Annotated in this window: 56 protein-coding genes (1 of these 56 cut by a window edge); 40 read left to right on the forward strand and 16 right to left on the reverse strand. The window is 73.6% G+C overall.

Going from position 1 to position 55665, the window contains the following annotated elements; translation table 11 throughout:
- The first annotated feature begins 521 nt into the window (after positions 1 to 521).
- From ACZ34W_RS12675 to ACZ34W_RS12690, 4 genes are all read left to right on the forward strand, one after another.
- Entirely contained in the window at positions 522 to 1325 is an 804-nt protein-coding gene (locus ACZ34W_RS12675) for a sugar phosphate isomerase/epimerase family protein (protein ID WP_352286385.1), read from the forward strand.
- Between the two features lie 40 nt (positions 1326 to 1365).
- A complete protein-coding gene (locus tag ACZ34W_RS12680) occupies positions 1366 to 2145 on the forward strand; it encodes a class I SAM-dependent methyltransferase (RefSeq protein WP_329488324.1) in 780 nt (259 codons plus the stop codon).
- A 119-nt stretch (positions 2146 to 2264) separates the two neighbouring features.
- Positions 2265 to 4109 (forward strand): dihydroxy-acid dehydratase, encoded by a 1845-nt coding sequence (gene ilvD, locus ACZ34W_RS12685; RefSeq protein WP_329488323.1) that lies wholly within the window; start codon positions 2265 to 2267, stop codon positions 4107 to 4109.
- A 106-nt stretch (positions 4110 to 4215) separates the two neighbouring features.
- Positions 4216 to 4749, forward strand: a complete 534-nt coding sequence (locus ACZ34W_RS12690; RefSeq protein WP_465603580.1) for a hypothetical protein — start codon at positions 4216 to 4218, stop codon at positions 4747 to 4749.
- A 4-nt stretch (positions 4750 to 4753) separates the two neighbouring features.
- On the opposite strand, the gene ACZ34W_RS12695 is transcribed toward ACZ34W_RS12690, so the two are convergent.
- Both ACZ34W_RS12695 and ACZ34W_RS12700 read right to left on the reverse strand, forming a co-directional pair.
- Complete coding sequence (locus ACZ34W_RS12695; RefSeq protein ID WP_465603582.1) at positions 4754 to 6103, reverse strand: SCO2583/SCO2584 N-terminal domain-containing protein; 1350 nt, start codon at positions 6101 to 6103, stop codon at positions 4754 to 4756.
- Between the two features lie 114 nt (positions 6104 to 6217).
- Positions 6218 to 6652, reverse strand: a complete 435-nt coding sequence (locus tag ACZ34W_RS12700) for a hypothetical protein (protein ID WP_359834893.1) — start codon at positions 6650 to 6652, stop codon at positions 6218 to 6220.
- 202 nt (positions 6653 to 6854) lie between these two features.
- On the opposite strand from ACZ34W_RS12700, the gene proC reads away from it, so the two are divergent.
- The 3 genes from proC to ACZ34W_RS12715 all read left to right on the forward strand — a co-directional run bounded on the left by proC (position 6855) and on the right by ACZ34W_RS12715 (position 9664).
- The gene (gene proC / locus ACZ34W_RS12705; protein WP_329488318.1) at positions 6855 to 7682 is read left to right on the forward strand and encodes a pyrroline-5-carboxylate reductase; all 828 of its coding nucleotides are present in this window, start codon (positions 6855 to 6857) and stop codon (positions 7680 to 7682) included.
- A gap of 22 nt (positions 7683 to 7704) precedes the next feature.
- Positions 7705 to 8358, forward strand: coding sequence for an HAD family hydrolase (locus ACZ34W_RS12710; protein ID WP_329488317.1), 654 nt, complete (start codon positions 7705 to 7707; stop codon positions 8356 to 8358).
- A gap of 100 nt (positions 8359 to 8458) precedes the next feature.
- Complete coding sequence (locus ACZ34W_RS12715; RefSeq protein WP_465603585.1) at positions 8459 to 9664, forward strand: MFS transporter; 1206 nt, start codon at positions 8459 to 8461, stop codon at positions 9662 to 9664.
- Between the two features lie 24 nt (positions 9665 to 9688).
- Here the strand turns inward: ACZ34W_RS12715 and ACZ34W_RS12720 are convergent, their stop codons facing one another.
- Entirely contained in the window at positions 9689 to 10168 is a 480-nt protein-coding gene (locus ACZ34W_RS12720; RefSeq protein ID WP_352286174.1) for a MarR family transcriptional regulator, read from the reverse strand.
- Between the two features lie 129 nt (positions 10169 to 10297).
- On the opposite strand from ACZ34W_RS12720, the gene ACZ34W_RS12725 reads away from it, so the two are divergent.
- From ACZ34W_RS12725 to ACZ34W_RS12750, 6 genes are all read left to right on the forward strand, one after another.
- Positions 10298 to 10675: an HGxxPAAW family protein gene (locus ACZ34W_RS12725; RefSeq protein WP_465603587.1), complete on the forward strand. Its 378-nt coding sequence runs from the start codon at positions 10298 to 10300 to the stop codon at positions 10673 to 10675.
- 86 nt (positions 10676 to 10761) lie between these two features.
- The gene (locus ACZ34W_RS12730) at positions 10762 to 11958 is read left to right on the forward strand and encodes an acetoin utilization protein AcuC (RefSeq protein WP_465603589.1); all 1197 of its coding nucleotides are present in this window, start codon (positions 10762 to 10764) and stop codon (positions 11956 to 11958) included.
- 226 nt (positions 11959 to 12184) lie between these two features.
- Positions 12185 to 12394, forward strand: coding sequence for a helix-turn-helix domain-containing protein (locus tag ACZ34W_RS12735; RefSeq protein ID WP_148644250.1), 210 nt, complete (start codon positions 12185 to 12187; stop codon positions 12392 to 12394).
- A gap of 190 nt (positions 12395 to 12584) precedes the next feature.
- Positions 12585 to 12683 carry a 30S ribosomal protein bS22 gene (locus ACZ34W_RS12740; RefSeq protein ID WP_003948845.1) on the forward strand — a complete coding sequence of 33 codons (99 nt, stop codon included), beginning with the start codon at positions 12585 to 12587 and terminating at the stop codon, positions 12681 to 12683.
- Positions 12684 to 12830: 147 nt separating this feature from the next.
- Entirely contained in the window at positions 12831 to 13925 is a 1095-nt protein-coding gene (locus ACZ34W_RS12745; RefSeq protein ID WP_380383640.1) for an NAD-dependent epimerase/dehydratase family protein, read from the forward strand.
- Between the two features lie 7 nt (positions 13926 to 13932).
- Positions 13933 to 14943, forward strand: a complete 1011-nt coding sequence (locus ACZ34W_RS12750; RefSeq protein ID WP_465603591.1) for a lysophospholipid acyltransferase family protein — start codon at positions 13933 to 13935, stop codon at positions 14941 to 14943.
- A 187-nt stretch (positions 14944 to 15130) separates the two neighbouring features.
- Here the strand turns inward: ACZ34W_RS12750 and ACZ34W_RS12755 are convergent, their stop codons facing one another.
- From ACZ34W_RS12755 to ACZ34W_RS12765, 3 genes are all read right to left on the reverse strand, one after another.
- Positions 15131 to 16429 (reverse strand): DUF5667 domain-containing protein, encoded by a 1299-nt coding sequence (locus tag ACZ34W_RS12755; RefSeq protein WP_465603593.1) that lies wholly within the window; start codon positions 16427 to 16429, stop codon positions 15131 to 15133.
- 280 nt (positions 16430 to 16709) lie between these two features.
- Positions 16710 to 17594: an ECF subfamily RNA polymerase sigma factor, BldN family gene (locus ACZ34W_RS12760; protein ID WP_359805131.1), complete on the reverse strand. Its 885-nt coding sequence runs from the start codon at positions 17592 to 17594 to the stop codon at positions 16710 to 16712.
- Positions 17595 to 18098: 504 nt separating this feature from the next.
- Positions 18099 to 19115 carry an HAD family hydrolase gene (locus ACZ34W_RS12765; protein ID WP_465603595.1) on the reverse strand — a complete coding sequence of 339 codons (1017 nt, stop codon included), beginning with the start codon at positions 19113 to 19115 and terminating at the stop codon, positions 18099 to 18101.
- 152 nt (positions 19116 to 19267) lie between these two features.
- Here ACZ34W_RS12765 and ACZ34W_RS12770 point away from each other — a divergent pair, with 152 nt between their 5' ends.
- The 7 genes from ACZ34W_RS12770 to hemB all read left to right on the forward strand — a co-directional run bounded on the left by ACZ34W_RS12770 (position 19268) and on the right by hemB (position 26662).
- Positions 19268 to 19552, forward strand: a complete 285-nt coding sequence (locus ACZ34W_RS12770; RefSeq protein WP_329488307.1) for a glutaredoxin family protein — start codon at positions 19268 to 19270, stop codon at positions 19550 to 19552.
- 181 nt (positions 19553 to 19733) lie between these two features.
- The gene (locus ACZ34W_RS12775; RefSeq protein WP_465603598.1) at positions 19734 to 20447 is read left to right on the forward strand and encodes a 3'-5' exonuclease; all 714 of its coding nucleotides are present in this window, start codon (positions 19734 to 19736) and stop codon (positions 20445 to 20447) included.
- Positions 20448 to 20548: 101 nt separating this feature from the next.
- Positions 20549 to 21448, forward strand: coding sequence for a redox-sensing transcriptional repressor Rex (locus tag ACZ34W_RS12780; RefSeq protein ID WP_465603600.1), 900 nt, complete (start codon positions 20549 to 20551; stop codon positions 21446 to 21448).
- A gap of 100 nt (positions 21449 to 21548) precedes the next feature.
- Positions 21549 to 22883, forward strand: a complete 1335-nt coding sequence (locus ACZ34W_RS12785) for a glutamyl-tRNA reductase (RefSeq protein WP_352286190.1) — start codon at positions 21549 to 21551, stop codon at positions 22881 to 22883.
- Positions 22884 to 22924: 41 nt separating this feature from the next.
- Positions 22925 to 23938: a hydroxymethylbilane synthase gene (hemC, locus tag ACZ34W_RS12790; protein WP_329488303.1), complete on the forward strand. Its 1014-nt coding sequence runs from the start codon at positions 22925 to 22927 to the stop codon at positions 23936 to 23938.
- A complete protein-coding gene (locus ACZ34W_RS12795; protein ID WP_329488302.1) occupies positions 23935 to 25602 on the forward strand; it encodes a bifunctional uroporphyrinogen-III C-methyltransferase/uroporphyrinogen-III synthase in 1668 nt (555 codons plus the stop codon). Before hemC ends, ACZ34W_RS12795 begins: the two co-directional genes overlap by 4 nt.
- A 79-nt stretch (positions 25603 to 25681) precedes the next feature.
- Positions 25682 to 26662, forward strand: a complete 981-nt coding sequence (gene hemB, locus ACZ34W_RS12800) for a porphobilinogen synthase (RefSeq protein WP_329488301.1) — start codon at positions 25682 to 25684, stop codon at positions 26660 to 26662.
- A gap of 68 nt (positions 26663 to 26730) precedes the next feature.
- Here the strand turns inward: hemB and ACZ34W_RS12805 are convergent, their stop codons facing one another.
- The 3 genes from ACZ34W_RS12805 to ACZ34W_RS12815 form a co-directional block, all read right to left on the reverse strand.
- Positions 26731 to 26988 (reverse strand): hypothetical protein, encoded by a 258-nt coding sequence (locus ACZ34W_RS12805; RefSeq protein ID WP_329488300.1) that lies wholly within the window; start codon positions 26986 to 26988, stop codon positions 26731 to 26733.
- Positions 26989 to 27209: 221 nt separating this feature from the next.
- Complete coding sequence (locus ACZ34W_RS12810) at positions 27210 to 27554, reverse strand: rodlet layer protein (RefSeq protein WP_329488298.1); 345 nt, start codon at positions 27552 to 27554, stop codon at positions 27210 to 27212.
- A gap of 75 nt (positions 27555 to 27629) precedes the next feature.
- Complete coding sequence (locus tag ACZ34W_RS12815; protein ID WP_313764319.1) at positions 27630 to 27974, reverse strand: rodlet layer protein; 345 nt, start codon at positions 27972 to 27974, stop codon at positions 27630 to 27632.
- A gap of 301 nt (positions 27975 to 28275) precedes the next feature.
- Between ACZ34W_RS12815 and ACZ34W_RS12820 the strand changes: the two genes are divergently transcribed.
- On the forward strand, positions 28276 to 28932 hold the full coding sequence (locus ACZ34W_RS12820) for a hypothetical protein (protein WP_359834881.1): 657 nt from the start codon (positions 28276 to 28278) through the stop codon (positions 28930 to 28932).
- Between the two features lie 90 nt (positions 28933 to 29022).
- Here ACZ34W_RS12820 and ACZ34W_RS12825 read toward each other — a convergent pair whose 3' ends face one another.
- The 4 genes from ACZ34W_RS12825 to ACZ34W_RS12840 all read right to left on the reverse strand — a co-directional run bounded on the left by ACZ34W_RS12825 (position 29023) and on the right by ACZ34W_RS12840 (position 30715).
- A complete protein-coding gene (locus ACZ34W_RS12825) occupies positions 29023 to 29409 on the reverse strand; it encodes a hypothetical protein (RefSeq protein WP_329488295.1) in 387 nt (128 codons plus the stop codon).
- A 120-nt stretch (positions 29410 to 29529) separates the two neighbouring features.
- Complete coding sequence (locus ACZ34W_RS12830; RefSeq protein ID WP_329488294.1) at positions 29530 to 29799, reverse strand: chaplin; 270 nt, start codon at positions 29797 to 29799, stop codon at positions 29530 to 29532.
- 110 nt (positions 29800 to 29909) lie between these two features.
- Positions 29910 to 30152, reverse strand: a complete 243-nt coding sequence (locus tag ACZ34W_RS12835) for a chaplin (protein ID WP_329488293.1) — start codon at positions 30150 to 30152, stop codon at positions 29910 to 29912.
- 311 nt (positions 30153 to 30463) lie between these two features.
- On the reverse strand, positions 30464 to 30715 hold the full coding sequence (locus tag ACZ34W_RS12840; protein WP_329488292.1) for a chaplin: 252 nt from the start codon (positions 30713 to 30715) through the stop codon (positions 30464 to 30466).
- Between the two features lie 231 nt (positions 30716 to 30946).
- Between ACZ34W_RS12840 and ACZ34W_RS12845 the strand changes: the two genes are divergently transcribed.
- The 5 genes from ACZ34W_RS12845 (at position 30947) to ACZ34W_RS12865 (ending at position 36792) form a co-directional block, all read left to right on the forward strand.
- Positions 30947 to 31186 carry a chaplin gene (locus tag ACZ34W_RS12845; protein WP_329488290.1) on the forward strand — a complete coding sequence of 80 codons (240 nt, stop codon included), beginning with the start codon at positions 30947 to 30949 and terminating at the stop codon, positions 31184 to 31186.
- 250 nt (positions 31187 to 31436) lie between these two features.
- Positions 31437 to 33122 (forward strand): RICIN domain-containing protein, encoded by a 1686-nt coding sequence (locus ACZ34W_RS12850; protein ID WP_465603607.1) that lies wholly within the window; start codon positions 31437 to 31439, stop codon positions 33120 to 33122.
- 181 nt (positions 33123 to 33303) lie between these two features.
- The gene (locus ACZ34W_RS12855) at positions 33304 to 34575 is read left to right on the forward strand and encodes a hypothetical protein (RefSeq protein WP_465603609.1); all 1272 of its coding nucleotides are present in this window, start codon (positions 33304 to 33306) and stop codon (positions 34573 to 34575) included.
- Between the two features lie 117 nt (positions 34576 to 34692).
- Positions 34693 to 35181 carry a MarR family winged helix-turn-helix transcriptional regulator gene (locus ACZ34W_RS12860; RefSeq protein WP_465603612.1) on the forward strand — a complete coding sequence of 163 codons (489 nt, stop codon included), beginning with the start codon at positions 34693 to 34695 and terminating at the stop codon, positions 35179 to 35181.
- A gap of 93 nt (positions 35182 to 35274) precedes the next feature.
- Complete coding sequence (locus ACZ34W_RS12865) at positions 35275 to 36792, forward strand: DHA2 family efflux MFS transporter permease subunit (protein WP_465603614.1); 1518 nt, start codon at positions 35275 to 35277, stop codon at positions 36790 to 36792.
- A gap of 626 nt (positions 36793 to 37418) precedes the next feature.
- On the opposite strand, the gene ACZ34W_RS12870 is transcribed toward ACZ34W_RS12865, so the two are convergent.
- Positions 37419 to 38663 carry a helix-turn-helix domain-containing protein gene (locus ACZ34W_RS12870; RefSeq protein WP_465603616.1) on the reverse strand — a complete coding sequence of 415 codons (1245 nt, stop codon included), beginning with the start codon at positions 38661 to 38663 and terminating at the stop codon, positions 37419 to 37421.
- 111 nt (positions 38664 to 38774) lie between these two features.
- Positions 38775 to 38948: a hypothetical protein gene (locus tag ACZ34W_RS12875; protein ID WP_329488283.1), complete on the reverse strand. Its 174-nt coding sequence runs from the start codon at positions 38946 to 38948 to the stop codon at positions 38775 to 38777.
- Positions 38949 to 39141: 193 nt separating this feature from the next.
- Here ACZ34W_RS12875 and ACZ34W_RS12880 point away from each other — a divergent pair, with 193 nt between their 5' ends.
- The 4 genes from ACZ34W_RS12880 (at position 39142) to yczR (ending at position 43140) form a co-directional block, all read left to right on the forward strand.
- The gene (locus ACZ34W_RS12880) at positions 39142 to 40119 is read left to right on the forward strand and encodes a ParB/RepB/Spo0J family partition protein (protein ID WP_329488282.1); all 978 of its coding nucleotides are present in this window, start codon (positions 39142 to 39144) and stop codon (positions 40117 to 40119) included.
- A gap of 210 nt (positions 40120 to 40329) precedes the next feature.
- A complete protein-coding gene (locus ACZ34W_RS12885; protein WP_329488281.1) occupies positions 40330 to 41325 on the forward strand; it encodes an NAD(P)/FAD-dependent oxidoreductase in 996 nt (331 codons plus the stop codon).
- Between the two features lie 61 nt (positions 41326 to 41386).
- Positions 41387 to 41707, forward strand: a complete 321-nt coding sequence (locus tag ACZ34W_RS12890; protein WP_329488280.1) for a hypothetical protein — start codon at positions 41387 to 41389, stop codon at positions 41705 to 41707.
- On the forward strand, positions 41704 to 43140 hold the full coding sequence (gene yczR, locus ACZ34W_RS12895; protein ID WP_359805105.1) for a MocR-like transcription factor YczR: 1437 nt from the start codon (positions 41704 to 41706) through the stop codon (positions 43138 to 43140). The genes ACZ34W_RS12890 and yczR overlap by 4 nt, the downstream gene beginning before the upstream one ends.
- 16 nt (positions 43141 to 43156) lie before the next feature.
- Here the strand turns inward: yczR and ACZ34W_RS12900 are convergent, their stop codons facing one another.
- Positions 43157 to 44434, reverse strand: a complete 1278-nt coding sequence (locus tag ACZ34W_RS12900) for an MFS transporter (RefSeq protein ID WP_329488278.1) — start codon at positions 44432 to 44434, stop codon at positions 43157 to 43159.
- Between the two features lie 87 nt (positions 44435 to 44521).
- Between ACZ34W_RS12900 and ACZ34W_RS12905 the strand changes: the two genes are divergently transcribed.
- From ACZ34W_RS12905 to ACZ34W_RS12950, 10 genes are all read left to right on the forward strand, one after another.
- A complete protein-coding gene (locus ACZ34W_RS12905; protein WP_329488277.1) occupies positions 44522 to 45499 on the forward strand; it encodes an ArsR/SmtB family transcription factor in 978 nt (325 codons plus the stop codon).
- Between the two features lie 53 nt (positions 45500 to 45552).
- Positions 45553 to 46839, forward strand: coding sequence for an MFS transporter (locus ACZ34W_RS12910; RefSeq protein WP_329488276.1), 1287 nt, complete (start codon positions 45553 to 45555; stop codon positions 46837 to 46839).
- 357 nt (positions 46840 to 47196) lie between these two features.
- Positions 47197 to 47898, forward strand: a complete 702-nt coding sequence (locus ACZ34W_RS12915) for a hypothetical protein (RefSeq protein ID WP_329488275.1) — start codon at positions 47197 to 47199, stop codon at positions 47896 to 47898.
- Between the two features lie 89 nt (positions 47899 to 47987).
- Complete coding sequence (locus ACZ34W_RS12920) at positions 47988 to 49244, forward strand: ATP-grasp domain-containing protein (protein ID WP_352286220.1); 1257 nt, start codon at positions 47988 to 47990, stop codon at positions 49242 to 49244.
- Positions 49237 to 50478 (forward strand): ATP-grasp domain-containing protein, encoded by a 1242-nt coding sequence (locus ACZ34W_RS12925; RefSeq protein WP_465603621.1) that lies wholly within the window; start codon positions 49237 to 49239, stop codon positions 50476 to 50478. The genes ACZ34W_RS12920 and ACZ34W_RS12925 overlap by 8 nt, the downstream gene beginning before the upstream one ends.
- Positions 50475 to 51215, forward strand: coding sequence for a GNAT family N-acetyltransferase (locus ACZ34W_RS12930; RefSeq protein WP_329488271.1), 741 nt, complete (start codon positions 50475 to 50477; stop codon positions 51213 to 51215). Before ACZ34W_RS12925 ends, ACZ34W_RS12930 begins: the two co-directional genes overlap by 4 nt.
- Before the next feature lie 131 nt (positions 51216 to 51346).
- The gene (locus ACZ34W_RS12935) at positions 51347 to 52687 is read left to right on the forward strand and encodes a hypothetical protein (RefSeq protein ID WP_329488269.1); all 1341 of its coding nucleotides are present in this window, start codon (positions 51347 to 51349) and stop codon (positions 52685 to 52687) included.
- Between the two features lie 66 nt (positions 52688 to 52753).
- Positions 52754 to 53974 (forward strand): ATP-grasp domain-containing protein, encoded by a 1221-nt coding sequence (locus ACZ34W_RS12940; RefSeq protein WP_329488268.1) that lies wholly within the window; start codon positions 52754 to 52756, stop codon positions 53972 to 53974.
- Between the two features lie 183 nt (positions 53975 to 54157).
- The gene (locus tag ACZ34W_RS12945; RefSeq protein WP_465603624.1) at positions 54158 to 55102 is read left to right on the forward strand and encodes an EamA family transporter; all 945 of its coding nucleotides are present in this window, start codon (positions 54158 to 54160) and stop codon (positions 55100 to 55102) included.
- A gap of 308 nt (positions 55103 to 55410) precedes the next feature.
- Positions 55411 to 55665, forward strand: the 5' portion of a protein-coding gene (locus ACZ34W_RS12950) for a very short patch repair endonuclease (protein WP_329492148.1). It continues 198 nt past the right edge of the window; the window shows 255 of its 453 coding nt (coding positions 1-255); the start codon lies at positions 55411 to 55413; its stop codon lies beyond the right edge, outside the window.

Genomic DNA, 55665 nt, shown 5'->3' on the forward strand with positions numbered 1-55665 from the left:
AGGGCCGCGCTCCCGGGGACGGGCAGCCGCGGCCGGACACCCCGCGCCGCACGGACCCGCCGCCGGCGGCCGCCGGCGGCGAGCCGGCCGGGACCGGCGGTGCCGGACGGGCCCGCAAGCTGGGCAAGGCCGTGAAGGGCGCGAAGAGCGCGCGGAGTGCCAAGGGCGCGAAGAGCGCCGGGGCGGCCGGGGCGTCTGAGGATTCTGGTACTTCTGGGGCGGCGGCCGCGGCGAAGTCCGCCCGGGCGGCCCGGAAGGCCACCGGCGGAGCGGTGAAGAAGGCGGCGAAGAAGGCCGCCAAGAAGGCGGCGAAGAAGGCCCCCGAGCAGCCACCCGCGGCGGGGACCGCGACCGGCGGGACCGGCGCGGCGCCCCGCGGGACCCGGACCGCCCGGGCGGCCGGCGCCGCCAAGGCCGCCGTCCAGTCGGTGAAGTCCGTCAAGGCCGCCCGGCAGGCCGCGGCCCACCCGGCCCCGCTGCCGCGCACCACCGACCGCCTGGTCCTGCCCCCGCACCCCGGCCTGCGCATCCCCGACACCAAGGTCGCCCTCTCCACCGCCTCGGTCTACCCGGCCAACACCGCCATCGCCTTCGAGCTGGCCGAGCGTCTCGGCTACGACGGCGTCGAGGTGATGGTCTGGAACGACCCGGTCAGCCAGGACATCGAGGCGCTGCGCCGGCTCTCCGACGCCCACCGGATGCCGATCCTGGCCGTGCACGCGCCCTGCCTGCTGATCACCCAGCGGGTCTGGACCAGCGACCCGTGGACCAAGCTCGTCCGGGCCCGCGCGGCGGCCGAGAAGCTCGGCGCGAGCGCCGTCGTCGTCCACCCGCCGTTCCGCTGGCAGCGCCAGTACGCCCGGGACTTCGTCGAGGGCATCAACCGGATGGCGGGCGAGACCGACGTCCGCTTCGCCGTCGAGAACATGTACCCCTGGCGCTACCGCGACCGCGAGATGCTGGCCTACGCACCCGGCTGGGACGTCACCGAGGAGGAGTACCGGCACTTCACCATCGACCTCTCGCACGCCGCGACCTCCCGGATCGACGCGCTCGCCATGGTCGACCGGATGGGCGACCGGCTCGCGCACATCCACCTGGCCGACGGCAGCGGCTCCGGCAAGGACGAGCACCTGATCCCCGGCCGGGGCAAGCAGCCCTGCGCCGAACTGCTGGAGCACCTCGCCCGGACCGGCTTCGACGGCCACGTGGTGCTGGAGGTCAACACCCGGCGCTCCGCGTCCCCCGCCGAACGCGAGGCCGACCTCGCCGAGGCGCTCGCCTTCACCCGTCTGCACCTGGCCACCCCCGCCCGGGTACGCTGACCACGAACTGCCGTACCGAGGGGGACATATGACGGACAGCATGACGGACAGCACGGACTACCGGCGGCTCGCCGGCTCGTTCGGCGGGGTGGCCGCCGAGTACGACCGGGCCCGTCCCTCGTACCCCGACGAGCTCTTCGACGCGCTGGAGCGCCTGGCCGGCCGCACCCTGAAGGGCGCCCGGGTGCTGGACGTCGGCGCCGGTACCGGTATCGCCACCCGGCTGCTGGCCGGCCGCGGCGCGGACGTGATCGCCGTCGAGCCCACCCCCGGCATGGGCGCCCAGTTCCTCACCTCCTCGCCGGGCCTGCCGCTGGTCCGGGGCGACGGCGACGACCTGCCCTTCCACGACGGCTCGGCCGACTTCGTCACCTACGCCCAGGCCTTCCACTGGACGCACCCCGAGCGGTCCGTCCCCGAGGCGATCCGGGTGCTGCGCCCCGGCGGCGCGCTCGCGACCTGGTGGAACGTGAAGGACAGCGGCGTCGCCTGGGTGGCGGCGATGGGCGAGCGGCTCGCCAAGGCGCTCACCGGGACGTACCACGGCTACGGCGCGGTCAACGAGATCGTCTCGCACCTCGCCCCCCACGACCTGCGGATCGGCACCGCCACGCTGCGCTGGGAGCGCCGGGTCACCGTCGACCACGTGATCACCGACCTGGTCTCGCGCTCCTACCTGGCCTCCCTCGCCCCCGAGGAGCGGGCGCCGCTGCTGGCCGTCGAGCGCGAGGCGCTGCTGGCGGAGTTCCCGGACGGCTGGGTGGTCGAGCCGTACGTCCTGGACCTCACCGTGGCCCGGACCCCGGACGCCACGGCCTGACCGCATCGCGGACGCGGTGTCCGCCCGCCGGACGGCGGGCGTAGTCTCGAAAGACACAGCGGCCGCGCACCCTCCTCACCCGGCGGGGCCGCCAGCAGCCTCCGAAGGAGTGGAGCACAGTGCCCGAGCTGAAGTCCCGTACGGTCACCCACGGTCGCAACATGGCAGGCGCCCGGGCGCTTCTCCGGGCCGCCGGCGTAGCCCGCGAGGACTTCGGCAAGCCGATCATCGCGGTCGCCAACTCCTTCACCGAGTTCGTCCCCGGGCACACCCACCTCCAGCCGGTCGGCCGGATCGTCTCCGAGGCGATCAAGCAGGCGGGCGGCATCCCGCGCGAGTTCAACACCATCGCGGTGGACGACGGCATCGCGATGGGCCACGGCGGCATGCTCTACTCGCTGCCCTCGCGCGACCTGATCGCCGACTCGGTGGAGTACATGGTCAACGCGCACTGCGCGGACGCCCTGATCTGCATCTCCAACTGCGACAAGATCACCCCGGGCATGCTGATGGCCGCCCTGCGCCTCAACATCCCGACCGTCTTCGTCTCCGGCGGCCCGATGGAGGCCGGCAAGGCCACCCTGGTCGACGGCACCGTGCGCAGGCTGGACCTGGTCGACGCGATCTCCCAGGCGGTCAACGAGAACGTCTCCGACGAGGACATCGCGATCATCGAGGAGAACGCCTGCCCGACCTGCGGGTCCTGCTCGGGCATGTTCACCGCCAACTCGATGAACTGCCTGACCGAGGCGATCGGCCTCTCGCTGCCCGGCAACGGCTCGGTGCTCGCCACCCACACCGCCCGCCGGGCGCTGTACGAGAAGGCCGGGCGGACCGTCGTCGAGATCACCAACCGGCACTACCAGCAGGACGACTACAGCGTCCTGCCCCGCTCGATCGCCACCCGGTCCGCGTTCGAGAACGCCATGGCGCTGGACATCGCGATGGGCGGCTCGACCAACACCATCCTGCACCTGCTCGCCGCCGCCCAGGAGGCCGAGCTGGACTTCGACCTGCGGGCCATCGACGCGGTCTCCCGCCGGGTGCCCTGCCTCTCCAAGGTCGCGCCCAACGGCTCGTACTACATGGAGGACGTCCACCGGGCCGGCGGCATCCCCGCCATCCTCGGCGAGCTCTACCGCGGCGGCATGCTCCACGAGGACGTGACCACCGTCCACTCCGACTCGCTCGCCGAGTGGCTGAAGACCTGGGACGTCCGCGGCGGCTCGCCGTCCGCCGAGGCCGTCGAGCTCTGGCACGCCGCCCCCGGCTGCGTCCGCTCCGCCGAGGCCTTCTCCCAGTCCGAGCGCTGGGAGTCGCTGGACACCGACGCGGCCAACGGCTGCATCCGCAGCGTCGAGCACGCCTACTCGGTCGAGGGCGGCCTGGCCGTGCTGTACGGCAACCTCGCCGAGGACGGCTGCATCGTGAAGACCGCCGGTGTCGACGAGTCGATCTGGACCTTCAGCGGCCCCGCGGTGGTCGTCGAGTCCCAGGAGGACGCCGTCGACGCGATCCTCACCAAGCGGATCAAGGAGGGCGACGTCGTCGTCATCCGCTACGAGGGCCCCAAGGGCGGCCCCGGCATGCAGGAGATGCTCTACCCGACCTCGTTCCTCAAGGGCCGGGGGCTCGGCAAGGCCTGCGCCCTGGTCACCGACGGCCGCTTCTCCGGCGGCACCTCGGGCCTGTCGATCGGCCACGCCTCCCCGGAGGCCGCCTCCGGCGGCACCATCGCGCTGGTCGAGGACGGCGACATCGTCGCCATCGACATCCCCGGCCGGACGATCTCGCTGGAGGTCCCCGCCGAGGTGCTGCACGAGCGCCGGCTGAAGCTGGAGGCCGGGGGCGGCTACCGGCCGAAGAACCGCGAGCGCCAGGTCAGCCAGGCGCTGCGGGCCTACGCCGCGATGGCCACCTCCGCGGACAAGGGCGCCGTCCGCGACGTCTCCAAGCTCGGCTGACACCCCCGCGCCACGAGGAGCCGTTCCGCCCCGGGCGGGACGGCTCCTCCCGCGTCGGCCGCCGGATGCTGTCTCGCGGGCGGGGCGCCGGGTGATAATCGGCCGTGTGAACGAGGACCCCACCCCCACCCCCAGGCCCGCCGGCGCCCCCGAGCCGGAACCGATCCGCTGGTTCGGCACCAGCTGGGTCGGCCGTGGCACCGACTACCGGCTGCGCCGGGTCGTGGTGCCGCTCGGCGCCCTGCTCGCGGCGGTGGCCGGGGCGTTCGTCCTGCGCTTCGCCGTCGAGGGCGTCCAGCTGTCCGACAACGGCGGGTTCGTCAACGGCCTGCTGGTCGCCGCCGTGGCGATCTGCTCCTGCCTGGCCGGGCTGCGCAACTGGAAGCTGCTCAGCGAGGGCAGGGACCAGCTGACCGGCTGGATGGCCGAGGACAAGTCGCTCGGCGTGGTCTGGGTCATCGGAGGGGTCGGCGCGCTGTTCGCCTACTTCCTGCGCGGCCTGGTCGAGGCCCCCGGCGAGGCCGTCAAGCGCGCCCGGTACGAGCGCGCCACCGCCCGGTACGGGCGGCGGCAGGCGGGCCGCGGCGGCCGGCCCGGCGCGAAGAAGGCGGCGCCGGGCCGGGGCGGGCGCAAGCGCTGAGCGCTCAGCTGCGGGTGATCGTGCCGCACTCGCCCCGCGCGGTCAGCTCCTTGGAGCGGTCGTACGGGTCGGTGGCCGGTCCGGTCCGCTCCGGGTCCGGTTGGGCGAACTGGGGGAACCGCGGGTGGAGGAAGCCGTCGTAGACCTCGCAGGCGGTGTTGCCGACCTCGGACCGGCGCTTGCCGAAGTTGATCTTCTTCGGGTTGTTCTGGTACTTGCCCGGGTCGTAGAACCGGAAGTCCTCCGTCTTGCGCACGATGGTGCGGGCGGTCCGGGTGTCCCCGGGGACGTCGGCCACCGGGAGCAGCAGGCCGACCGGCTTGACCGCGCCGTCCCCGGGCGCGGGCGGCGCGGGCGGCGCCGACCGCGGGGACTGCGCCGGGGCGCCCGGCGTCGGCCGCTGGGCCGTGGCGCGCTGGGCCGCCTCCGGGCCGGGACGCAGCGCGTAGACGTAGGTGAAGTCGGTGTGCACCACCACCCCCTTCTCGCCGTCGCCCTCGACGCTGATCCGGCCCTGCAGCCTGACCCCGTCGGCCACCTGGACCGCCTCGCGCGGATCGAAGCGGTCGAACGCCGAGGTGGGGTCGTCCTCCTTGCTGGGGCGGGCCAGCGCGATCTCCAGCTTGTCCCGGCTCTCCCGCTCCAGCATCGCCAGCGCGGCGTCCGGCCGGCCGCCCGCGATCACCTTCGGATCCAGGTTGGCCGCCGCCAGGTAGTCCTTCACCAGCTTGACCTGGGCGGCCACCTGCTCGGCGCCGAACACCCCGATGGCGCCGGGGGCCTGCGGCAGGTCGAAGGCGTCCATCGTGGTCGGCCAGTCCTTGGCGGGGGAACCGGCCCACGGGCGGTCGACGGTGGGCTGCTCCTCGTCGACCGGTGAGGGCGCGCCGGTCGGCCGCGCGGTCTCCGGGGCGACCGGCGCGGCGGACGTGCCGGACCGGTCCGGGGCGGCGCCGAAGGTCGTCGAGAACCAGGAGCGCACGCCGTCGACGTTGAGCGCTCCCAGCAGCACGACCACCGTCAGCAGCACGTACAGCGGTGCCTGCCACCGCGGCCGCGGGCGGGCGTTGCCCCAGGGGTCGACCGCTTTCGGGGCGCGCCCGAAGCGCCCGGCCTTCCTCGGGCCGTCGTTCACCGAGCGCCGGCCGCCCGGGTCGACCGGCGGGGTGTGCTGCCACCGGGCGGAGAGCATCCGGGTGCGGCCCGCGGGCTCCTTGACGGCGGCCCCGCGGACGAACTCCTCGTCCAGGACGAGGTCGGCGAACGGGTCCTTCCCGCCCGCTCCGGACGGGTCCGCCCCGTCCGGGGCCCGGCCCTCGGACGGGCGCGGTTCTGGATCTTCGGCTATCGGCATCGCGCCAGTATGCCGACGGGGTGTGACAGGGAATCGATCGGGGGCACACCGTGTGGTGAACTCGGGTGCGGCGTGCGGGAATCACCCCGTTTTGTCCGGCTCGCGGGCCGGTGCTCAGCCCTTGCCGCGGGCCTGCTTCACCGAGCCGACCACGCCCGCGACGGCCAGCAGGAGACCGGCCGGCAGCAGCGAGAGGAAGAACGCGCCGAACAGGCCCGCGTCCCCGAGGATCGTCTGCGCCAGCATGTTCAGCACCAGCAGTCCGCCCGCGGCCGGCAGCGCCGACTTCCACGGATGCGCGTCCGCCCACCGGCGCAGCCGCCGGTCGGTGGTGTCCTTGCGCAGCTGGCCGCCCACCGTGCCGACCAGGAAGAAGAAGAACAGGGCCCAGCCGGCCGGTCCGGCCAGCATGCTCAGCGACCAGTCGCCGGTGATCGCGTCGATCCCCAGGGCGGTCGCCCCCACCACCGCACCGACTCCCGCGGCCGTCCGCCACGGCCCGAGCGTCGCGGCGGCGACGGCGGCTTGCCGGTTCTCACGTCGGGACATCTCTCCGTGTGCCATGCCTCCACGGTGCGCCCGCGCACGGCCCGAAGCCATAGGGGAGAACCCCGAGTTTCTCCCTAGGGCGGACGCCCCCGGGCCCGGCCCCGGGGCGGACGCCGCCGTGCCCTTCCGCAGGGTGGACGGTCCCGCCGCGGGCGGGGGAGCGGTGCGAGGATGGCGGCAGGAACGGATGCAAGGAGCGGGCATGGGCAGCGGCGCGGCGCACGGGCAGAAGATCGCCTTCCTCGGGACGGGCAAGATCGGGGAGGCCCTGCTCTCCGGTCTGCTGCGGGCCGGCAAGGACCCGGCGGACGTCCTGGTGACCGCCCGCCGGCCGGAGCGGGCCGCCGAGCTGGCCGCGAAGTACGGCGTCGGCGTGGTGGCCAACCACGAGGCCGCCAAGCTCGCCGACACCCTGATCCTCGCGGTGAAGCCGCAGGACATGGGCACCCTGCTGGACGAACTGGCGCCGCACGTCGGCGCGGACCGGCTGGTCATCTCGGCCGCGGCCGGCATCCCCACCGCCTGGTTCGAGGAGCGGCTGGCGCCCGGTACCCCGGTGGTCCGGGTGATGCCCAACACGCCCGTCCTGGTGGACGAGGGCATGAGCGTGATCTCCGGCGGCTCGCACGCGACCGAGGCGCACCTGGAGCGGGCCGAGGAGATCTTCCGCTCGGTCGGCAAGGCGCTGCGGCTGCCGGAGTCCCAGCAGGACGCGGCGACCGCGCTCTCCGGTTCGGGCCCGGCGTACTTCTACTTCCTGGTCGAGGCGATGACGGACGCCGGCATCCTGCTCGGCCTGCCCCGGCACGTGGCGCACGACCTGATCGTGCAGTCCGCGATCGGCGCCTCGGTGATGCTGCGGGACTCCGGCGAGCACCCGGTGAAGCTGCGCGAGGCGGTCACCTCGCCGGCCGGCACCACCATCGCGGCCATCCGCGAGCTGGAGAACCACGGGGTGCGGGCCGCGCTGCTGGGCGCCCTGGAGGCGGCCCGGGACCGCTCCCGGGAGCTGGCCTCCGGCGGCCGGTAGGCCGCCCAGTAGGCTCGGCCGCATGGCCTACGACCTGGTGATCTTCGACAACGACGGCGTGCTGGTGGACAGCGAGCCGCTCTCCAACCGGTTGCTCGCCGAGTACCTCACCGAACTCGGCTACCCGACCACGATCGAGGACTCCTACCGGGACTTCATGGGCACCGCGGCCCACCGGATCCACGACGTGATCGCCGAGCGGCACGACGGCGCGAAGCTGCCGGAGGGCTTCGACGAGCTGTTCCACGGCCGGGTGTTCGCCGCCTTCGACGCCGAACTCACCGCCGTGCGGGGCGCGGAGACGCTGCTGAAGGAGCTCGGGCAGCGCTCCGTGCCGTTCTGCCTGGCCTCCTCGGCGCACCACGCGTGGATCCGCACCGCCCTCGACGTCACCGGTCTGCGCGGGTACTTCGCCGAGGAGCGGATCTTCAGCGCGCAGGACGTCGGCGTGGGCAAGCCGGCCCCCGACCTCTTCCTGCACGCCGCCCGCGCCCTCGGCGTCGACCCGGCCCGCTGCCTGGTGCTGGAGGACAGCGTCAACGGCGTGCTGGCCGCCCGGGCGGCCGGGATGGACGTCTACGGCTACACGGCGCTCACCGACCCGGCGCGGCTGACGGCGGCGGGCGCCACCGGGCTGATCGGGGACCTCGCCGAGGCCGCCGCGCTGCTCGGCTGAGCGGCGGGGCCCGTACCGGCGTGCGCACCCCCTCCCCAAAAACCGCGCCACCCCCTACGCTCTCGCCAACATCGTTGTACCGGCCAGTAGCGAGGTGTGCGTGAAGATCGGGACGGCGCCCGGTGCCGCGGCACCGCCACGGCTGCGGGCGGGCCGGGCCGCGCTCACCGCGAGCTTCCTGCTCCAGGGCGTCACCTTCGCGCTGCTGGTCACCTGCATCCCCGAGATCCAGGACCGGTACGGGCTGAGCGACGCGCTGCTGCCGGTCTTCCTGGCCGCCGTGCCGGTCCTGGCCGGCGTCGGGTCGATCGTCTCCGAGCAGCTGGTGCGGCGGGCCGGCGCGCGGGCGGTGCTGCGGGTCGTCCAGCCCGCCGTCTGCCTCAGCCTGGCCGGCGCCGGGTTCGGCCGCACGCTCTGGCAACTCGCGCTCGCGCTCGGCGCGTTCGGCCTGCTGGTCGGCGCGCTGGACGCCAGTATGAACATGCTCGGGGTCGGCCTGCAGCGCCGCTACGGGCGCTCGATCATGCTCGGCTTCCACGCCGCGTTCAGCCTCGGCGGCATCCTCGGCACGGTGGTCACCGGCCTCGGTTCGCACTACCACCTCGGCCTGCCCGTGCTGTTCGGGACGGCCGCCGTGGTGATCGCCCCGCTCGCGGTGCTGGCCGGGACGCGGTTCGCCGGGCCCGCCGAGCTCGGTGACGCCGTCCGGGAGGCCGCCGAGGCCGCGGCCCGGAGCGTCCCGTGGCGGCCGCTGCTGCCGCTCTGCCTGGCGATGGCCTTCGCGTACATCGCCGACGCCTCGGTCTCCAACTACAGCGTCAAGTACCTCACCGACGGCCTGGGCGGCGCCGAGGACGTGGCGAAGCTGTCCTACCTCGGCTACATGGTGGCGATGCTGCTCGGCCGTGCGCTGGGCGACCGCGCGGTGCAGCGCTGGGGCGCCGTCCCGGTGGTCCGCGGCGGCGCCGCGCTGGCCGCGCTGGGCTTCGCGATCGCCGCCGCCGCGCCCGGTGCGGCCGCCGGCATCGCCGGGTTCACCGTGCTCGGCTTCGGGATCTGCGCGATCATCCCGCAGGTCTTCGCGGCCGGCGGGCGGCTCCTCCCGGACGACTCGGACGCCGCCGTGGCCCGGCTCAACCTCTTCAACTACGTGGGCTTCCTGATCGGTTCGCCGCTGGTGGGCGCGATCGCCGACGCCAGTTCGTACCGCTGGGCGCTGCTCGCCCCGATGCTCCTGGTGCTCGCCGTCCTCCCGCTGGCCGACCGCTTCGCCCCCGCCCCGGCGCTCGTCCCGGCGCGGGCCTGACGGCGGCGCCGCGCCGCGTGGCGCTCAGCCTTCGCGGATCTCGTCCAGCGACTCCCGCATCAGGGCCTTGGCGCGGGTGAACCAGTCCGCGAGCACGGCGATCTCGTCCGGGGTGTAGTCGGCGAACAGGCGGCCGAACCGCTCGTACATCGGGCCGTAGACCTGGAGGATGCGGGCCTGCGCGGAGTCCTCCATCACCACCCGTACCCGGCGGCGGTCGGCCGGGTCGGCCTCGCGGCGGGCGTATCCGGACTTCTCCAGCCGGTTGAGCACGCCCGTCACCGCGCCGGTGGTGAGCTGCGCCCGCTCGGCGAGGTCGCCGGCGGCGAGCGGCTCCCCGGCCATGGCCGCCTCGATGACGAAGCCGAGGCAGGTGAGGTCGGTGACGTTCAGCCCGAGCCGGGCGGCGACGTCCTGCTGTCCGAACTGGGCGAGCGCGATCATCCGGTCCATCGCGTACTGCGCCTGCTCGGTCGTCGCCCGCGGGCGCGGCTTGCCCTCCACGGAGCATCTCCTTAGTATCTAAGTTACTTAGCTCGCGAGATAAAACGTCGGTCGCGGCCCGCTCCCCGGGCGCGCCGGCCGTCCGCGAAGCCCATCACAGCGGAACCCCATCACACCAAAGAGGGAGACATGGGCGCACACGACGAGCACGACATGGGCCACACCGTCGCCGGCTGGACGGGTGTCGCGATCGCGATCGCCGGCAGCGCGGTCGCCGGGGTGGCCTTCGCGGCGGGCTCGGCCGCCGTGTTCTGGACCGGCCTCGCCGTCGCCGCGGCCGGGGCGCCCGCCGCCTGGCTGCTGCACCTCGCGGGCTGGGGCAAGGCCACCGGGCCCCGCCCGGCCGGCCGCCGGCACTGGCGCACCCGGGACACCGCCGCCCGGGCCGGCCACACCGACTGCCTCGGCTGCCGGCTGGCGGGTCGCACCGGCGTCGCCGCCGCGCCCGCACCGGCGCCCGCGCCGGCACCCGCGCCGGGCCCGGCCGCCCGGCTCTCCCGGAGGTAGGCCCGCACCCGGGCGGGCCGTTCACCGACCCCCGGGGGTGTGACCTGGCGGCGGTCGCGGCGCGCGCACGCACTACCGTGGACGCCATGCCCGAAGCCGAGCGTGACACCCCCTGCGGCCTGCACCTCTTCTGGGACGAGGCCGTCACCGCCTACGACTTCGGTCCCGGCCACCCGATGGACCCGGACCGGCTGGCGCTCACCATGCGCCTGGTGGAGTCCCTCGGGCTGAGCGCGGGGCCCGGCGTCACCGTCCGGTCCGCACCGCCCGCCGGCGACTCCACCCTGCGGCTGGTGCACACCCGGGAGTACGTCGCGGCGGTCAAGCACGCGGCCGCCCACCCCGAGGAGGTGGACCTGCGGCACGGGCTCGGCACCGACGACAACTGGGCCTTCCCCGCCGTCCACTCCGCCTCCGCGCTGATCGCCGGGCAGTCGGTCGCCGCCGCCGAGGCGGTCTGGCGCGGCGAGACCCCGCACGCCGTCAACTTCGCGGGCGGACTGCACCACGCGATGCCCGCTCGGGCGTCCGGCTTCTGCGTCTACAACGACCCCGCGCTCGCCATCGCCCGGCTGCTCGAACTCGGCGCCGAGCGGGTCGCCTACGTCGACGTGGACGTCCACCACGGGGACGGCGTCCAGCAGGCGTTCTGGGACGACCCCCGGGTGCTCACCGTCTCGCTGCACGAGCACCCCGCCACGCTCTTCCCGCAGACCGGCTGGGCCACCGAGACCGGCGGCCCGGCCGCGCCCGGCTCGGCGGCCAACCTGCCGCTGCCGGCCGGTACCGGTGACTCCGGCTGGCTGCGCGCCTTCCACGCCCTGGTGCCCGAACTGCTGGCCGCCTTCCGCCCGCAGGTGCTGGTCACCCAGCACGGCGCGGACACCCACCTGGAGGACCCGCTCGCCCACCTCGCCGTCACCGTGGACGCCCAGCGGATGATCGCCGAGGAACTGCACGCCCTGGCCCACGGGCACGCCGACGGCCGCTGGATCGCGCTGGGCGGCGGCGGGTACGCCGTCGTGGACGTCGTCCCGCGGACCTGGACCCATCTGGTCGCCACCGCCGCCGGCCGGCCCGTCGACCCGGCCACCGAGACCCCGGAGGCCTGGCGCGCCGAGGTCTACCGGCGCACCCGCCGGCCGGCCCCGCTGCGGATGACCGACGGCGCCCGGCCGGTCTGGCGGGACTTCGACGCGGGATACGATCCGGCCGACCGCCTCGACCAGGCGATCCTGGCCAGCCGCCGCGCCGTGTTGCCGCACCACGGCCTGCTGCCCTGAATCCCGGCCCCCGGTTGTGGAGGCGCCGGGCGGTGCGCACGACCCCTGCGACAGACCGCCGAGTGACTACGTAATGCAACAGGACTATCTCTCACCGTACGAGGACTGGGCTTCTCCCTCTTCCCACTGGTACCACCCATAACTACTCTGGGGATACACGTGTGCCGGTGGAGTCACCGGAGGGGAAGCCGGTGCCTTGCACACGGGTAAGGGTCGGGTGATGGTCATGAGTTCCGGCGAACGCCCCCTGCAGGAAGTCGTCTTCCTGACCGTGGCCGAAGTGGCCGCGGTCATGCGGGTGTCCAAGATGACGGTGTACCGATTGGTGCACAGCGGAGAGCTGCCGGCCATCCGGGTCGGTCGGTCCTTCCGGGTGCCCCAGCAGGCGGTGCACGAGTACCTCAAGGAGTCCTACGTGCGGCTCGAAAGCGCGTAGGACTCGGCTGACGTGGGCGGGGGTCACAGCCGGTGGCCCCCGCGCTCGTTTGCCACGGATTTCCCGCGAGTTTGCCGGTCCGGGGAGCACGATTACGGCCCTGGCCGCGTGGACGGTAGGCTAGGCCCTCCGTCAGTCGTATGGACTCCGTCTCTCACGGACGGGAGTCTCAGTGAGCGAGGGTTGTTCCGTGGGCTCTGTCATCAAGAAGCGTCGTAAGCGTATGGCCAAGAAGAAGCACCGCAAGCTTCTGAAGCGCACCCGCGTGCAGCGTCGCAACAAGAAGTAAGCGCCCGCCGCGCCCTGCGCGCCCGGTGCTTCCACCGCCCGTCCAGGCCCTCGTGGCCCGGGCGGGCGGTGTCGTCTCACGGCCCGCCACGGCGGCGCGGTACGGTGCACGCAGGCCCGCCGAGGCCGAGGAATGGGGTGCAGCACTGTGGGCATGGTCGTGCTCGTCACCGGCGTGGCGCGCCACCTCGGAGCCCGGTTCGTCGCGGAGCTCCGCCGCCGGCCCGACGTCGACCTGGTGGTCGGCGTGGACGTGCAGCCGCCCCGGCACCCCGTCGAGGAACCGGACGGCCCCGCCGCCCCGTACCGCTTCCACCAGCTGGACCTGCGCCGCCCGGCGGTCGCCCGGGTGATCGCCGAGCACCGGGTCGACACCGTCGTCCACCTCGCCGTCAGCGCCACCGGACTGGGCTCCACGAACCGCTCCTCGGTCAAGGAGTCCAACGTCATCGGCACCATGCAGCTGCTCGGCGCCTGCCAGAAGGCCCCCGGAGTGCGCCGACTGGTGGTGAAGTCGACCACCGGCGTGTACGGCTCGGCGCCGCGCGACCCGGCCGTGTTCACCGAGCGGACCCAGCCCAAGAACCTGCCGGGCGGCGGCTTCGCCAAGGACGCGGTTGAGGTCGAGGGCTACGTCCGCGGCTTCGCCCGGCGCCGCCCCGACGTCGCGGTGACCGTCCTGCGGTTCGCCAACATCGTCGGCCCCGGCGCGGACACCCCGCTCGTCGAGTACTTCGCGCTGCCGGTCCTGCCCACCGTCCTCGGCTACGACCCCCGGCTGCAGTTCGCCCACGAGGACGACGTGGTCGAGGTGCTCTGCCGGGCGGCGCTGCCGCCGGAGCCGGACACCGTCAACACCGGCACCTTCAACGTGGCGGGGGAGGGCGTCCTGCTGCTCTCCCAGTGCGCCCGCCGGCTCGGCCGGCCGACCCTGCCGCTGCTGCTGCCCGCGATCAGCTGGATGGCGGCGCTGGCCCGGCAGACCAGGATGGTCGACTTCTCGCCGGAGCAGCTGCGGCTGCTCACCCACGGCCGGGTGGTGGACACCGCCCGGCTGCGCGAGACCTTCGGCTACCGGCCGCGGTTCACCACCGCCGAGGCCTTCGCCGACTTCGCCGCCGCCCAGTCCGCCGGCCTGCTGCCGCCCGCGCGGCTCGCCGCCGTCACCGACGGGCTGGCCGCGCTGCTCGGGCCGGAGTACGCGCGGGCCGCCCGTTCCCATGCCAGCCGACCCAGGAGCTGAACCCGCGATGAGTGCCGCTGCCGAGAACGCGCCGGGCCAGGCCAAGGTCATCCCGATCGAGTCCGCGCCGAGCTGGAGCGAGCCCGACCGCCCCGCCGGTCTGGCCGACCAGCTCGCCGACGCCGTCGGCGGGGCGCTGGCCGGCCGGCTCGGCCCGGCCGCCAGCCGGCTGTTCGGCAAGGGCTGGGAGGGCCGGGCCGCCGAGCGCCTCGCCTTCCTGCGCCGCCGGGTCACCGGTGACTACGAGGTGGACGAGTTCGGCTTCGACCGCGAGCTCACCGAGGAGGTGCTGCTCTCGCTGCTGCGCCCGCTCGCCGAGAAGTACTTCCGGGTCGAGGTGCGCGGGATCGAGAACATCCCGGCCGAGGGCGGCGCGCTGATCGTCGCCAACCACTCCGGGACGATCCCGTTGGACGCCCTGATGACCCAGGTCGCCATCCACGACCACCACCCGAGCCGGCGGTACCTGCGGATGCTCGCCGCCGACCTGGTGTTCGTGCTGCCCGGCATCAACGAGCTGGCCCGCAAGGCCGGTCACACGCTGGCCTGCAACGAGGACGCCCAGGCGCTGCTGGAGCGCGGCGAGCTGGTCGGGGTCTGGCCGGAGGGCTTCAAGGGCATCGGCAAGCCGTTCTCCGAGCGGTACAAGCTGCAGCGCTTCGGGCGCGGCGGCTTCGTCTCCTCGGCGCTGCGGGCCCGGGTGCCGATCGTCCCCTGCGCGATCGTCGGGGCGGAGGAGACCTATCCGATGATCGGCAACTTCCGGACGCTGGCCCGGCTGCTGGGGCTGCCGTACGTGCCGGTGACGCCGACCTTCCCGTGGCTCGGGCCGCTCGGCGCGGTGCCGCTGCCGACCAAGTGGACGATCCAGTTCGGCGAGCCGATCGCCACCGACGGCCACCCGGTGGAGGCGGCGGACGATCCGATGCTGACCTTCGACCTCGCCGACGAGGTGCGCGAGACCATCCAGCACACCCTCTACAAGCTGCTGGTGCAGCGGCGTTCGGTGTTCTTCTGAGGCCGTCCGCCGGTGCCCGTGAGGCACGGACGCGGGAGGGCCCGGCGGATACCGCCGGGCCCTCCCGCGTCGCGGGGCCGGTGGTGCGGGGCGGCTCACGCCGTACCGCACCACCGGCCCGTCGACCGTCCGGCAGTTCGGCCGGATCGGCTCGGCCGGCCGAGCCGATCCAGCCGATGCAGCCCGTTCAGCCGCCGAGGATCCGCAGACCGGGCAGCAGCCCGGGGATCAGCGGCGGCACGTCGACACCCTGCGGTGCCGTGCCGGGCGCGGCACTGGGCGAGCCGGACGGCTGCGGGGCCGCCTGGTCCGGTGCCGGGTCCGCGCTCGGCGAGGGCTTCTGACCGGTCAGCCCGCTGGTGAGGTTGTCGACCAGCCCGCCGACCGCGCCCGCCGCGTTGCTCGGTGCGCTGCTGGGCGCACCGGCGCCGCCACCGGGCGTGCTCGCCCCGGCGGACGGTGCCCGCTCGGTGCTGCCGGGCTTGCCACCGTTCGCGCTGCCCGCGCCGCCCTGGGCCGTCCCGGCGCCCGGTGCGGCGTTGCCGCCGACGGCCGGGGCGTCGCCCTGCGAGCCGCCGTCGGCCGGATGGCCCGCGCCGCCGCCCGCCCCGCTGCCGGCCGGTCCACCGCTCTTGGCGGGGGGCTGGGCCAGTCGCAGGGGCGCGACGTCCTCGCTTATGTCGTCGAACAGCTGGTCCACCAGGTGGGCCTGCGAGGTCAGCTGGACGGGCAGCTTGCTCTGCAGCTCCGTCCAGTGGCCGTCCTCGTCCTGGGCGAAACCGGCCAGGGCCCGCATCGGGTCCAGCGAGCCGTTGCTGCGGTAGACCGAGCGCAGCAGGTCGCGGCCCTTGAGGGCGTCGGCGTGCATGTCGTCGAGCGCCCTGCGGACCTGGTCGACGGTGCCCGGGCTGAGCGAGCCGCCCGGGTCCGTCCGGCCGACCAGGCTCTTCGCCTCGCCGAGCCGGGTGGCCGCGTTGTCCAGCAGCAGCTCGCCGCGCTCGCTGTCGGTGTCCGCGAGGTCGAGCCGGAGCCCTTCCAGACCGCGCTTCATGCCGTACAGCGTGTCCCCGGGGAGGGCGTTGGCGCTCGCGGCGGCCGCGCCGGCGAGGCTGCCGACGGCGAGCCCGGCGACCAGGCCGCCGATCGCGAACCGGCGGCTCCAGCGGCCGCGCGGGGCGGTCCGGACCGCCCGGTGGCCGCGCTGGCGGGGCACCGCGGCACCCGGCCCACCGGCGAAGACCTGCTCGAACGCGGCCATCAGCTGAGCGCGTTGGACCGTTCGGACCTCCTGGTCCAGTGCCGGTCCGGGCAGCGCGCCGAGTGCGCCGACCATGCCGACCAGCTCCGCCATCGCGGCCGAACCGGCGCCGGTGGAAGCGGCGTTGGCCGCCGCGGAACCGGCGGCGCCGCATTCCTCTGCCTGGTGGGCCTCCAGCGCCTCGGCGAAGGCCTTCGCCCGCCGGTGCTCCAGCACGTTTGCCGTCACGGGCCACACCTCCCTTCGTCGTTGTCGACACCCCGGCCTGCCGGACGGTTGCCTCGGCGGGCCAAAGCCACTCCATCGGGTGAGAGGTCGCAATTCGACTTGACCGTACGCCTGGTGGAGGCTTGCACGCTGGCCAACGAGCGGTGCGGGCGGTCGGTTACGCACGGCTGATCATCGGATCGACCGTTCACCCGGACGTGTCGGACCGCCGCCGTCGGTGACGGCCCGCCGGATATCTCGCCGGTGCCGTCCGCGGCACCGCCCCCGGTCTTCGCGCCGCTCACCGCGCGTCGGGCGGCAGCAGCCGGGCCAGCGTCCGTACCGCGCGGTACTGGAGCGTCTTGATGGCGCCCTCGTTCTTGCCCATGATCCGGGCCGTCTCGGCCACCGAGAGCCCCTGCAGGAAGCGGAGCGTGACGCACTCCTGCTGCTGCGGGTTGAGCCGCCGCACGGCGTCCAGCAGCGCCGCGTTGGAGAGCGACTCCAGCACCGAGTCCTCCGGGCTGCGTTCGCACTCGTTGGAGTCGAGCATCTCCCCGGTGGTGACCTCCAGCCGGAACCGGCTGGACTTGAAGTGGTCGGCCACCAGGTTGCGGGCGATGGTCACCAGCCAGGCGCCGAAGTCGCGGCCCTGCCAGGTGAAGGTGCCGATCCGGCGCAGGGCGCGGAGGAAGGTCTCGCTGGTGAGGTCCTCGGCGGTGGCCCGGCTCCCGACCCGGTAGTAGATGTAGCGGTAGACGGTGTCCGCGTAGTGGTCGTAGAGGCTGCCGAAGGCGTCGCTCTCGCCGGCCTGGGCCCGCTCGACCAGCTCCATGATCGGGTTGTGCTCGGTCTCGTAGCCGGGGGCCGGGGCCGTCCGTGCCCGGCTGCGGCCGCTGCTGCCGGTGGCTCCGGTCCGTCCGCGCGAGCCGGTTCCGGTGGAGCCGGCGGCCGTGGTGCGCAGGGCGAGACCGGCCGGCTGCGGCTGCTGGCCGAACGGGACTCCGGCGGGCACCAGTTGGGGTGAGGTGGCGAGCTGGCTGCGGAGCAGGGTGCGCAACAGTTCCAGGCCGGTGGAGATCTGCCGGGCCGAGGCCGGGCGGCCGCGCAGGCTGGTGCGGGAGCGCAGGGTGGCGGGCGACGGGCGGGAGGGTGCAGGCGCGTCGTTCCGGACGGGTGGGTACACGGGACTCCCAGAGGCAGAACTGTGGACGGATCACCTCCGCCTGCGCGGAGAGCACGCCCGCGCCGCCCGTTCGAGCGGGGCGCGTGGGTGACGTGCATCCAGGAGAGAATAACGCTTTGTGCAATGACAGCTACACCGTGTGGTCGAAGTGGTCGTTTGGGATCCACATGGCGTGCATATTCGGCTGACACTGACCGAACGTGTCATCGTTCATCCGGCTCAACGTGATCGAACATGTGCACCGGGTGACCAATTAGGCGGTCGGACGGCCGGTTTCCCCTTGGTTGGCCTTGGTAACCCCCGACTTTCCCCGTCTGACGAACGATCAGAACCGGTCACCCAGTGACAGCTTCGTTCAGGCTCTTCGGGCTCCCGGCCGGCGGAGGGGAGTTAGCCCGTACGGGGGCCATGTTCGGTGTACGGATTGACGGCCGGTCACCCTGGCAGGGGGGTGGTTCGGCGGTGGCCGCCGGGCGTGGCCCCCACCCCGGTCCGGTCCGCGGCTCAGGCGCGGTGGCGGCGCTGCAGGGCGATGCCGGCGGCCGTCGCCCCGGCGGCCACCCCGAGCGCGGCGGCGGCCGGGAGCCCGACCCGGGCCGCCTTGCGCCCGGTCCGGAAGTCCCGCACCCGCCAGCCCTGGGCCCGGGCGTGGCGGCGCAGCGCGCCGTCCGGGTTCACCACGTACGGGTGGCCGACCAGCGAGAGCATCGGGATGTCGTTGGCCGAGTCGCTGTACGCGGCGCAGCGCTCCAGGTCGAGCCGCTCGCGCCGGGCCAGCGCGCCGACGGCGGCCGCCTTGGCGGGCCCGTGAAGCAGGTCGCCGACCAGCCGGCCGGTGTACAGGCCGCCCCGGGCCTCGGCGACGGTGCCGAGCGCGCCGGTCATGCCCAGCCGGCGGGCGATCACCCGGGCCACCTCCAGCGGTGCGGCGGTGACCAGCCAGACCCGCTGGCCGGCGTCCAGGTGCATCTGGACCAGGGCCCGGGTGCCGGGCCAGATCTTCTCGGCGATGACCTCCTCGAAGACCTCCTCGCAGATGGCCTCGAGTTCGGCGGTGCGCTTGCCGGCGACGAGGCCGAGCGCGGTGTGCTGGGCGTCGGCCATGTGGTCCGGGTCCTCGGTGCCGTGCAGCCGGAACCAGGCCTGCTGCCAGGCGAACCGGGCGATGTCGCGGCGGGTGAGGAAGCCGCGGCGGTAGAGGCCGACGCCGAGGTAGAAGATCGCGGCGCCGCGCAGGATGGTGTTGTCGCAGTCGAAGAAGGCGGCGGCGCGCGGGTCGTCCCGCTCGGGGGTGTGGTTGCCGGCGGGTGCCTTGGGGGCCTTCGCGGGCCGCTCGTCGGAGCCGTCCGGGGCGGTCGCCGCGTGCGCGGCGGTCGGCGTGGCGGGGGCGTCCGGGTCGTGCGGGGCGTCCGTGGCGGCCCGCAGGGCGGCCTCCGCGGCCTCGGCGGCGGCCTCGCCGGCCAGGGCGTTCCGCTCGGTGGTGGAACGCCTTGACGGGGTGAGCCTTCGGAGCACGGCCATGCCGTCGAGCATATCGAGCCGGGCCGGGAGGAGCCGTGACGGCGACGTGCCCACCGGGTGAACAGCGACCGGTCCGGCGCCGGGTCCCGGGCGGGCGGTGCCCGGGCCGGCCGGGCGTCGGGGCCGGTGTGAGGCGGGCGCACAATGGCGGGGTGAGCCCACTGCTGCGACGTGACAAGAACCAGAGCCCCGAGCCGGCCGACCGCACCGTGACCCTGGTCGGCAAGCCGGGCTGCCACCTCTGCGACGACGCCCGGGAGGTGATCGTGCGGGTGACCGGCGAGCTGGGCGCGACCTTCGAGGAGAAGGACATCACCCAGGACGAGGAGCTGTACCGCGCGTACTGGGAGCAGATCCCGGTCACCCTGATCGACGGGCGTCAGCACGACTTCTGGCGGGTCGACGAGCGCCGCCTGCGCGCCGCGCTCGGCGCCTGACGGCGGCGAACCGCCCCCCGCCGACCGGCGGGGGCGGTTCGCCGAATCGTTGTGAAGAATCCCGTACCGGGCCTGGGAACGGCGATGTTCGTCGGCTTACGATCGAACTCGTCCGCGCCCATGGGGGGCTGAGCACGCGAGGAGTGCCGCCATGCTTCCCGGTCCGACCCCAGGGGCGCCCGTGCCCGCAGCCGGCGGGGGCTTCGCGGTGGTGGACGTGGAGACGACCGGCCGCAGCCCGTGGCGGCACCGGGTGGTCGAGGTCGCCGTCGTCCTGCTGGACGAGCGGCTCCGCCCCGAGGGCGAGTTCTGCACCCTGCTGGATCCGGCCGGTCCGGTCGGCCCCACCCATGTGCACCGGATAGCCCAGGCCGACGTGGAGGGCGCCCCCCGGTTCCGCGAGGTCGCGCCGCGGCTGCTGGAGCTGCTGGCCGGCCGGGTGCTGGTCGGCCACCACGTGACCTGCGACCACGCCTTCCTCGATCGCGAGTTCGCCCGGATCGGGGTGGCCCTGCCGCCCGTCCCGCTGCTCTGCACGATGCGGCTGGCCCGCGCCCACCTGTCGGAGGCGGGCGGCTTCGGCCTGGCGGCCTGCACGGAGGCGGCCGGGCTGGGCCGGTTCCCCGCGCACACCGCGCTGGGCGACGCCCGGGCCACCGCCGGGCTGCTCCGGCACTGCCTGGACGCGCCCTCCTGCCCGCCCGACGACTGGGCGGCGCCCCTGCGCGAGGCGGCCCGGGTGCCGTGGCCGAGGCTGGGCCGGGCCCGCTCGGGCGCCGCCGGGGCGGTCGTCCCGCAGCTCCGCCGGGAGCCGCCGTACGGCCCCCGGCCGCCCGGTGCGCGGCCCCCGGCGGCGGTGCCGACGGGGACCGGTGCTATGGACTCGTCGGCGTGATGCGCATCACTGTGCGGGGACAAATCGGACACCATCTTTGTGCACACGTTCACAAACGCATAGCCTGGCTGCCAAAGCCCAGCTTCACCCACAGGAGCACCGTGGCAATCGGCCGATCACCACAGAGCAGTTCGCAGACGCCCGACCAGGGCGCCGCGCGCCGACCCTCGCGTGCCCGGGGCATCCCGGAGGCGACCGTCGCCCGCCTTCCCCTCTACCTGCGGGCACTCACCGCGCTCTCCGAGCGTTCCGTGCCGACCGTCTCCTCGGAGGAGCTGGCGGCCGCCGCCGGCGTGAACTCCGCGAAGCTGCGCAAGGACTTCTCCTACCTGGGCTCGTACGGGACCCGCGGCGTCGGCTACGACGTCGAGTACCTCGTCTACCAGATCTCCCGCGAGCTGGGCCTGACCCAGGACTGGCCCGTCGTCATCGTCGGCATCGGGAACCTCGGCCACGCGCTCGCCAACTACGGCGGCTTCGCGTCCCGCGGGTTCCGGGTGGCGGCCCTGCTGGACGCCGACCCGGCCGTGGTCGGCAGCAGCGCCGCCGGGCTGCCGGTGCGCCACATGGACGAACTGGAGTCCATCGTGGATAACCAGCACGTCTCGATCGGTGTCATCACCACCCCGCCCGGTGCCGCCCAGCAGGTCTGCGACCGCCTGGTCGAGGCCGGTGTCACCAGCATCCTGAACTTCGCCCCGACGGTGCTCACCGTTCCGGACGGCGTGGACGTGCGCAAGGTGGACCTCTCCATCGAGCTGCAGATCCTGGCCTTCCACGAGCAGCGCAAGGCGGGCGAGGAGCCGGACCGCACCGAGTCGGTGCTGGACCGCGCCCCCGGCCCGGTCCGCGCGGCCGCGGCCAAGCTGCGCCGCGCCGCGGCCGGCTCCGGCAAGGCCCGTCCGGCCGCCGAGCCGGCCAAGGACGACGAGGCGCCGGCGAAGGCCAAGCCCGGCAAGGCCGGCGGCGAGGGCGAGCTCTCCGCGGTGATGCCGGCGTGAGCGAGCGAACCATCGGGAAGGTGCGCGTGGTGCGGAGCGGTCGCCGGTCGCAGCGGGCCGGGCGCGTGCGGTGCGGGATCCGTGGCACCGGGGGGCGGGCATGAGCCTCCTCGTCGTAGGTTTGAGCCACCGCACCGCCCCGGTCGGCGTGCTGGAGCGCGCCGCCCTGACCGGTGACGTCCCGACCCGGCTGCTGCACGACGCGGCGGCCACCGCGACCGTCGCCGAGGCGGCGCTGCTGAACACCTGCAACCGGATCGAGCTGTACGCGGACGTGGACAAGTTCCACGCCGGCGTCGCCGAGCTCTCGCTGCTGCTGGCCCACCACAGCGGAGTGGACCTGGAGGAGCTGACCTCCCACCTCTACGTCCACTACGAGGACCGCGCCGTCCACCACCTCTTCTCGGTGGCCTGCGGCCTGGACTCGATGGTGGTCGGCGAGGGGCAGATCCTCGGCCAGCTGCGCGACGCGCTGGCCAAGGCCCAGGAGCAGCACACCGCCGGGCGCGGCCTGAACGAGCTGTTCCAGCAGGCCCTGCGGGTCGGCAAGCGGGCGCACAGCGAGACCGGCATCGACAAGGCCGGCCAGTCGCTGGTCACCTTCGGCCTGGAGCAGGTCGCGGCCGGCGCGGGCGAGATCGCGGGCAAGCGCGCCCTGGTGGTCGGGGCGGGCTCGATGAGCTCGCTGGCCGCCGCCACGCTGGTCCGCGCCGGCGTCACCGATCTGCTGGTCGCCAACCGGACCCCCGAGCGCGCCGAGCGCCTGGTCGAGATCCTCGGCGCCGACGTGGCGCGGACGGTCGAGCTGGCCAAGGTGCCCGAGGCGCTGGCCGACGTCGACCTGGTGATCTCCTGCACCGGCGCGGCCGGCGTGGTGATCGGGGCCGAGGACGTCGCCGCGGCGGTCGCCGCACGCGCCGGCGGGACCCCGCTCGCCCTGCTCGACCTCGCCATGCCGCGGGACGTCGACCACGCCGTGCACGAGCTGCCCGGCGCGCTCCTGGTCGACCTGGAGAGCCTCTCGCAGGCCCACGCCGCCACCCCCGGCGCGGGCGACGTCGACGCCGTCTCCGGCATCGTCGCCGACGAGGTCGCCGCCTTCGGCGCCGCCCAGCGGGCCGCCCGGATCGCCCCGACCGTGGTGGCGCTGCGGGCGATGGCCTCCGACGTGGTCGCCGCCGAGCTGGGCCGTCTCGACTCGCGGCTGCCCGCCCTGGACGAGCGGTCCCGCGCCGAGATCACCCAGACCGTCCGCCGTGTCGTCGACAAGCTGCTGCACGCCCCCACCGTGCGGGTGAAGCAGCTCGCCGCCGAGCCGGGCGGCGCGTCCTACGCGGACGCGCTGCGCGAGCTGTTCGACCTCGACCCGGCGGCCGTGCACGCGGTCTCGGGCACCCCGATCGGCACCCAGCCTTCGGGCGGGGGCGCCAGATGAACCGTCAGCCATCCCACGAGTACCACCGGGACGATCACCTCATGAATGGTCAACCGCTCACCGACCAGGCCCCGGCCGCCACCGCAGCAGCGCTGCGGCTCGGCACCCGGCGCAGCGCGCTCGCCATGGCCCAGTCGGGCATGGTCGCCCGCGAGGTGACCAGGGTCACCGGGCGCCCCGTCGAGCTGGTGGAGATCACCACCTACGGCGACACCTCCAAGGAGGCGCTGGCGCAGATCGGCGGCACCGGCGTCTTCGTCTCCGCCCTGCGGGACGCGCTGCTGGAGGGCCGGATCGACTTCGCCGTGCACTCGCTGAAGGACCTGCCCACCGCCGAGCCCGAGGGGCTGGCGCTGGCCGCCGTCCCCGCGCGCGAGGACGCTCGCGACGCCCTGGTGGCGCGCGAGGGCCTGGCCCTGGACGAGCTGGTGGAGAAGCTGGCCGGCGCCGGGCGCACCGCCCGGATAGGCACCGGCTCCCCGCGCCGGATGGCCCAGCTCAACGCCTGGGCCCGCGGCCGGGGCGCCCAGATCGAGACGGTGGCGATCCGCGGCAACGTGGACACCCGGATCGGCTTCGTGGCCTCCGGCGAGCTGGACGCGGTGGTACTGGCCACCGCCGGCCTGAACCGGCTCGGCCGCGCCGCCGAGGTCACCGAGCACCTCGACCCGGAGCTGATGCTCCCGGCACCCGGCCAGGGCGCGCTCGCCATCGAGTGCGCCCGCGCCGACGGTGAGCTGGCCGCCGCGCTGTCGGCCCTCGACCACGCCCCCACCCGGGCCGCGGTCGCCGCCGAGCGCGCCCTGCTGGCCACCCTGGAGGCCGGCTGCTCCGCACCGGTCGCCGCGCTGGCCACCTGGGGCCACGAGTACGAACTGCGGCTGGAGGGCGTGGTCGGCACCGTCGACGGCGCCACCCTGCTGAAGATGTCCGCCAACGGTCCGATCGTCCTCGACGAGACCGCCGAGCGGCAGGCGGCGGCCCTCGGCCGCGCGCTGGCCGCCCGGCTGCTCGACGCGGGCGCGGCCGCCCTGATGGGGGAGCGAGCCCGATGAGCCCCACCGCCGCCACCGAGACGCCGTTCCCGGCCGACAGCCCCTTCCCGGGCGGGACGCCCGCCGCGGGCCGGTGCACCTTCCTGGGCGCGGGCCCCGGGGACCCGGGCCTGCTGACCCTGCGCGCGGTCGAGGTGCTGTCCTCGGCCGACGTCCTGGTCGCCGACCCGCTCACCGCCGCCGCCGTGCGCAGCCACTGTCCGGCCGGTGTGCAGGTGCACACCCCCGGCGCCGAGGGCCCGGAGTTCGACCTGGCCGAGCTGGTCGCCGAGGCGGTCCGCTCGGGCAAGCACGTCGTGCGCACCGTCGACGGCGACCCCGGCCTGGACGGCTGCGCCGCCGAGGAGATGCTCGGCTGCGCGGGCCACGGCATCCACTTCGAGGTGATCCCGGGCGTCGCCCAGTCGGTCGGCGTGCCGGCCTACGCGGGTGTCCCGCTGCGCGGTGTGGGCGGTACCGACGTCCGCTTCGTGGACGGCGCCGCGCTGCTCGCCGGCAGCCCGGTGGACCTGGGCGCGCCGGAGACGACCCTGGTGGTGCGCACCACCCTGGGCCAGCTGCCGGCCACCGCCAACGCGCTGGTCTCCAACGGCCGCAAGCCGGAGTCGGCGCTCAGCGCGACGCTCTCCGGCACCACCACCCGTCAGCGCACCTTCACCGCCACCCTGGCCACCATCGCGGCGGACCTCAAGGTGGCCCGGGTGCTGCCCTCGCCGGTCTCCGCCCCGGTGGACCCGGCGACCTCGGTGATAGCCGTGGTGGGCGAGCAGGTCGCGCACCGCGCCTCGCACTCCTGGTTCGAGACCAAGCCGCTGTTCGGCTGGAACGTCCTGGTGCCGCGCACCAAGGAGCAGGCCACCGGCCTCTCCGAGCAGCTGCGCTCGTACGGCGCGGTGCCGCAGGAGGTGCCGACCATCGCGGTCGAGCCGCCGCGCACCCCGCAGCAGATGGAGCGGGCGATCAAGGGCCTGGTCACCGGCCGCTACGAGTGGATCGCCTTCACCTCGGTGAACGCGGTGCGTGCCGTCCGCGAGAAGTTCGAGGAGTACGGCCTGGACGCCCGGGCGTTCGCCGGGATCAAGGTGGCGGCGGTCGGCGAGACCACCGCGCAGGCCCTGGTGGACTTCGGCGTGAAGCCGGACCTCGTGCCGTCCGGCGAGCAGTCCGCCGCCGGGCTGCTGGAGGACTGGCCGCCGTACGACCCGGTGTTCGACCCGATCGACCGGGTACTGCTGCCGCGCGCCGACATCGCGACCGAGACCCTGGTCGCCGGCCTGGTCGAGCTGGGCTGGGAGGTCGACGACGTGACGGCCTACCGGACGGTGCGCGCCTCGCCGCCGCCGGCCGAGACCCGCGAGGCGATCAAGGGCGGCGGCTTCGACGCGGTGCTGTTCACCTCGTCCTCGACCGTGCGGAACCTGGTCGGCATCGCCGGCAAGCCGCACAACGTCACGGTCATCGCCTGCATCGGCCCGGCCACCGCCAAGACCGCGGAGGAGCACGGCCTGCGGGTCGACGTGATGGCCCCGGCGCCGTCGGCGGCCGCGCTGGCCCAGGCCCTGGCAGACTTCGGGGCCAGGCGTCGCGACACCGCGACCGCGGCGGGCGAGCCGGTCTACCGGCCCAGCGAGCGCCGTCCCGGTTCGCGCCGCAAGGCGCGCTGAGGCCGGCGCCCCACCAACCGGGGCCGGGGGCGGCCGACCGTCGCCCCCGGCGCCGCCCAACCGTTCGGAGAGAGAAGCCGTGTCCGCTGAGTTCCCGTACGTTCGCCCGCGCCGGCTGCGCTCGACCCCGGCGATGCGCCGGCTGGTCGCCGAGACCCGGCTGCACCCGGCGGAGCTGATCCTGCCGCTGTTCGTCCGCGAGGGCGTGCGCGAGCCGGTCCCGGTGTCGTCGATGCCCGGCGTGGTCCAGCACACCCGCGACACGCTGCGCAAGGCCGCGGTCGAGGCGGCCGAGGCGGGCCTGGGCGGCCTCATGCTGTTCGGCGTGCCCGCGGTGCAGGACGCGGTCGGCAGCGAGGGCACCAACCCGGACGGCATCCTGCAGCAGGCGATCCGGGACGTGGTCGCCGAGGTCGGCGACTCCCTGGTGGTCATGTCCGACCTCTGCCTGGACGAGTACACCGACCACGGCCACTGCGGCGTGCTGGCCGCCGACGGCAGCGTGGACAACGACGCGACCCTGGAGCGCTACGCCGAGATGGCCCGCGTGCAGGCGGACGCGGGCGTCCACCTGGTCGGCCCGTCCGGGATGATGGACGGCCAGATCGGGGTGATCCGCAAGGCCCTGGACGAGGCCGGGCACCAGGACACCGGCATCCTCGCCTACACCGCCAAGTACGCCTCGGCGTTCTACGGCCCGTTCCGCGAGGCGGTCGGCTCCTCGCTGAAGGGTGACCGCAAGAGCTACCAGCAGGACCCGGCGAACGCCCGGGAGTCGCTGCGCGAGCTGGAGCTGGACGTCGCCGAGGGCGCCGACCTGGTGATGGTCAAGCCCGCGATGGCCTACCTGGACATCCTGCGCCAGGTGGCCGACGCCTCGCCGGTGCCGGTCGTCGCCTACCAGGTCTCCGGCGAGTACGCGATGGTCGAGGCCGCCGCGGCCAACGGCTGGATCGACCGGGAGCGGATGATCCTGGAGACGCTGACCTCGATCCGCCGGGCCGGGGCCGAGCAGATCCTCACCTACTGGGCGCTCGAAACCGCCGCGATGATCAAGTAGTCGGAGCCGTGAGCACGACGGAGGCCGGACCCCGGGCGGGGTCCGGCCTCCGTCGTGCCACCCGGGCGTCAGCCGACGTGGGCGAAGCCCTCCAGGCCACCGAGCGCGTCGGTGGAGGTGGCGGCGCCGAACGCATGCGCGCCGGTGTGGATGTGCGAGGTGTGGGCGAGGCCGTACCACTCACCGGCGGCGAACACCGGGTGCGCGGAGGCGACGAACTCGCCGCCACCGGCCAGGCCGACGTGCGCGAACGCCGGGGTGGCGACACCCGCGAGCGCCAGCGCGCCGAAGGCGGTCAGCGCGGCCTTGCCCAGCTTGTTCTTCATTGGATCTGCCCTCTCTTCCGGAGCGCTCGGTCGGAGCGCCCTGCCACTGACACGTGAACACACGCTGCCGTCGGCCGCGGCGCTCCACGCGCCGCCCCGACGGCCTGTCACCCGGACGGCCCGCGCCCGTGGGTACGGGCCGACCGGACAGTCGATCCACCGAAGCCCGGAGGGCCCGGGGACACGTCCCCGGGCCCTCCGTCGCTGTCCTGTGGCGGCAATCAGCCGATCAGGTGCGAGACGCCCGCGTCGCCCGAGGACTGGGTGTTCTGGCCGACGTTGCAGATCTGCTTCGGGGTGCTGTTCAGGACCGGGACCTCGACCGGAACCGCGACGCCGATGACGGCGACCGCGATGTTGTGGACCTCCGGCAGGCAGATGTTCGCGTTGTCCAGGGTGTGGAAGTTCGGCGAGCTGTTGCCGTGGGTGCCGGTCTGGTTGGTGCCGCCGTTGCCCTGGGCGGAGACGGCCGAGCCGTCCGAGTCGGCGATGGCGGAGGCCGAACCGGCGGACATCGCGATGGCGGCGGCGGCCAGGCCGGCGGCGGCGAGGGTCTTCTTGATCATTTCGGGTTTCCTCTCGGGGGATGAATCGGGGAGCGATTCGAAGGGTGGTTCAGGAGGTGGTGCGGGGTCGGCAGGTCAGCCGATGAGGTGGGAGACGCCGGAGTCGCCCTTGCTCTGGGTGCCCTGGCCCTGGGTGCAGTACTGCTTGCCACCGCTGTTGGCGATCGGGACCTCGACCGGGACGGCCACACCGAGCACGCCGACCGCGATGTTGTGGATCTCGGGGAGGCAGACGTTCGCGTTGTCCAGGAAGTGGAAGTTCGGGCTGTTGTCACCGACGGTGCCGGTGAAGTTGGTCCCGCCGTTGCCCTGGAGGGACGCGGCGGAGCCGTCCGAGTCCGCGATGGCCGAGGCCGGCGCCGCAGCGGCGGCCAGCGCGGCGACGGCCAGGCCGGCGGCGGCGAAGGACTTCTGGATCATGGGGAGATCCCTCTCTGGAATGCTTTTGGTTTCCGTGCGTACAACGCGTAGAACGCTCAGGCCCGGTCTGCGGTCACTGACATTCAGATCAAAGAATGACGCCACGGAAGGTTACGGGGATTCTTGAAAAGAGTCCGGGAGGCGCGACTTCCGGGGGATTCCGGTCGGATTATTAGGCCGAACCGGTTAACGGCCGCAATCAGGGCTCCGGGTGTCTCGTTGAGACAGATTGCTTTCGGCTGCGCCCTGCGCGCGGCCGACCCCCAGATCCCCAGTACGGACAGGCAGAACGGTGAAAAGCATGAAGTTCTCCAAGCGGGCCGGCGCGATGCTGCTGGCGGTCGGTGCGGGCGTGCTCGCCTCCCAGGGCGCGGCCTCCGCCGCCGCGGTCAGTCCCGACCAGGTCGGGGCCCTGGAGGACCGGCTGGCCACCCAGCAGGTCCCCCTCGACGTCCCGCTCGCACCTCTGGACAGCCGCATCTCCGGTGGCATCCCCACCTCCCTGGTGATGCCGGCCGTGCCCGGCCGCACCACCGGCAACGAGCTGCTCCCGGAGCGGATCGTGCCCCAGCTCGGCACCGGCAAGGTGGGCCCCTCGGCCAAGGCGGAGCTCCCGCTGCCGCTGGTCGACCAGGGCGCCGACCTCGGCGAGCTGCTGCTGGAGGCCCCGGCCGCCCCGCTGCACGCCGACACCCCCGGGATCGGCCTGGGCAAGCCGCTCGCGCTGGCCCAGGACGGCACCGGGCAGCTGGCCGACGGCACGCTCAAGGTCGGCGAGATCGACCCGCGGCTGGTCACCGGCGCGGTGCAGGCCGTCCCGGGCGCCAAGGCGACGCTCGGCAACGAGGACGAGCGGATCTCCGTCACCGACTCGGTGGGGGACCTCGCCACGACCGCCACGGCGACCACCACCGGTGTCGTGGAGCAGAGCGGTCTGACCGGGCTCGCCCAGCTCTGAGCCGGTCCGGGCCGACCCGGCGCGCACGGGAGCCCGGCGCCCCCTCCCCGCGGAGGGCGCGCCGGGCTCCCGGCCGTGCGGCGCCGGTGCTCAGCCCGGCAGGGCGCCGAGCAGCTGACCGACGACCGGCAGGTCGCGCGGACCGCCGCCGGCGCTCAGCGGACCGGTCAGCGTGCTGGTGCTGACCGGGGCCAGGCCGGTGTCCTCCGGCTGGACGGTCGCGCCGTTGTTCAGCACGTCGGCGGAGGAGTTGGCCCAGGGGTCGACGCGCAGGTCCTTGACCGGCGCGATGCCGTAGCCGAGACCGGTGGTGGTGCCGCCCAGCGCCTGGGCGAGGTCGGTCTTGGCCAGACTGGCGCCGCCCTCGGCCGGCGCCGCGTGCGCCGTGCCGGCGCCGGCGCCGAGCAGCATCGCGGCGCCCAGGGCGGCGGCCAGGCCGGCCCCGCTCTTCATCGAAACCATGCTCTTCGCAACCATGCCTCAGTCACCTTCGGGAGATCGGGTCCCCGGGCGGCCAGACTGCGCCCGGGTATGCCGAACTGCCCCCCGACCGGCTGGACGGGGGGCAGTTCGGCCGGTACGCGTGCCGATCGGGGATCAGCAGTCGTCGGCGGGCTGCGGGTGCGCCTCGACGTTGGCGCAGCTGTTGCCGAACGCCGGGTTCAGGGCGCCGATCACGTTGACGGAGTTGCCGCAGAGGTTCACCGGGATGTGCACCGGGATCTGCAGCTGGTTGCCGGAGAGCACGCCGGGCGAGCCGGCGGCCACGCCCTCGGCACCGGAGCTGGCGGCGGCGGAGCCCGCCGCGCCCAGCACCAGGCCGGCAGCGGCGGCGGAGAGGACGGCGGCCTTCTTCACGTTCTGCATGGGGTTGATCTCCTCGATCACACACGGGTTGAGCGGGCCGCACCCCGCCCGGGGGCGGGATGCGGCACGGACTCGGTGGAACTGCGGTCGCCGGTGCGGCGACCGCCGGTTCAGCCGATGTTGGCGCAGTTGTTGCCGAACGCCGGGTTCAGGATGCTGATGACCCCGATGGAGTTGCCGCAGACGTTGACCGGGATGTGCACCGGGATCTGGATCTGGTTGCCGGAGAGCACACCGGGGGAGCCGGCGGCGACGCCCTCGGCACCGGAGCTGGCGAACGCGCCGCCGGCCGCGCCGACGACCAGGCCGGCGGCGGCGAGGGACAGGGCGGCGGCCTTCTTGAGGTTACGCATGTGGTTCTTCCTCCGTTTTCTGCCCGACCGTAAATGGAATGAGTCGGGAGCCGGGCGAAGGGAAATCATCGCCCGCTGGTTTCTGGGATTGCCGTGATTGTCACTCTGGCGGCCCAAGTGGCGCGTGTCGCCCGTGGCTTGGACGAGGGGAGGCCGCCGCTGCACCCGCGCGTCGCGAGGAATTCCCGCACGGCCGGGAACAACTCGCGCAGACGCGCGACCAGGAGCGATTCCGGACGGGCTCGGACCGGCGGCGGATCTCCCGGAGTCGATGGGTCGCCCGGTGGGCCGGGCGGCCGTTCCGCGTCGGCTCAGGCGTTCGCGCAGTGGTTGCCGAAGGCCGGGTTGAGCAGGCCGGCGACGTCGACGGAGTTGCCGCACAGGTTCACCGGGACGTGCACCGGGATCTCGAACTGGTTGCCCGAGGCCACCCCGGGCGAGCCGGCCGCGACGCCCTCGGCGGACGCGCCGTGGGCGTGGTGGGCGACGGCGACGCCGGCGCCGGCGGCCAGCAGGGCGGCGGTGGCCGCCGTGCCGAGGGCGCCGTGGGCGAGCTTGCGCATGTGCGGTACTCGATTCGTCTCGTGGGCCTGTGCGGAACGGGTTCCGAGAGGGAGAACGAGGAAGTGGCCGGAGGGAAACGGTCGGGTCCGGTGATCACCCGAATGCCGGGAGGCCCGGGCCCGTTGGGCCAGCCGGGTGACAAAGGGGGCGGTGCAGCAACCGGGCCGGACGGGTGTCGTTCTAGATGTCGCACTCCCCGTGCAGTTCTGTCGATCAGTCAGGAGGCTCCTATGAGCATCAAGAAGACGGCCGCCGTCGGTGCCGCCGTGGTAGGCATCGTGGCGGCCGGTGCCGGCACCGCGATGGCCAGCTCCGGCGCCGAGGGTGTCGCCGCGGGTTCCCCCGGCGTCATCTCCGGCAACCAGGTCCAGGTGCCGGTCCACGTCCCGGTCAACCTCTGCGGCAACACCATCGACATCATCGGTCTGCTGAACCCGGCGTTCGGCAACCACTGCGTCAACGCGGGCTGACCGACGCCCGGTTCGGCCGGCGCGAGCCGCCGTTCCGCGCTTCCCTCCTGGGGCGCGGGGCGGCGGCTCTCCGCGTTCTCCGGCGCCGCCGGCGGACGCGGGCCCGGCCGGGGGCGTCCCGGCCGGTGCTGTCCGGAGCCTTGTTGCGTTACTTGTCAGTACCTAGAATATGAGACCTGCTCACCTTTCTTTGCTCCGAGCCGGCCGGCGTCCCCGGTCGGGCGGTCCCCCAGCCCGCAAGGAGTCACGAGTGATCAGGTCACCCCTGTCAGGCGCGCGCGGATCCCGGTCGGTCGCGCGCCGCTCCCCCTACGGCGCACTGCTCGCGACGGGCGCCCTCGTCGCCGCCCTCGGTCTGGTCGGCGCCCCCACCGCCCTCGCCGACTCCGGCGCCTCCTCCGCGGCCTCCGCCACCGGCCGCCCGGCCGCGGTCGTCGCCCTCGGCGACAGCGCCATCTCGGGGGAGGGCGCCGGCACCGACACCGGGGACGGCTACTTCCCCGAGACCGACTCGCCCACCAACTACTGCCACCGGCACCCCAAGTCGGAGATCTTCGTCACCGGCATCCCCGACGTCACCCCGATCGACCTGGCCTGCTCCGGCGCCCAGACCGGCGACCTGGTCAGCGACCCCGAACTGGCCGCCATCACCGGCTCCGGCAGCGGGGACTTCGGCGAGCCCAAGCAGGACGTCCAACTCGCCGACGTGGCAGGCCGGTACGACGTCAAGATGGTCGTCGTCACGATCGGCGCCAACGACGACTTCGACTTCAGCGGGATCATGATGCACTGCCTCGCGCAGTACTTCCCCGTCCCCAAGGACCAGGGCTGCCGCGACACCATCGGCAGCGCGGAGATCGCCGAGCGGGCCAGGGCGGTCCAGCCCAAGGTGGTCGCGGCGCTGCGGGACATCCGGCAGACCATGCGCCGGGCCGGCTACGCCGACAACGCCTACCAGCTGGTCTACCAGTCCTACTTCAACCCGATCACCCCGGACATCCGCCGCAACGACTACGTCGGCAAGGTCGCCGACGGCTGCCCGGCGTTCCCCGCGGACCTCGCCTGGGGCCACAACTGGGTGGTGCCGCTCTTCAGCGACACCCTGCGCGCCGCGGCCGAACAGGTGCCCGGCGTCCGGTACCTGGACCAGCGCCGGGTCGCCTTCGGCCACGAGGTCTGCGCCGAGTGGACCAGCTCGCCGTACGAGTACACCAACGGCGATGTGATCAACCTCGCCGAGTGGATCCGCAACGGCTGCGACCAGCAGATCGGCATCCCCGGCCTCTGCATGAACATGGTCCGCCAGTCCTACCACCTGCGGGTGGCCGGCTACCGCGGTGAGGGCGTCTGCCTCGGCCAGTTCTACGCCAGGCCGGACCAGCAGCAGGCCTACTGCACCCTCGACCAGCGGAACACCACCTCCATCCAGCCGCTCACCCCGGGGAAGCCGTTCGGCGACGGGCCGGAGGACGGCGCCTGGTACCAGCTCACCTCCGCCGCCGACGGCAAGGCGCTCGACTTCTCCGGCGGCGGCACCTACGGCGACTCCACCAACGGCCGCGGCGCCCTCACCTACACCCCCACCGGCGGGCTGAACCAGTCCTTCGTCCTGGAGGCCAAGCAGGGCGGCGGCTACGAGCTCGACTTCAGCGGCAACCGGAACATGTGCCTGGACGCCGACGCCGGCTCCACCGCCCCCGGTACCCGGCTCCAGCAGTGGGGCTGCAACGGCGGCGGCAACCAGCACTGGGTCTTCGAGCCGGCCGGCGACGGCCTCTACAAGCTGGCCGACTCCCAGGACCGCACCAAGGTCGCCACCGCCGGCGGCAGCCGCGACGCCAAGGGCAACACCCTGGTCGAGCTCGCCACCGACACCGGCGCCGCCAACCAGCTCTGGCGGCTCACCAAGCTCGGCATCGTCTACCTGCACGGCTGACCCGCCCCGCCCACCCCGCCGCCGCCCCACCCGGGCGGCGGCGGCCCGCTGCCCGGCGCCGCGCCAGGGCCGGGGCGGCATCGGAAGGTCGGTCGGAGAGGTCCGATCCCGTGCCGTAGGCTCGCTCGGCGGCGCGATCGTGGCCGCGCCGACCACGAGCGGGGGCGGGAGTCCAGAGCTGATGAGCACGGCATCAAGTACATCGAGCGCGGAGCCGGCGAGCGCCGAGCCGTCCGGCACCGGCCCCGCCTCAGCCGAGGCCGGGCGGCAGGGCCGCCTCGGCGCCGTCGTGGACCGGTTCGCGCCCGCGCTCGGCGCGTACGCGGTGGTGAAGGCCACCGGCCTGGCCGTGCTCCTGCTGCTGCTCTCGCACACCGGTGACTTCCTCCGGAAGGAGCCGGGCCGCGGCGGGGGTGCCCAGCCCTGGGACGTGCTCGGTACCTGGGACGGCGTCTGGTACCAGCGGATCGCCGAGAACGGCTACCACCCGCAGCTGGTCCCGCTGCACGGCTTCCCGCTCGCCACCTACTACGAGAACTCGGCCGCGTTCTTCCCGCTCTACCCGTGGCTGATGCGCCTGGTCGGCGCCGTCACCGGGCTCGGCCCCTACGGGTCGGGCATCGCGGTCTCGGTGGTGGCCTCGTTCGTCGCGGCGGCCGGCGTCTTCGCCGTCGCCGAGCGGCTCGGCGGGTTCCGGGCCGGGGTGATCGCGGCGGTGATCTGGGGCCTCTTCCCGGGGTCGGGCGTCGAGTGGGCGGTCTACTCGGACTCGTTGTTCGTCGCCATCTCCGCCTGGGCCTGCTACTGCGTGATGACCCACCGCTGGCTCGCCGCCGGCCTGCTCGCCTTCGCGGCCGGTCTCAACCGGCCCACCGCCGCCGCGCTGATCGCGGCCGTCTCGATCTCCGCGCTGGTGGCACTGGTCCGGCGCACCGACGGCGTCGCGCGACCGCTGACCGCGATGCTGATCACGCCGTGGGGCCTGCTCTGGTACGTCGGCTGGGTCGGCTACCGGATGGGCGACTGGGGCGGCTACTTCAAGCTGCAGCGGGGTGCCTGGAACCGCTACTTCGACTGGGGCGCCTCCACCTCGCGCACCTTCCTGGACGTGATCACCGGGCACTGGGACTTCTGGCAGTCCAACCCCGCGCCCGACCTGATCGCGGTGGCCCTGCTGATGCTCCTGCCCGCGCTGCTGGTGCTGCTGCTGCGCCTCCGGCCGCCGCTGGTCCTGGTGGTCTACACGCTGCTGACCGTCTTCACCGCGCTGAGCAGCAACCAGATCTTCGGCAACATCTCGCGCTACCTGCTGCCCGCCTTCCCGCTCTTCATCGGGCTGGCGGTCGCGCTGCGCCGGGTGAAGGTGCCCACCCTGCTGGGCCTGTGCGCGATGCCGACGCTCGCGGCGGGCTGGTACGCCGGGTACGCGCTGTTCGAGCTCGGCATTCCGTAGGCCGGGCCGCGCCCGCCGCCCTGCCCCGCCCGCTCGCCGGTACCGCGGGCCGCCGCCCCGCGGGATCGTTGTTCACGGGATCATCTGCCGGCAGACGGCCTTGCTACGCTCGGACGTATGACGACGAGCCCGCCGGTGCGCCGGATCCGAGACCTCTCCGGCCTGCTGGACCACGCCAGCCATGTCCTGGCGACCCGGATGGCGGCCGCCTTCACCGAGCTCGGGATCACCCCGCGCGCCTACTGCGTGCTGTTCCACGCGCTGGAGACCGAGCGCACCCAGATCCAGCTGGCCGAGCTGTCGGACCTGGACAAGACCACCATGGTCGTCACCGTGGACGAGCTGGAGAAGGCGGGCCTGGCGGAGCGCCGCCCGTCCGCCACCGACCGCCGGGCGCGGATCATCTCGGTCACCGAGGCGGGCGAGCGCGCCGTCGAAGAGGGCACCGCGATCGCCGACCGGGTGCACCGCGAGGTGCTGGAGTCGCTGCCCGAGCCCGAGCGGACGGTCTTCGTCTCGGCGCTGACCAAGCTGGTGGGCGGGCACCTGGCGGAGCCGGTGGAGAGCGACCGGACGGTCCGGCGAGCCCGTCGCTCCCGGAGCTGAGCATCTCGAAAGAGACCTTCCCGAGAAAGATAGTCCCGAACAAAACAATCTGCTAGCGTCATACCCGGTACTCGACGAACCGGGAGACCCGCCATGACCACGCACGCCCCCAGCACGCCCACCCCGGGCGCACCGGCCCGGAGCGCATCCGCCCCGGACGCGCCCGCCCCGACCCGGGCCGCCTCGGCCCGTTCCCGTGCGCTCGCCCTGGCGGTGCTCTGCGCGGGGATGCTGATGATCATCCTGGACGGCTCCATCGTCACGGTGGCGCTGCCGGCCATCCAGGCGGACCTCGGCTTCTCGTCGGCCGACCTGACCTGGACGGTCAACGCCTACCTGATCGCCTTCGCCGGACTGCTGCTGCTGGCCGGCCGGCTCGGCGACCTGATCGGCCGCAAGCGGGTCTTCGTCGCCGGGCTCGCCCTCTTCACCGCCGCCTCGGTGCTCTGCGCGGTGGCCACCGGCCAGGGCATGCTGATCGCGGCCCGCTTCCTCCAGGGCGTCGGCGGGGCGATGGCGTCCGCGGTCAGCCTCGGCATGATCGTCACGCTCTTCCCCGAGCCGGGCGAGCGCGGCCGGGCGATCGGCGCCTTCAGCTTCGTCGGCGCGGCCGGCGCCTCGATCGGCCAGGTCCTCGGCGGCGTCCTCACGCAGGCCCTGAACTGGCACTGGATCTTCCTGATCAACCTGCCGCTCGGCCTCGCCGCCGTACTGCTCGCGGTGCGGGTGCTCGACACCGACCGCGGCCCGGGCCTGCGGGCCGGCGCCGACACCCTCGGCGCCGTGCTGATCACCGCCGCCCTGATGCTCGGCATCTACACCATCGTCGGTACCGGCGAGCACGGTTGGGCCTCCGCCCGCACCCTCGGCCTGGGCGCGCTCGCCGCCCTGCTGCTGGCCGGCTTCCTGCTGCGCCAGGCTCGCGCCGCCCAGCCGCTGCTGCCGCTGCGGATGCTCCGCTCCCGGACCGTCGCCGGGGCGAACGTGGTGCAGGTCCTCGCGATCTCCGGGATGTTCGGCTTCCAGATCCTGCTCGCCCTCTACCTGCAGAACGTGCTCGGCTACGGCGCGGCCGCGACCGGTCTGGCCATGCTCCCGGCTGCGGTGTCCATCGGAGCCGTGTCGCTCTTCCTCTCCGCCCGGCTGAACGCCCGCTTCGGCGAGCGCAACGTCCTGATGGCCGGACTGGCCCTGCTGGTCGCCGCGCTCGGGCTGCTCGTCCGGCTGCCGGCGGACGCCGCCTACGCCGTCCACCTGCTGCCGACCATGCTGCTGATCGGCGGTGGCGGGCTGGTGCTCTCCGGCCTGACCGCGCTGGGCATGTCGGGCGCCGGCGCGGCGGACGCGGGCACCGCCTCCGGCCTCTTCAACACCACCCAGCAGGTCGGCGCGGCCCTCGGCGTCGCCGTCCTCACCACCCTCGCCGCCGCCCGGACCGGAACCCTGAGCGGTGCCGGACACCCCGCGGCCGAGGCGTTGACCGGCGGGTTCCGCCTGGCCTTCGCGGTCGCGGCCGGGCTGCTGGCGCTGGCCCTGGTGGTCACGGCCGTCGTCCTGAAGCCCGCCGGGGCCGCGAGCTCCGCCGAACGGCCCGCGGCGGCGGTGCTCTGACCCGCCGAACCGGACGGGCCACCGGGGCATCCGCCCCGGTGGCCCGCAGGGCTGTCGCGGCGTGGACGGGGCCGGCTGTCAAGGATTCGGAAGGGATTCCGGGGCAATTCTCATGTCCCCGTCGGGACATGTCGGCTATGCCGGTCTTCGTGGGTTCGCGGAACGGTGCTAAGTGGCCGGAGATCTTCCGGATATGGGCATTAGGTGTGATCATCGCCAAATTCAGGACGGAATCCGTGGCGATGGGGAAAGGCACCCGGCCGTCCTCCCGCCCTGGCGTGCGCCGGAGCGCGGCGCCGCGGCGGGGGAGACACAGGGAGCGCGGGAGCGCACGAAAGGGCACCGCGAAGCCGTGCGACGGGGCAGTGCGCGAGGGCAGCATGAGGGCGGTACGGGGGCAGCACGAGACGACCGGCGGCGAGCAACGGCGACGGCGGAGGAGGCGGGGTGCTGCGCGGGTGGCGGCCGGCGGGGTCGGCACGGGGCCACCGAGGGGGCGCGGTGCGCGAGTGCTGAGCCGGGTTCTCCGGCCGCCGGCACATCGCGTCGCGACGTTCGAGCGGGGTCCGTACTCCACCGGTGGGTCGGATCGTGACCGACGGTGACCGGAAGGCGGACCGGTCGGCTCAGGCGGGGCGTTCGGCCTGGGCCAGCGTGACGGCGAGGGAGCGCCAGACCTCGGAGGCGAGGTCGATGTTGGCCGCTTCCTGGGCCTGTTGGGCGAGTTGTTCGAGTTCCCGGATGGCGGCGTCGCGCTCACCGTTCAGGATGCGCAGCTGGCTGCGCAGCATGAGGTGCCGGACGCGGTCCCGAAAGGACAGGTGCTCGGGGTGGTCGCCGAGCCGTTCGCAGAGCTCCAGGGCGGCCGGGTGGTCGTCCTGGTGGAAGGCCAGGTGGGCCCGGAGGGTGAGGAACTCCTGCTGGTGGACCGGCAGGTTCAGCAGCTCGACGGCCGGGGCGGCCTCGCGGAGCCGGCGTTCGGCCTGGTCGGTGCGGCGCGGGTCCATCCGCAGGTAGAGCGAGGCGGCGGCGAGTCTCAGCCGCATCCAGAGCACGAGTTCCTCGTTGCCGGCGCCCAGCAGGTCCATGGCCTGTTCCAGCAGGGCGGCGGCCTCGGCGTGCCGGCCCTGGCGGATCCGGATGCTGCCGGCCGTCCAGAACGTCTCGGCGCGCAGGGTGACCGGGAGTTCGTGGACGAGCCGGAGCACCTGGTCGGTGTGGTCGAGGGCCTCGACCAGCCGGCCGGTCTCGGCCTCGACGGAGATCAGGACGAGCAGGGTGCGGGTCAGGTCGCTGCGGGAGAGCTGGTGCTCGGTGGCGAGTGCGTAGGCCTCGGTGGCCATCCGGTGGGCGGCGGGGACGTCGCCGGTGGTCCTCTGACATCGGGCGAGCTGGACCCTGGCTCTGACCTGTAGGTGCGGGTGTTCGATCTGGTCGCTCAGCTCGGTGAGCGACTGCAGGGTGCGCTGCTGGTCCTGGCGGGCGCCGCTCTTGCGCTGGTTCTCGGCCAGCATCCAGAGGGACTGCCAGCGCAGCGCGGGGTGGGTCGGGACGCCCTGCTGCACGGTGTCCAGCAGCATCCGGGTGGCGTCCTCGGCGTCGCTCCCGGAGACCACCATGGCGAGCGTCTCGGCGGTGCGGTCGGTCGGTTCGGCCTGGAACGACGAGAGCGGCAGGTCCAGCTTGTCGCAGAGGTAGGCCACCGCGCGGTCGGTCGGCGGGCGGCTGCCCGACTCCAGACGGGAGAGGTAGGCGGCGGACATGCCGGGCCCTGTCAGCTGGGCCTGCGAGATGCCTCGGTTCTGCCGGATCGTCCGTAGCCGGATGCCGAAGTAGGGCTGTGGCAGGGTTTGGAGGGACGTCTGGAGCATGGCGACGACACTGCCACAGCGCCACCGTCATTTGTCAAGCCCGCACCGGGGCCCCGGCAATTCTGTCAACCGGGGCCCGCGCGCAGTGGAATCAGGGCTGGTCGGAGCGGCTCACGGCCACTCGATGTCGCCCTCCTTGCCGTCCGGTACGACGATCGTGATGTCCTTTCCGGCCGTGGTGGCGGAGCCCGAGTGGGCCGTCAGGGCATGGATGCTCTGGGCGGCGCCGAATGCGAGGACCACCGCCAGTCCGGTGAGCGCGAGCGTGCGGCGGAGTGTGTTCATCGTGCTTTCCCTAGGGTTGTTCAGCAGTGAATCCTGGCGGCGGTACGGGCCGGCTTCCCCCCGATCACTCCGCAGCGGCAACGTAGCCCACCTGGGGTTATTTGACAAGCATCTGCCAAAGAGATTGACAAACTTGGCAAGCGATCGAAGGGTGCTGTCTTATGAGGCTGTAGCGGAGAAGGGGGTGGTGGCAGTGACGGGGGCTGTCACGTCCGAGGTCAACAGCGTGCCGATCGCGGAGTTGAGGCCGGCCGACTCGCCGCGGCTCGCGGGCGAGGACAGCGGACATGTCGAGACGCTTGCCCAGAGCGGGACGGCCTTCGACCCGATCCTGGTGCACCGGGCCACCCGGCGGGTGGTCGACGGCATGCACCGGTTGCGCGCCGCCGCCATGCGCGGCGAGCGCCAGATCAGGGTGCGGTACCTGGACGGGCCGGAGGAGGAGATCTTCATCCGCTCGGTGGAGGCCAACGTGGCGCACGGCCTCCCGCTGACCCTGGGGGACCGCCGGGCGGCGGCCACCCGGATCCTCGCCTCCCACCCGGGCTGGTCGGACCGGGCGATCGCCCGCACCACCGGGCTGTCGCCGAAGACCGTGGGGGCGATCCGGCGCCGGTCGAGCGAGGAAAATCCTCAGTCGAGCGCCCGGGTCGGCCAGGACGGGCGGATCCGTCCGGTGGATCCGGTCGAGGGGCGCCGGGCCGCGGTCGCGCTGCTGACCGAGCGGCCCGAGGCGACCCTGCGGGAGATCTCGCAGGCCGTCGGCATCTCGTCCAGCACCGCGCACGAGGTGCGCCGGCTGCTGCGGCAGGGCGAGGACCCGCTCCGGCTGGCCGGCCGGGTCCCGCGGCAGGACCGCCGCGCCCTCCCGGCCCGGACCGCCCAGCGGTCCCGGACCCCGGAGCCGGCCGACCGGTCGGGCATCCTGGAGCGGCTCGCCAAGGACCCGTCGCTGCGGTTCACCGAATCCGGCCGGCTGCTGCTGCGCTGGCTGGGCACCCACGACTTCGACGCGCGGACCGGTCAGGAACTGATCGCCGCCGTGCCGCCGCACTGCGCCGCCGCCGTGGCCGACCTGGCGAGCAGCTTCGCGCGCGAGTGGAGCCGCTTCGCCGAGGAGCTCGCCCAGCGCGCCGACGTCCCGGACGATGGCCGACCCAAGGCTTCTTGACGCTCGATCAGGGGCGTTGCGAGGATCGACGCGCTGCTGCCGTGAGTGCGACGAGAGCCCCCGGCGTGGTGGCTCTCCGCGCGTCCGTCCCGCCTTCTCCCGTGCCCGGCGCCCGCAGCGCGCCGGCACCGCCGGCCCCGGATCCCGGGCCGGCGCCCTGGCCGGCCGGACCGCGACCATCCCTGCTTCCGAACACCAAAGGAGACGGCCGTGGCGCCAGCCACCGAGTCCACTGTCGACATCGCCATCGTCGGAGCCGGCCCCGCGGGCCTGTACGGCGCCTACTACGCCGGCTTCCGCGGCCTGACCAGCGCGGTCATCGACGCGCTGGAGCAGCCGGGCGGCCAGGTCGCCGCGCTGTACCCCGAGAAGCGGCTGTACGACGTGGCCGGCCATGTCGCGGTCAAGGGGCGGGAGTTGGTCGACAACCTGCTGGAGCAGGCGGCGACCTTCGACCCCCGCTACCTGCTCGGGCAGACCGCCACCACCCTCACGCCGAACGGCGCCGGGTGGGAGATCACCACCGACGCGGGCAGCCGGGTCCTCGCCGGGGCGGTGGTGATCTCGGCCGGCATCGGCCGCGTGGTGCCCCGCACCCTGCCGTGCTCGCTGCCCTTCGAGGGCCGGGGCGTCGCCTACCACGTGCCCCGGCTGGAGGAGCACCGCGACCGGGACGTGGTGATCGTCGGCGGCGGCGACAGCGCGGTGGACTGGGCGCTGGCACTGGCCCCGATCGCCCGGTCGGTCACCGTCGTCCACCGGCGCGGCAGCTTCCGGGCCCACGAGCACAGCGTGAAGCAGCTGTACGCCGCCCCGGTCCGGGTCGTCACCGACGCCCAGGTCACCGCCTGCCACGGCGCGGACCGGCTGGAGGGCGTCACCGTCCGGGGGGCTGAGGGCGAACTGGAGCTGCCCGCCCAGGCGCTGGTCGCCGCGCTCGGCTTCTCCTCCCAGCTGGGCCCGATCGCCGACTGGGGCCTGAAGCTGGAGAACCGCCAGATCCTGGTCGACCCGGCGATGCGGACCAGCCTGCCGCAGGTCTACGCGGTCGGTGACGGCTGCACCTACGAGGGCCGGGTCCCGCTGATCTCGGTCGGGTTCGGCGAGGCCGCCACCGCCGTGAACCACGCGGCCGTGGCGCTGCGCCCCGGCGCCCAGCTGGCCCCGGAGCACTCCTCCGACTTCCCGCAGTCCGGTCCGGCCTGAGCCGACGACCGCCCCGACGCGCCCCGGCGCGTGCCGCCACACCGATGAGAGGAAGCCAATGATGACGACACCTCAGATTGATTCGGGCCAGTTCAGCGACGTGATCCCCGGAGTGGTCGACGGGACGGTCACGGCCACGCTCGACGCGGAGGGCAACGTCTCCCTCCACGTCCTGGTCGGCCGGCACGGCCGGAACTCCGAGCGGTGCGACCGCATCGAGTTCATCCTCACCGAGGAGAACGCCCGGCAGCTGGGCGAGATGCTGACCAACGCCACCGCCGCCCGGACCGGTCCGGTGCCCTGCTCGGTGGGCGTCCGGCTGAACTCCCCCTTCAGCGGGACCGAAGCGGACCTCGCCTCCGCCGGTCCGTCGGCGCGTTGAGCTACGCGCTGACGGCCTCCCAGGTCGTGCGGATGCTCGGCGAGTGGAGAGCGGCCGGCCCGGCCTACGCGGACCTCGCGGAGGCCTTCCAGGTGCTGATCTCCGACGGCCGGCTGCCGGCCGGCGCCCGGCTCCCGGCCGAGCGGACCTTCGCCGTCCAGTGCGGGCTCAGCCGCAACACCGTCACCGCCGCGTACCGGATCCTGCGTGAGCGGGGCTTCCTGGCGAGCGACCGCGGGGCGGGCTCGTTCGTCCGGCTGCCGGAGCCCGGCCGGCGGACGCGGGCCCCGTACTCGCTGGCGGCCCGCAGCGCCGGGTCGATCGACCTGGCGGTGGCCTCGCTGCCCGCGCCGGAGGCCGTCCTCGGCACCGCGACCCGGCTGGCCGCCGGTGACCTCGGCCGCTACTCCCACCTGCTCGGCTACGACGTGGCGGGGGTGGCCGACCTGCGCCGGACGATCGCCGAGGACTTCACCCGCCGGGGTGCGCCGACCGACCCCGGCCAGATCCTGGTGACGGCCGGCGCCGACCACGCGCTCGGCCTGCTCATCCGCCTGCTGTCGCGCCCGGGCGAGGCGGTGATGACCGACAGCCCGACGTACCCCAACGTGCTCGACCTGACCCGGGCGCTGGGCCGCCGGCTGCTGACCGTGGGCCTCGGCGCCGACGGCTGGAACACCGACGTCTGGAAGTCCGCGCTGCGCCAGGAGGCGCCGCGGCTGGCCTACCTGATGCCGGACTTCCACAACCCGACCGGCCTGGTGATGCCGGACTCCGCGCGGTCCGCGATCGTCGACGCCTCGCGCGGCTCCGGGACGTACCTGGTGGTGGACGAGGCGCTGCGCGAACTCGCGCTCGACGGCGGTGAGCTTCCGCCGCCGATGGCCGCCTGGTCGACGCCCGATCACGTCATCACCATCGGCACCATGAGCAAGACCTGCTGGGCCGGCCTGCGGGTCGGCTGGATCCGCGCCTCCAAGTCGGTGATCGCCCGGCTGATCGGGCTGCGCAACCTCGTCGACACCGGCAACTCGCTGCTCACCCAGCTCATCGCGCTGCGGGTGCTGGAGGCCGGCGCCGGCCTGCTGCGGGAGCGGCGGGAGCTGCTGCTGGAGCGCCGCCGGGTGCTGGTCGACCTGCTGGCGCGGGACTTCCCCGACTGGCGGTTCACGCTGCCGCACGGCGGGCTCTCGCTCTGGGTGGACCTCGGCGCCAGGCTGGGCTCGCCGCTGGCGCAGGCGGCGGGCCGGCGCGGGCTGGAGATCCTCTCCGGCGGCCGGTTCGGCGTGGACGGCACGCTGGAGAGCCATATCCGGATCCCCTTCGTCGCCGACGAGCGGACGCTGGTCGCGGGCTGCGAGCGCCTCGCGGAGGCCTGGCGGGAGGTCCAGCTGACCGGCCGGGGGAGCCGGCGGACGCAGGCGGCGGCCTGATGCCGGCGGGCCGGCGTCACGGGGCCAGCGCCAGCGGCGCCCCGCCCGCCGGCGCGGGTGCGACCGGCAGTTCGCGCATCCGCCGCAGCGGCGAGAGGAGGACCGGCAGGACGGCGAAGAGCTCGCCGATCACGCCGACCCACATCGCCTGGCGGACGCCGATGCTCTGGCCCAGCACCCCGCCGATCAGCGCGCCCAGCGGCATCGCTCCCCAGACCAGGAAGCGCACCGTCGCGGTCATCCGGCCCAGCAGCGGCTTCGGGCAGAGCTGCTGGCGGAACGCCACCCCGGTGATCTTGAAGGTCATGAAGACCACCCAGCCCAGCGCCTGGAGCGCCAGGGCGATCGCGAACCGCCAGTCGGCCTGGTACATCGGCAGCGCCAGCAGCCAGAGCACGGCGCTGGTGATCATCGCCGCGCACATCGCCGGCCCCTGGCCGAACCTGGTCACGATCCGCACCGTGACCAGGCTCCCGATCAGGCCGCCGACGGCCTCCGCGGTGAACACCAGGCCGCACAGGAACGGCGACAGGTGGAGCTCGCCGGCCAGCAGCACCAGCAGCATCGAGGCGCCGATGGTGCCGCACATGTTGGAGATCGCCGCGGTCAGCGTGATCGAGCGCAGCAGCCGGTCGCCGAAGACGAACCGCAGCCCCTCGCCGATCTCGGCCCGCAGGCTGGCGTCCGGGTGGATCTCGGGCCGCTCCTCGGGCCGCTTGATCCGGCCCACGAAGAGCGCCGAGAGGACGAAGCTCACCGCGTCGACCACGATCGCGACCGGTGCGGTCAGCGCGCCGACCAGCACCCCGCCCGCGCCCGGCCCGCCGACCTGGATGGTGCTGCGGCTGGCCTCGATCTTGACGTTGGCCTCCACCAGCTGGTCGTCCTCCACGAGGTGCGGCAGGTAGCTGCCGTGCGCCGCGTCGAAGAACGCGGTGCAGACCGACATCCCGAAGGCCACCCCGTACAGCTGGAGGAGCGTCAGGCAGTCCAGCCAGGAGGCGATCGGGACGGAGGCGAGCAGGGCGGCCCGGCCGAGGTCGCCGACGACCATCACCCGGCGCCGGCGCACCCGGTCCACCCAGGCGCCGGCCGGCAGGCCGATGAGCAGGAAGGCCAGGTACTCGAAGGTCACCAGCAGGCCCGCCTGGAAGGGCGTGGCCTTCAGCGTGCCGATCGCGACGAGTGGCAGGGCGATGAGCGTGACGGCGGTGCCCGCCTGGCTCACCGAGTCGGCCGCCCAGAACCGACGGAAGTCGGTATGGCGGAGGAGACTGGTGCGAGGCGGCGTCATGGCGGCCAACACCACCACCCTGGAGCCGGAACGGCCATTGTTTTAGTCTGGGCGAAAACCTCGCAGGGGCGGGCGGAGGACGAGGCCATGGGTGAACTGCGGTTCGGCGTGCACGACATCGTCAACATCAGGTTCGCGATCTCGCCGCTCTGGGAGACGGTCGCCAGCCTCCGGGCGGTCGCCGACCCGGGCCGGCACGTGGTCCATCTGCCGTGGATCAGAAGGGCGCTGGCGCTGCGGCAGGACCGCTCGCTGGTCGTTCGCACGGCGGCGCTCTCCGCCTTGCTGCCGAGGCGCGACCACGGGCCGGCCTTCCTGACCCCGTCGCCGCGCTGCCCGCTGGCCGAGATCGAGGAGGAGCTGGCGATCATGCTGGCCACCCCCGCGGAGGAGGTCCGGGCCGGCCTCGACCCGGCCTGCCCGGGCCGGCCCACCCCGCCGTTCGAGCGGCTGCTGGCCGAGGACCCGGAGCGGGCCCTGCCCGAGCTGGCCGAGGCCGTGCACGCCTGGTGGCTGGCGGCGGTGAAGCCGCACTGGCCGCGGATCCGCGCCGTCCTGGAGGCGGACATCGCCCACCGCACCCGCCAGCTCGCCGAGGACGGCATCCAGCAGGTGCTGGGCGGCCTCCACCCGAGCCTGCACTGGGTCGGCGACCGCCTGGTCTCGCCGGACCTCCCGGCCGCCGGGCTCGACCTCGGAGGCGCGGGCATCACCCTCACCCCCAGCGCCTTCGCGGGCCGCTGCCACCTGCTGACCGCCCGTCGGACCACCCCGCCCGGCGCGGTCTACCCCTCCCGGGCGCTCGGGGTGCTCTGGGAGCGCCGGGAGAGCGCCGGCGACGGTCTGGCCCGGCTGCTCGGCCGCAGCCGGGCCCAGCTGCTGGCCTGCACCGCCTCGCCGGCCACCACCACCCAGCTGGCCGCCCGTACCGGGCTCAGCCTGGGCGCGGTCTCCCAGCACCTCGCGGTGCTGCGCGACGCCGGACTGGTCACCAGCCACCGGTACCGGCGCGAGGTGAATTACACGGTCAGTGACCTGGGGACGGCCCTCTTGCAGCAGGCGTAGTTCCGGGCGGTATCGCGTTGACAGACCGACCGGCCGCGCAGCATGCTCCTCTGGTGTCCCAATCGAGCCCGGCGCCCAAAAAGAGCCTGATTTCCCACCACGATTTCCGGCAACTCTGGGCCGGCCAGTCCATCAGCCAGATCGGCTCGGCGGTCACGCTGCTGGCCCTGCCGTATCTGGCGATCAAAGAGCTGGACGCCACGCCTTTCCAGGTGACACTGCTCACGATGTTCCAGTACCTCGCATTCCTGCTGCTCGGCCTTCCGGCCGGCGCCTGGGTCGACCGAATGCGGCACCGCCGGGTGATGATCGTGGGCGATGTGGGCCGCGCGATTCTGCTCGGCTCCATTCCGGTCGCCCACGCCTTCGACGCGCTCACGCTGACGCAGCTCTACGCCGTCACGTTCGGCACCTCGGTGCTCACCCTCTTCTTCGACGTGGCCTACCAGAGCGTGCTGCCGTCGCTGGTGGCCGACGAGCAGCTGGTCGAGGGGAACGCCAAGCTCGAAGCGACCCGCAAGGTGGCCGAGGTCGGCGGGCCCGGGCTGGCCGGCGCGGTCATCAACGTGCTCAGCGCGCCGCTGGCCATCGCGATCAACTCGGTCAGCTTCCTGGGCTCCGCGTTCTTCCTGACCAGGATCCGCCGGCCCGAGCGGCGCGCCGAGCCCCGCCCGGACAGCAACCTGCGCAAGGAGATGGGCGAGGGCCTGCGCTTCGTGCTCGGCCACCCGATCCTGCGGCCGATCGCCGCCACCGCGACGATCTCCAACCTGTGGGGCACCATCGGCATCTCGCTGCTGGTCGTCCTGCTGGCGGACACCCTGCACCTGTCGGCGCTGCTGGTCGGCCTGGTGTTCAGCGCCGCGGCGGCGGGCGGCATCGCCGGCGCGGTCCTGGCGGAGCGGGTGGTCGCCCGGCTGGGCCAGGGGCCGGCCATCTGGATCTGCATGGTGGCCAGCACGGTCTGCTGGTTCCTCGCCCTCCCGCTGTACCAGGACGACTGGCGGCTCGCCCTCGGCATCGTGCTGCACGGCCTGGGCTGGATCCCGTTCATCATCTACAACGTCACCCAGGTCAGCTTCCGGCAGCGGGTGACGCCCAAGCACCTGATGGCCCGGATGAACGCCACGATCCGCTTCATGGTCTGGGGCGTGGTGCCGATCGGCGCCCTGCTGGCCGGTGTGCTGGCCGAGGAGTACGGAGTCCGGGCGGCGATGTGGGTGGGCGTGGTCGGCGAGCTCTTCGCCGTCCTGCCGGTGGTGGTCTCGCCGCTGCGCTCGATGCGGGAGCTTCCGACGGCGCCGGAGGACGAGCCCGCGGCGGCCCCCGCCACCGTCTGACCTCCGCTTTCCCCGCATTCCCCGGCCGGATGATCTCCGGCCGGGCCGCGGCGGCCCCGCGCCATTCGCGCACGGTTTCTCCGGACGCCGCCCGATTTCTCCCGCGGGTGGTTTCTCCGGACCCCCGGTAATTTCCCGGCCGGTGGCCGGCTCGATCCGTCGAGCCGGCCACCGGCCTTTTCGCGTCCTGGCACCCGGCGGGGCCATGGTGCCAAGCATGGCGAATTGGCACTGTCCGACCACCGCGCCGGTTGCTAGCGTCCTTATCGACGGGGAATGCGCCATTGAGCCGCACATTCGGAGCAGTATGTGGCGTCTCCCTGGCATGGCAGCGCATTGGTACTAGGAGGAAAACAAGTGGCAGCGGAAACCCTGGACCGCGAGAAGCTCGAAAACCTCGCGGCCGAGCTGATCGAGAAGCAGTTCCAGCGCGTCCCCAAGATGCGCGAGCTGCACACCGGCGAGTGGACGGACCGGGACTTCTACATCCGTCACATCACCGAGACCGTGCTTCGCATCCGGCTGAACAACGAGGTCGACACCTACGCCCTCTTCAAGGTCGGTTCGAAGGACGACACCCTCGCCGCCCACCTCGCCAAGTACCTGGCGGAGGAGTTCGGCCACGAGAGCATGTTCACCCGTGACCTCTTCAAGTTCGGCCTCACCCAGGAGGACATCGACGCCACCGATGTCTTCCCGTCGACCAAGAAGCTGATGGGTTACCTGCGTCTTGAGGCCGACTCGCGCGGCCCGGCGCCCACGACGGTCTGGGACTGGCTGGTCGAGTGGTACTCCGACCGCTACAACCCGATCATCACGAACAAGGCCGCCGAGGACTTCGGCCGCGAGTTCGTCGCGGGCACCGCGACCCACATCGAGTTCGACGAGTCGCACGACCACGACGAGCTGATGTTCCGTACGGTCGCCCGCGCGGTCGAGGTGTTCGGCACCCCGAAGCAGGCGTACCAGGACCTCACGACCTTCGTGGAGCTCATCGGCGACTACTTCGCCGAGCTCTACGAGCTGACCGTGGGCAGCAAGCAGCCCGCCGGGGTCTGAGTGAGAACGGCACGGGCGCGGCCTCCCGCCGCGCCCGTGCCGGCCGCCCCTGATCATGTCGCGCACCCGTCCGTGAGGGTTGAACACTGATGTCTGAACAACTGCCCGCCTCGCGCGGGCGCGTCCTGATCGTCGAGCCGAGTTCGTCAGGGGTCGCCCTGCTCGCGGAGGCGCACGCGCTCGGTTTCGAGACCGTCGTGGCGTCGGCGGACGTCGACGACCGGCGCCTCCCGGACGCGGCCCGCACCCACGTCGACCGCCTGGTCGTGGTGGACACCAACGACGAGCAGGCGCTGGCCGAGGTCGCCGCCGCGCTCCACGCCGAGCGCCCGCTGGCGGGCATCGTGCCGGGCTTCGAGTTCTACGTGGACACCGTGGCGCGGCTGGCGCCGGCCCTGGGCCTGCCCGGCCTGCGGGCCGACACCGCGCGCGGGCTGCGCAACAAGGCCACCATGCGCCGCCTGGTCGAGGCGGCCGGGCTGCGGGTGCCCCGGCACGCCGAGGCCACCGACGAGCGGGAACTGCTCGCCGCCGCGGCCCACGTCGGCTACCCGGCGGTCCTCAAGCCCACCGAGTCCGCGGGCAGCATCCACGTCAGCCGCGTCGACTCGCCCGAGCAGCTCCTCGCCGCCTTCCGCAGCCTGCGCGCCGACCACCGCACCGACCTCGGCCGGGTGCTGGACGGCCCGGTGCTGCTGGAGGAGTACCTGGACGGACCCGAGGTCAGCGTCGAGGGGTACGTCGAGAACGGCCGCGCCGTCGTCCTGGCGGTCACCACCAAGATGCTCGGCCCGGAGCCCTACTTCGTGGAGCTCGGCCAGATCATGCCGCACCCGGCGGCCCCGGAGGCCCGGGCGGCCATCGACGCGTACGTCGCCGGCGTCTGCGAGGCGCTCGGCGTGACCCGGGGACCGTTCCACTGCGAGCTGCGGCTGCCGGCGGGGGAGCCGGTCCTGATCGAGCTCGGCGCCCGGCTGGCCGGCCACCGCATCCCGAACCTGGTGGAGGCCGTCACCGGGATCTCCCAGGTGCGGATCATGCTCGCCGGCTACACCGGTCTGACCGCCGAGGAGGTGGGTGCCGAGTCGGCGCCGACCGCCAAGTACGTGGGCATCGCCTGCTTCACCGCCTACGGGCTGACGCGGTACCAGCACATCGAGGGGCTGGACGAGTTGCGCGACCACCCGGACACCCTGGAGGTGAAGCTCTACGTCCGGCCGGGGGAGCCGATCCCGCCGGCCGAGGACTTCCGCTGCTTCCTCGGCCATGTGGTCTACAAGGCCGAGTCGTACGAGGACGCCGCGACGCGCTGGCACGCCGTCCGGGACGAGGTGCGCTTTGTCTAGTCGAGAGATCCCCCAGTACCTGGTCGTCAACCGCTTCGACGACGAGTTCGGCGAGTACCACCGGTTCGTCGAGCCGGGCAGCTGCCGGCTGGCGTACATCACGCTGCCGTGCGGCCTGCCGATCCTGGACGAGGAGAGCGCCCTCGACCTCGTCGTGGTCGACGACCTGGAGATCGGGACGCTGCTGCCGATCGCCCGCCGCCTCGCCGAGCTGCACGGCGGCTTCGACGCGATCGTGGGCCCCTCGGAGTACGACGTGCTCTCCACCGCGCAGCTGCGGGAGGAGCTCGGAGTCCCGGGCTGGCGGCCGGAGTTCGTGACGGCCTTCCGCGACAAGGCCCGGATGAAGGACCTCGTCGGCGGCGCGGGCCTGCGGGTGCCGCGGTTCTGCCGGCTGGACGCGGGCAGCACCGCCGCCGGGATCGCCGCCGAGGTCGGGCTGCCGCTGGTCCTCAAGCCCCGGGCCGGCTGGTCGGCGCGCGGTGTGGTGCTGGTCCGCGACGAGGCCGAGCTGGCCGCGCTGCTGGTCGAGCAGGGCGCGGAGCTCGAAGGCTTCGAGTGCGAGGAGTACGTCGAGGGCGCGATCCTGCACGTGGACGGGATCCGCCGGGACGGCAAGTTCCACTTCGTCAGCGCGTCGGAGTACATCAACACCTGCCTGGACTTCCTGACCGGCACGCCGCTCGGGTCGGTCCTGCTCGACCCCGGCGCCCGGCTGGACCGGGTCACCGAGTTCACCGGCGGCTGCCTGGACGCGCTGGACCTCGTCGACGGCCCCTTCCACCTGGAGCTCTTCGACACGCCCGGCGGCGAGCTGGTCTTCCTGGAGGTCGGTCTGCGCCCGGGCGGCGCGGAGGTGCCCTTCGTGCACCGCGACCTGTTCGGCATCGACCTGTTCGCCGAGGCGTTCCGGGCCACCATCGGCCTGCCGCCCGCGGTGCCCGCCGAGGCGCTGCCCGACGGGGTGGCCGGCGGCTGGGTCAGCATCCCCGAACCGCGGCCGTACCCCAGCACGGTGGTGTCCCGCAGCTCGCTGCTGGGCACGGTCGACGAGGTGTACGCGGAGGTCGTCCCCGACGTCGGCACCGTCTTCGACGGCAGCGGCGGGTACGAGCACATCGGCGGCCGGTTCCGGCTGCGCGGCACCGACCACGCCGCCGTGCGGCGCGCGGCGCTCGCCGTGATGGACCGCTACCGGCTGGTGGTCGAGCACGAGGGGCCGGACGCCCGATGACCTCTGCTCTCACCAGTCCGGTCGGGATCCTGATCGCCCGGGGCGGGCCGGACATCGACGAGGTGAAGATCCGCCGGGCCGGCCCCGCGCACCTGGCGGCGGTCCGCGAGCTGACCGGGGCGGCGGGCGCCGCCCTGCCGGTCCGGCCGGAGGCGTTCCACGCCGAGCGGATCGAGGAGTTCTGCCTGGTCGAGCAGCTCGGCACGGTGATCGCCTGCGTCGGCGTCCACCGCACCGACGAGGGCGCCGAGCTGTACGACCTGGCGGTGGCGCCGGACCGGCGGGGCATCGGCCTCGGCCGGCTCCTGGTCGCCGCCGTGCTGCTGATGCTCAGCGGCGAGCCGGTGGCGGAGGTCCGGGTGGAGCCGGGGGAGGCCCGGGAATGGTTCACCGGGCTCGGCTTCACCGAGCTGTCGCCGACCGTGCTGCGCCGGGACACCGCCGGCGGCTACGACGCGCTGGAGACCCTGGGCCGGATCGCCGACCTCCAGATCGAGTTCCAGCGCTCGGGCCGGACGCTGCGCTGGGAGCCGTCCTCCACCGCGCTGCTGATGTTCGCGCAGCGCGGCGGGCTGAAGCCCGAGTCGCTCTGCTGGGCCGGGGTCTGCGGGACGTGTGCCGTCCGGATCAAGCGCGGCACCGTCAGCTACAACACCGACCCGGGCGTCGACCCCGAGGACGACGAGGTGCTGCTCTGCATCACCCGGCCGGTCACCGACCTGGTGCTCGACCTCTGAGCGGACCGTGACCGGCACGGGGGCGGCCGCGGACAGGGGCGCCGGCACCGGGGGTGCCGGCGCCCGTGGGCGGCCGTGCGGGACGCGAGTACGGAAGCGAGTACGGAGAACGTGATGACGGAGAACAGACGATGACCAACCGCGTGACCGAGGCGTACAACGCCGCCTGCAAGATCCCGGGCAACGGCCTGGTCGACGTCATGCGGACGCTGGCGGCGAACCCGGCGATCCCGACCTGGAAGCGCCCCTACCCGCCGCGGCCCAACTTCGTCGAGGAGCGCGAGATCCGCGCGTTCGCCGACGACCTGATGGCGCTGCTGGGCATGCTCACCACGCTGCCCGACCGGCTCTTCGACGGTGACCTGGACCGCTTCCTCGACGCCGTCGGCGTGCACGGCGCCCGCGCCGAGCTGATGCGCCGCCACGCGCACCAGACCCCGGTGGTCTTCGGCCGCGCCGACGTCTACCACGACGGCGACGCGTTCAAGCTGCTGGAGTTCGGCATCGGCAGCGACCTCGGCGGCTGGGACTGGGCCGGCGAGGTGCCGCGCGGCCTGCTGGAGATCGACGCCTTCGCGGCCTTCGCGAAGGAGCACGGCCTCGGTTACGTGCACACCGGCCGCGAGACGGTGCGCACCATCAAGGAGGCCGCCAAGGCCGTCGCGGGCGACCGCGAGCCGGTCGTCGCGATCATCGAGGGCCCGGGCGGCCTGGACACCTTCGGCGCGGCCACCTGGTACAACGTGCACCGCGTGATGCGCGGCCTGGGCCTGGACCTCCACCTCGGCGAGCTCGACGACCTCCAGGTGAAGGACGGCCGGCTGGTGCTGGACGGCCACGTCATCGACGTGGTGTGGCGGGCCTTCGACACCGACCAGCTGCTGGAGGACCCGGCGTTCGTCGAGCTGGCGGAGCCGGTCTTCCGGGCCCACGAGGCGGGCACGGTGCTGCTCTGGCACACCCTGCAGAGCAACCTCTTCGGCGAGAAGGGCTGCATGGCGCTGCTCTCCGACCCGCACTACGCGAGCGGCTTCACGGCCGCCGAGCGGCAGGTCATCGACCGCGCGCTGCCCTGGACGAGGTCCCTCCAGCGCGCCGAGGACCTGCTGGTCCCCGGCCGGCTGGACGACCTGATGGCCCGCCGCGACACCCTGATCCTCAAGCCCAACAACCTCTTCGGCGGGCACGGCGTCGTCGCCGGCTGGGAGACGGCCGAGGACGCCTGGCGCACGGCCCTCACCGAGGGCGCGGCCGCGGGCTGCGTGGTGCAGGAGCGGGTCGTCCCGCGCACCGAGTCCATGGTCGACCCGGCCACCGGCGAGGAGCGGCCCTGGCAGACCCTCTGGGGCGTCTTCTACCAGCCGGACGGCTACGCCGGTGCCCAGGCCCGGGTCGTCCCGGCCGGTTCCACCGAGGTCATCGGGCACCGCTCCATCGACCAGGTCCACACCGGCTCGGTGCTGACGTACTGAGCCGTCCGCGCCGAACCGCCGTACAGAATCAGGATGGGTGAAGTGAGAACGTCGGAAGACCACGGAATGTCACACGTCATCGTGATGAACCGTTGGAAGGACACCTACGCCGACTACGCGGCCTACCTCGACCACACGCGGTGTGCCGTCACGTACATCACCAGCCCGCTCGGGCGCGGGGCCGTCCCCGAGGGCGCGGCGGAGGTCGTGACCCTGGACGACATCCAGGACCTCGCGCAGCTGCGGGCCGCCGTCCTCGGCCTCGCCGAACGCCACGGCACGCCGGACCGCCTCATCACGCTGAAGGAGGAGGACCTGGAGAACGCCTCCGTCGTCCGGGCCGAGCTCGGGCTCCCGGGGATGCGGCTCGACGAGGTCCTCGCGTTCCGCGACAAGGTCGTCATGGGCGAGCGGATCGCCGCCGCCGGCCTGCCGATCCCGGCCTTCGCCGCGGTCTCCGCGGCCGAGGACATCACCGCCTTCGCCGCCGAGCACGGCTGGGACCTCGTGGTGAAGCCGCGCGACGGCAGCGGCAGCGCCGGCGTCGTGGTGGTCTCCGGCCCGGAGGACCTCGACCGGATCGAGTTCGGCCGCTGGAAGCTCATGGCGCAGGTGCGCAACCCGCACCCGATCTGCCACGTCGACGGCGTGTTCGACGGCGAGCGGCTGCTGGTCTGGCGCGGCTCGCGCTACGTCAACACCTGCCTGGACTTCGCCCAGGGCACCTTCTACGGCTCGATCGAGGAGGCCGATCCGGAGCTGCACCGGATCATCGGCGAGGCCACCGAGCGGTACATGCGCGCCCTCACCGACCGGGCCACCCCGTTCCACCTGGAGCTGTTCCTGGAGGAGACCGGGACCGGGGCCACCTGCTCCTTCCTGGAGACCGGTGCCCGGGTCGGCGGCGCGGAGACGCCGTTCCTCTGGCGCGAGGTGCACGGGTACGACCTGATGAAGGCGGCGTTCCACCTCCAGCTCGGGGTGCCGCTGGAGGAGGGCCCCGACTGGGACACCCAGGACGTCGCCGGCTTCCTGGTGGTGCCGGCGCCCGCGCCCCGGCCGTGCCGCTTCACCCACATCACCTCGATGGTCGGGCGGACGCCGGGTCCGTACGCCGAGTCGCTGGCCAAGGTGGGCGACGTCCTGCCGGTCGCACACGGCTACGAGCACGTCGGCGGCCGCTTCCGGTTCCGCGGCGCCACCGCCGAGGACGTCCTGGAGTCGATCACCGAGACCTTCAAGGGCTACACCGTCTCGGCGGAGACCGTGGAAGCCGCCGCGGTGTGACGCCGGCTCGGGAACCCGGTGTCCCGGATCTCCGGCCGCCGCGGCCCGTACATCTCGCGACGGCCTGTCAGGAGGCCCGCGACGTGCGTACGGTGACCGTGGCGGACGGCCGTGGGCCACCCCCCACGGCCGGATCCGAGACCCGAGACCTGCGCCGAGTACCCGCGGAAGGACCACCACCTCATGCCCCCAGCGACCACCACGACGGGCCGTGCCCGGAAGGCACTTCCGGGCACCTACGGCGCCGCCGCCCTCGCCGTCGGCGCGATGATCTGCGTCCAGTCCGGTGCCGCGGTGTCGACCTGGATGTTCCCGACGGCGGGGCCGCTCGGCACCGCCTCGCTGCGGCTCGCCTTCGCGGCCGCGATCATGCTGATCTGGGCCAGGCCCCGGCTGCGCGGGCGCAGCCGGCAGGACCTCCTGCTCGCCGCCGCGCTCGGCGCGGTCAGCGCGCTGATGACGATCTCCTACTTCGTGGCCATCTCCCGGATCCCGCTCGGGGTCTCCAGCGCGCTGGAGTTCCTCGGGCCGCTCGCCGTCGCCGTGGCCGGCCTGCGCCGGCGGATCGACGTGATCTGGCCGCTGCTCGCGGTCTGCGGCGTGCTGGCGCTGACCCAGCCGTGGAACGGCTCGGTCGACCTCGTGGGGCTCGCCTTCGGGGCCCTGTCCGGGGCGGCGCTCGGCGGCTACGTGATCTTCACCCAGCGCGTCGGCGACCGGTTCTCCGGCGTCGACGGGGTGGCCATCTCGCTGTCGGTGGCGGCCCTGTGCGCCGCGCCCTTCGGGCTGGTGCAGGCCGTGCCGGTGCTCACCCCGGGCATCGTGGCCGGGGCGGCCGGGGCCGCGGTGCTGCTGCCGGTCCTGCCGTACGTCCTGGAGATGCTGGCGCTGCGCAAGCTCACCACGGCCGCGTTCGGGACGCTGCTGAGCTTCGAGCCGGGCTTCGCCACGCTGATCGGCTTCGTGCTGCTGCACCAGACCATGAGCCTGCTCCAGCTCGCCGGCGTCGTCTGCGTGGTCGCGGCCAGCCTCGGCGCCGTGCGCCGCGGCGAGCGCACCCCGGAGGCGCCCGCCGGCCCCGGATCCGACGCGGCCGTCCCCGCGCCGGAGAAGGCCGCCACCGGCTGACCGGCCGGTAACCCGCCACCGTCCGCCCCGGAGCACCCGCCCCGGGGCGGACGCGCGTGCGGTCCTTCGAGGCCGGCCGCCAAGGGCGGCGGTGGCCTTCACCACCTTCCTGGGCGGGTGAAGGAACCCTGCTCAAGGCCGCCTGGACGAAGCATCTTGGCAGACTTTTGAGGAGCGGCACTAGGCTGGCACCGACTGATGGGTGGAGCAGCGCTGAGGACTGCGGAAGGCGTCGCGCCAGGCGTCGAAGGGGGTCCTCCCGAGCAACAGGAGCCGGTACCGTGACCAGTGGCACACCGGACCAGTCGGTGCCGGACTGGATCCCGCCGACCGGATCCTGGGCGTCGTCGGCGGCCAACCGCCGGAGCATGCTGGGCAACCGCAGCCGGGACACTCAGCCGGAGCTAGCGCTCAGGCGGCTCGTCCATGCGGCAGGACTGCGGTACCGCGTGGCGGCGAAGCCTCTGCAGGGGATGCGTCGCAGCGCGGACCTGGTATTCCGGTCCACACGGGTCGCGGTGTTCGTCGACGGCTGCTTCTGGCACGGGTGTCCGGAGCACTTC

The sequence above is a fragment of the Kitasatospora sp. NPDC022856 genome, assembly GCF_055561235.1.

What these genes read in the sequence shown, in the direction of transcription:
- ACZ34W_RS12680 (WP_329488324.1), top strand. Translation starts at nt 1,366, where the DNA reads ATGACGGACAGCACGGACTACCGGCGGCTCGCCGGCTCGTTCGGCGGG.
- ACZ34W_RS12695 (WP_465603582.1), bottom strand. Translation starts at nt 6,103, where the DNA reads ATGCCGATAGCCGAAGATCCAGAACCGCGCCCGTCCGAGGGCCGGGCC.
- ACZ34W_RS12700 (WP_359834893.1), bottom strand. Translation starts at nt 6,652, where the DNA reads ATGTCCCGACGTGAGAACCGGCAAGCCGCCGTCGCCGCCGCGACGCTC.
- proC (WP_329488318.1), top strand. Translation starts at nt 6,855, where the DNA reads ATGGGCAGCGGCGCGGCGCACGGGCAGAAGATCGCCTTCCTCGGGACG.
- ACZ34W_RS12710 (WP_329488317.1), top strand. Translation starts at nt 7,705, where the DNA reads ATGGCCTACGACCTGGTGATCTTCGACAACGACGGCGTGCTGGTGGAC.
- ACZ34W_RS12725 (WP_465603587.1), top strand. Translation starts at nt 10,298, where the DNA reads ATGGGCGCACACGACGAGCACGACATGGGCCACACCGTCGCCGGCTGG.
- ACZ34W_RS12730 (WP_465603589.1), top strand. Translation starts at nt 10,762, where the DNA reads ATGCCCGAAGCCGAGCGTGACACCCCCTGCGGCCTGCACCTCTTCTGG.
- ACZ34W_RS12735 (WP_148644250.1), top strand. Translation starts at nt 12,185, where the DNA reads ATGAGTTCCGGCGAACGCCCCCTGCAGGAAGTCGTCTTCCTGACCGTG.
- ACZ34W_RS12750 (WP_465603591.1), top strand. Translation starts at nt 13,933, where the DNA reads ATGAGTGCCGCTGCCGAGAACGCGCCGGGCCAGGCCAAGGTCATCCCG.
- ACZ34W_RS12765 (WP_465603595.1), bottom strand. Translation starts at nt 19,115, where the DNA reads ATGGCCGTGCTCCGAAGGCTCACCCCGTCAAGGCGTTCCACCACCGAG.
- ACZ34W_RS12785 (WP_352286190.1), top strand. Translation starts at nt 21,549, where the DNA reads ATGAGCCTCCTCGTCGTAGGTTTGAGCCACCGCACCGCCCCGGTCGGC.
- hemC (WP_329488303.1), top strand. Translation starts at nt 22,925, where the DNA reads ATGAATGGTCAACCGCTCACCGACCAGGCCCCGGCCGCCACCGCAGCA.
- ACZ34W_RS12795 (WP_329488302.1), top strand. Translation starts at nt 23,935, where the DNA reads ATGAGCCCCACCGCCGCCACCGAGACGCCGTTCCCGGCCGACAGCCCC.
- ACZ34W_RS12805 (WP_329488300.1), bottom strand. Translation starts at nt 26,988, where the DNA reads ATGAAGAACAAGCTGGGCAAGGCCGCGCTGACCGCCTTCGGCGCGCTG.
- ACZ34W_RS12810 (WP_329488298.1), bottom strand. Translation starts at nt 27,554, where the DNA reads ATGATCAAGAAGACCCTCGCCGCCGCCGGCCTGGCCGCCGCCGCCATC.
- ACZ34W_RS12815 (WP_313764319.1), bottom strand. Translation starts at nt 27,974, where the DNA reads ATGATCCAGAAGTCCTTCGCCGCCGCCGGCCTGGCCGTCGCCGCGCTG.
- ACZ34W_RS12820 (WP_359834881.1), top strand. Translation starts at nt 28,276, where the DNA reads ATGAAGTTCTCCAAGCGGGCCGGCGCGATGCTGCTGGCGGTCGGTGCG.
- ACZ34W_RS12825 (WP_329488295.1), bottom strand. Translation starts at nt 29,409, where the DNA reads ATGGTTGCGAAGAGCATGGTTTCGATGAAGAGCGGGGCCGGCCTGGCC.
- ACZ34W_RS12830 (WP_329488294.1), bottom strand. Translation starts at nt 29,799, where the DNA reads ATGCAGAACGTGAAGAAGGCCGCCGTCCTCTCCGCCGCCGCTGCCGGC.
- ACZ34W_RS12835 (WP_329488293.1), bottom strand. Translation starts at nt 30,152, where the DNA reads ATGCGTAACCTCAAGAAGGCCGCCGCCCTGTCCCTCGCCGCCGCCGGC.
- ACZ34W_RS12840 (WP_329488292.1), bottom strand. Translation starts at nt 30,715, where the DNA reads ATGCGCAAGCTCGCCCACGGCGCCCTCGGCACGGCGGCCACCGCCGCC.
- ACZ34W_RS12845 (WP_329488290.1), top strand. Translation starts at nt 30,947, where the DNA reads ATGAGCATCAAGAAGACGGCCGCCGTCGGTGCCGCCGTGGTAGGCATC.
- ACZ34W_RS12855 (WP_465603609.1), top strand. Translation starts at nt 33,304, where the DNA reads ATGAGCACGGCATCAAGTACATCGAGCGCGGAGCCGGCGAGCGCCGAG.
- ACZ34W_RS12860 (WP_465603612.1), top strand. Translation starts at nt 34,693, where the DNA reads ATGACGACGAGCCCGCCGGTGCGCCGGATCCGAGACCTCTCCGGCCTG.
- ACZ34W_RS12865 (WP_465603614.1), top strand. Translation starts at nt 35,275, where the DNA reads ATGACCACGCACGCCCCCAGCACGCCCACCCCGGGCGCACCGGCCCGG.
- ACZ34W_RS12870 (WP_465603616.1), bottom strand. Translation starts at nt 38,663, where the DNA reads ATGCTCCAGACGTCCCTCCAAACCCTGCCACAGCCCTACTTCGGCATC.
- ACZ34W_RS12875 (WP_329488283.1), bottom strand. Translation starts at nt 38,948, where the DNA reads ATGAACACACTCCGCCGCACGCTCGCGCTCACCGGACTGGCGGTGGTC.
- ACZ34W_RS12890 (WP_329488280.1), top strand. Translation starts at nt 41,387, where the DNA reads ATGACGACACCTCAGATTGATTCGGGCCAGTTCAGCGACGTGATCCCC.
- ACZ34W_RS12900 (WP_329488278.1), bottom strand. Translation starts at nt 44,434, where the DNA reads ATGACGCCGCCTCGCACCAGTCTCCTCCGCCATACCGACTTCCGTCGG.
- ACZ34W_RS12905 (WP_329488277.1), top strand. Translation starts at nt 44,522, where the DNA reads ATGGGTGAACTGCGGTTCGGCGTGCACGACATCGTCAACATCAGGTTC.
- ACZ34W_RS12920 (WP_352286220.1), top strand. Translation starts at nt 47,988, where the DNA reads ATGTCTGAACAACTGCCCGCCTCGCGCGGGCGCGTCCTGATCGTCGAG.
- ACZ34W_RS12930 (WP_329488271.1), top strand. Translation starts at nt 50,475, where the DNA reads ATGACCTCTGCTCTCACCAGTCCGGTCGGGATCCTGATCGCCCGGGGC.
- ACZ34W_RS12935 (WP_329488269.1), top strand. Translation starts at nt 51,347, where the DNA reads ATGACCAACCGCGTGACCGAGGCGTACAACGCCGCCTGCAAGATCCCG.
- ACZ34W_RS12940 (WP_329488268.1), top strand. Translation starts at nt 52,754, where the DNA reads ATGTCACACGTCATCGTGATGAACCGTTGGAAGGACACCTACGCCGAC.
- ACZ34W_RS12945 (WP_465603624.1), top strand. Translation starts at nt 54,158, where the DNA reads ATGCCCCCAGCGACCACCACGACGGGCCGTGCCCGGAAGGCACTTCCG.